Origin of the sequence: Pseudomonas sp. 2hn (assembly GCF_019646095.1) — a bacterium.
GTDB lineage: Bacteria > Pseudomonadota > Gammaproteobacteria > Pseudomonadales > Pseudomonadaceae > Aquipseudomonas > Aquipseudomonas peradeniyensis.
The window spans coordinates 5,818,330-5,874,585 of sequence record NZ_CP081016.1 but is presented as its reverse complement, the minus strand read 5'-3'; the positions used below and the strand labels follow the sequence as shown (position 1 = coordinate 5,874,585).

Below are 56,256 nucleotides of genomic sequence, written 5' to 3'. Positions count from 1 at the left end.
AGCTGCACCAGGAGCTGATCGAGCGCCACGGGATGGACTTCAAGTTCGAACGCACCGGGCTCAAGTACATCATCCAGGATGAAGAAGACCAGCTGTACGCCGAGCACATCGTCAAGCAGATCCCGCACCTGGCCGACCAGGTACGCTGGCTCGACCGCGACGCGCTGCGGGCCTCGGAGCCGGCGGTGACGCTCAAGGCCAATGGCGCGCTGGAGTTTCTCTGCGATCACCAGGTCAGCCCGTTCCGCCTGGGCGATGCCTACATGGAGGCGGCGCGGCAGAACGGCGTCGACCTGTACCCGAACGTGAACATCACCGGCGTGCTGCATGAAGGCTCGCGGATCAAGGGAGTGCGCACCGCCGAGGCCGGCGAGTTCCATTGCGGTACCTTGATCAATGCCGCTGGCGCCTGGGCCGCGGAGCTGAGCGAGTGGGCGACCGGGGAGAGCATTCCGGTCAAGCCGGTGAAGGGCCAGATCGTGCTGACCGAGCGCCTGCCCAAGCTGCTCGATGGCTGCATCACCACCAGCGATTGCTACATGGCGCAGAAGGACAATGGCGAAATCCTGATCGGCAGCACCACCGAAGAGAAGGGCTTCGATGTCAGCAACACTTTCCCGGAAATCAGCGGCCTGGTGCAGGGCGCGATCCGCTGCGTGCCGCAGCTGGCGCAGGTGAACCTCAAGCGCACCTGGGCCGGCCTGCGCCCGGGGTCACCGGACGAGCTGCCGATTCTCGGGCCTGTGGATAATGTTCAGGGCTATTTCAATGCCTGTGGACATTTCCGTACCGGGATCCTCACGTCGGCGATTACCGGTGTGTTGCTGGACAAGGTTGTCCACAATGAGGCGTTGCCGCTGGATATCACGCCATTCCTGGCCTCGCGCTTCCGTGAGGGTGTGGATAAAAAACTGGCCCACGGCTAGGCCCTAGCACTTGTAGGAGCGGGCTTGCCCCGCGATAGCGCCAGGTCGGCTGACGCTATCGCGGGGCAAGTCGGGTCGCCGCATCGCCGCTCCCACAACGCTGTACCACAAGGTGGTCACTCAGATCTGCATCGCTTTCCCATCCACATTCATCGCCGCCTGGCGCAGGGCCTCGGAGCGGGTCGGGTGCGGGTGGCAGGTGAGGGCGATGTCCTCGGCCGAGGCCGAGAATTCCATGGCCACGCAGAACTCGCCGATCATCTCGCTCACGCTCGGGCCAACCAGGTGCACACCCAGCACCTCGTCGGTGACGGCGTCGGCGATGACCTTGGCGAAGCCTTCGGTCTCGTGGTTGATCTTGGCCCGGCTGTTGGCGGTGAAGGGGAACTTGCCGACCTTGTAGGCACGGCCTTCGGCCTTGAGCTGCTCTTCGGTCTTGCCGACACTGGCCAGTTCCGGGCGGGTATAGATGACGCCCGGGATCAGGTTGTAGTTGACCTCGTGGGGCTTGCCGGCGATGCGCTCGATGCACGCCACCGCTTCGTCCTCGGCCTTGTGCGCCAGCATCGGGCCGGAGGTGACGTCGCCGATCACCCAGATACCTGGGACAGCGCTACGGTGATGGTCGTTGGCGAGCATGCCGCGCTTGTCGGTTTCCAGCCCCACGCTTTCCAGGTTCAGGCCGTTGGTATAGGGACGGCGACCGATGGCCACCAGCACGTAGTCGGCCTGCAGGGTTTCGGCGTTGCCACCGGCGGCGGGCTCCAGGGTCAGGCTGACGCCGTCGGCGCTGGATGTGGCCTGGGTCACCTTGCTGCCGAGCTTGAAGGTCATGCCTTGCTTGGCCAGGGCCTTCTGCAGGGTCTTGGCGGTTTCCTCGTCGGTGCCTGGGCAGATGCGGTCCAGATACTCGATCACCGTCACTTCGGCACCCAGGCGGCGCCACACCGAACCCAGCTCCAGGCCGATCACGCCGGCGCCGATCACGATCAGGTGCTTGGGCACCTGAGGCAGCGACAGGGCGCCGGTGGAATCTATGATGCGCTGGTTGTCGATGGTCACGCCGGGCAGCGGCGTGGGTTCGGAACCGGTGGCGATGACGATGTCCTTGGCCTGCAGGGTGGTTTCGCTGCCGTCCTCGGCTTTGACCAGCACCTTGCCGGCGCCGTCCAGGCGGCCCCAACCCTTGACCCAGTCGACCTTGTTCTTACGGAACAGGTACTCGATGCCCTTGGTCAGGCCGGTCACGCTTTCGTCTTTCTGCTTCATCATCTGGCCCAGGTTGAGGGTCGGCTTGACCTCGATCCCCAGGTGGGCGAACTCCTCGCCGCTGGCCGCCTCGTACAGCTCGGACGCATGCAGCAGCGCCTTGGAAGGCATGCAGCCGACGTTCAGGCAGGTGCCGCCCAGGGTCGGACGACCCTCGACACAGGCCACGCTCAGGCCCAGCTGGCCGGCACGGATCGCTGCGTTGTAGCCGCCGGGGCCGCCGCCGATGATCACCACGTCATAGGATTTCATGGGTTTCGTTACTCCGAGAGTGTGAGGAAGCGAAGAGGGGCACAAGGTTAGTCTGAGAGATGAAAATTGTATACAATCTGTTGTGCGGCCCGGACCAGATAGTTCTAGACTATGGTCGCGATTAACGGAAACTTCGCACGAATGAACTACCCTGATCCGGTGACGTCCGACACCTTGAGGCCTGGCGTCCCGTATCAATGAAAGGGAGGGTCATGAATGCTTGCGCAACTTCCACCCGCATTGCAGAGCCTGCACTTACCTTTGCGCGTCAAGCTGTGGGATGGCAACCAGTTCGATCTGGGGCCGAGCCCGCAGGTCACCATCCTGGTCAAGGAGCCCCAGCTGATCGCCCAGCTCACCCACCCGAACCTGGAAGAGCTTGGTTCCGCCTTCGTCGAGGGCAAGCTGGAGCTGGAAGGCGATATCGGCGAAGTGATTCGGGTCTGCGACGAGCTCAGCGAAGCCTTGCTCAAGGATGAAGACGAGTGCTTGCCGGAGCGCACTTCCCATGACAAGCGCACCGACGCCGAAGCCATTTCCTACCACTACGACCTGTCCAATGATTTCTACCAACTATGGCTCGACCCGGACATGGTCTATTCCTGCGCCTACTTCAAGGAGCCGGACAACACCCTGGCCCAGGCCCAGCAGGACAAGTTCGATCACCTGTGCCGCAAGCTGCGCCTGCAGGCCGGTGATTATCTGCTGGATGTCGGTTGCGGCTGGGGCGGGCTGGCGCGGTTCGCCGCCCGCGAGTATGGCGCCAAGGTGTTCGGCATCACGCTGAGCAAGGAGCAGTTGAAGCTCGGCCGCCAACGGGTCAAGGAGGAGGGCCTGGCCGACAAGGTCGACCTGCAGATCCTCGACTACCGCGACCTGCCCCAGGATGGCCGCTTCGACAAGGCGGTCAGCGTCGGCATGTTCGAACACGTCGGGCATGCCAACCTCGAGCTGTATTGCCAGCGGCTGTTCGGCGCGGTGCGGGAAGGTGGCCTGGTGATGAACCATGGCATCACCGCCAAGCACGTCGATGGTCGCCCGGTCGGTCGCGGCGCGGGGGACTTCATCGACCGTTACGTGTTCCCCCACGGCGAGTTGCCGCATATCTCGATGATCACGGCGCGGATCTGCGAGGCGGGCCTGGAGGTGGTCGATATCGAGAGCCTGCGCCTGCACTACGCCAAGACCCTCAATCACTGGAGCGAGAACCTGGAGAACCAGTTGCATCGCGCCGCCGCGCTGGTGCCGGAGAAGACCCTGCGCATCTGGCGCCTGTACCTGGCCGGCTGCGCCTACGCCTTCACCAAGGGCTGGATCAACCTGCACCAGATTCTCGCGGTGAAGCCCTACGCCGACGGCCACCACGACCTGCCGTGGACGCGTGAGGACCTCTATCGCTGACCGGGTAGCCCGGCGTGCCGACTAGGCTCGCCGGGCTACAGGATTGGTGAAATCAGCCGCGCGATACGCATCCCCAACTGTTGCAGGCGGTGGGTGTCGCGGCTGTCCTCCGCGGTGATCTCCCGAGCCTGCTCGAAGTCATTCTCCAGCATCTGTTCGACCTGGTCGGCGAAAGTGCGGTCCACGGTGAGCAGGGTGATCTCGAAGTTCAGCCGGAACGAGCGGTTGTCGAGGTTGGCACTGCCGATGGCGCTGACCTCATCGTCCACCAGCACCACCTTCTGGTGCAGGAAGCCCGGCAGGTACCGGAACATGCGCACTCCGGCGCGCACCGCCTCGAAGGCGAACAGGCTGGAGGCGGCGTAGACGATGCGGTGGTCGGGGCGCGAGGGAATCAGGATGCGCACGTCGACACCCCGCAGCACCGCCAGGCGCAGGGCGGCGAAGATGGCTTCGTCGGGGATGAAATAGGGGCTGGTGATCCACACCCGTCGGGTAGCCGAGTGAATCGCCTCGAGGAAGAACAGCGCACAGGTTTCCTGTGGATCGGCCGGGCCGCTGGCCAAGGCCTGGCACAGTACGCCGTTCTCCGGGTAGACGTCGGGCAGGATCAGCGGCGGCAGCTGGCGCGTGGCCCAGTACCAGTCCTCGGCGAAGGATTCTTGCAGGCAGGCCAGCACCGGGCCGCCGATCTGCACATGGGTGTCGCGCCACGGTGACAGCTTGGGGTGTGCCCCGAGGTACTCGTCTCCTACGTTATGGCCGCCGAGAAACCCGAGCAGGCCGTCGACCACGACGATCTTGCGATGGTTGCGGAAGTTGACCTGGAAACGATTGAACCAGCCACGCCGGGTGGCGAACGCCTCGATCTGCACACCGCCGTCGCGCAGCACCTGGCTGTAGCTGGCCGGCAGGGCATGGCTGCCGACGCGGTCGTACAGCACGAACACCTGCACGCCTTCGGCGGCCTTGCGCAGCAGCAGTTGCTGCAACTCCCGGCCGAGGGCGTCGTCATGGATGATGAAGAACTGCACCAGCACGGTGTCCCGCGCCATGCGGATGGCCGAGAAGATCGCCTCGAAGGTGGCGGCGCCATCGATCAGCAGCTTCACCTCGTTGTTGGCCAGACACGGCATGCGCCCCAGCTTGGGCATGGCGCGCAGGGCGGCGTAGCTGTCGGACTCGCGGGCGGTCAGCGCTTCCTCCACCCAGGGCCGCCAGTTCAGGTTGGCCATGGCCACGTGCATCTCCTGGTTGGCCTGGCGTCGGGCCTGGATGTAGGCGTAGAAGGAACGGGCGCCGAACACCAGGTAGGGGATGAGGGTGAGGTAGGGGATGAACAGCAGCGACATGGCCCAGGCGATCGCACCCTGGGCGGTGCGCACGGTGAACACCGCATGCAACGCGGCGATGAGACCGAGCAGATGAATCAGGCCGAGCAAGTAACCGAAGAAGTAGGGGCTGTGGAAATCCATACGCATCCTGCTTGCCGAGAGCACTGCTGCTAACAGACCACGTTCGAGGGTATGCCTGCAACCCAAAGGCGATTTTGACGTCTAACGGCTCAGTCCGGCCGGAGCCGGTATTTCGAGGAGCTTTCATCCATGAAGATTCGTCTGCCACTGCTCGCCCTGGTACTGGGGCTGGGCAGCCCGCTGGTTCATGCGCAGATGCTGCAACCCGGCCTGTGGGAACTGACCACCAGCAACATGCAGGTCGATGGCAAGCCGTTGCCGGACATGGAGTTCATGCTCGGTCAGTTGAAGAACCTGCCGCCCGAGCAACGGGCGATGATGGAGGGGGCCCTGGCCAAGCAGGGCATCACGGTGGGAGGCAAGGGGGTGCGTTCGTGCCTGACTGCGGAGCAGGTCAAGACCAATGACATTCCGCTGCAGGATCCGCAGTCGGGGTGCACGCAGAAAATCACCGAGCGCAATGGCAATGTCTGGAAGTTCCAGTTCAGTTGCCCCAAGGCCCAGGGTAACGGCCAGGCCACCTTCCTCAGCGACCGGGAGTTCCTGACCAAGGTCAACGGCACCTTCAATGCCTCCGGGGTCCAGCAGCAGGGCAGCATGGACACCCGGGCGGTCTGGCTTGGGAATGATTGTGGAACCGTCAAACCACGTACTTGATCTGTCACCAGCGATAACGACTGACCGCCACCGCGTCGTGGGCATGCAGGCTCTCTGCATGTTCCACGCGCACGCTGAAGCCGCTCACGCCCGCTAGCGTTCGCAAGGCCGCATGCAGGCGGCGGGCGGCATCCTCGCAGAACATCAGGTTCTGTCCGTTGGCCAGGGCAAAGGCCTGCTCGTCGGCGCGCTTCACTGCCGTCTGTACGGCCGTGCCCAAGGCTGCCTCCGCTGTCTCGATCAACTCAGTCAGTCTGAACGCGTCGCCGTCCAGGCGGACCTGCAGCTTGGCCAGGCTCCTCTGGCTGTGGGGTGTTGCAACGATGCCGTCGCTGCTGCCAAGCCATTGGCGAACACGTTCCCGCTCCAGCGACTGATCAGCGAAGTCCCGGTCGAACTGTGCCTGGATCAGTTGCCTGGCCAGCGCCGCCGAGCAGGGGCAGGTCGAGGAGTAGGGAATGTGCACCGATAGTTCCACGTGGAACATTTCATCTTTCAGCTGGGCTTCGATGCTCACCGGGTAGCGTTTCCAGCCTGCCAGCGGGCTGACCAGCGCCGGGCGCTTGAGCAGGTGATCGAACGCCAGACGTAGGTAGGCGGTGTTCGAAAGGCCCTCGTGGCTGGCGAGAAAGTGCTCGAGCGTCCGGCGAATCAGCCGTGGGCTCAAGGCTTGCTGTTCCAGCGCTTCCAGCGCCAGGTACAACCGTGACATGTGGATGCCCCGGGCTGCGCCGTCATCCAGGCTCACGCCGGCATCGGCGTGGGCGCCGAGGCTGCGTCCGTCGACCAGCAGCGGCAGGGCGATACCGCACATGCCGACCCAGTCCAGCGGCAGTGCCTGCTGGCTGCTCTGTGCGGCGATGTCGGGAAGGGCAAGGCTAGACATGGAAGAATCCTGAAGTGATGGCAGTCAGCGGCAACCGCCGACAAGGCTGCAGTGCAGGTTGAAGCGTTGACCGCTGGAGCTGGAGACACGGTTGAGGGTGGTCCAGCCGATGCGGCGGCTGTAGCCCACCCAGGCTTCACCGTCGCTGGCCAGCCCGGTGAAGAAGGTCAGCGTGCCGTAGCGGCTGTTGGTCTGAGCCCACAGGCGCTTGCCTGCCACTTCGTAGCCACGCAGGTAGAAGGTGCTGCCTTCGGTACGCACGCTGTAGTAGTTGCCCTGGCCATCCTGGCAGGCGAGCAGGGTCGCGCTGCGGGTGCACAGGGCGAGGTCGGTGTGGGGCATGGCGAGAAGCTGCGTGGGGACTGCGAGCAGCAGTAGGGCAGCGAGGCCGGATGATTTCATGACGCTCTCCAGACAACCGTTCGGTCGACACGGCTTGGCGAAATTGTATTGTTATAATATAACATTATGCAATGCATCGATTCGAATGCGCCTGCCCGATGAGGTTAGTCATGCCCAACCGTCTCCCTGTCACCGTGCTGTCCGGCTTCCTCGGCGCCGGCAAGAGCACGCTGCTCAATCATGTCCTGCGCAACCGCGACAACCTGCGCGTCGCCGTGATCGTCAACGACATGAGTGAAATCAACATTGATGCCAGCGAGGTCCAGCGCAACGTCAGCCTGAACCGGGCGGAAGAAAAACTGGTGGAGATGAGCAACGGCTGCATCTGCTGCACCTTGCGCGAGGACCTGCTGGAAGAGGTGGCGCGGTTGGCGAGTGAGGGCCGCTTCGATTACCTGCTGATCGAGTCGACCGGCATATCCGAGCCGCTGCCGGTCGCCGAGACCTTCACCTTTCGCGACGAGCAGGGGCGCAGCCTCTCCGACATGGCGCGGCTGGACACCATGGTCACCGTGGTCGACGGGCTGAACTTCCTGCGTGACTACCAGGCCGCCGAGAGTCTCGCCAGCCGTGGCGAGACCTTGGGTGAACAGGACGAGCGCTCGATCAGCGACCTGCTGATCGAGCAGGTCGAGTTCGCCGACGTGCTGTTGCTGAGCAAGATCGACCTGATCAGTCAGTCTGACCGCGAGGAGTTGGTTGCCATCCTGCGCAGCCTCAATGCCCGGGCGCAGATCGTGCCGATGGTGATGGGCCAGGTGGCGCTGTCGCGCATCCTCGATACCGGCCTGTTCGATTTCGACCAGGCGGCCCAGGCCCCGGGCTGGCTGCGCGAACTGCGGGGCGAGCATGTGCCCGAAACCGAGGAATACGGCATCGCCGCCAGCACCTGGCAGGCACGTAGGCCCTTCCACCCGCAACGCTTCTACGACTTTATCCACACGCCCTGGAGCAACGGACGGTTGCTGCGTTCCAAGGGCTTCTTCTGGCTGGCCAGCAAATACCAGGAGGCCGGGAGCTGGTCCCAGGCCGGTGGCATGATGCGTCACGGCCTGGCGGGGCGCTGGTGGCGCTTCGTGCCACGCGAGCAATGGCCGCAGGACGAAGAGAACACCGCGGCGATCCTCAAGCAGTGGTCGGTGGAAAGCGGCGACTGTCGCCAGGAACTGGTGTTCATCGGGCAGGACATCGAATTTGAGCGGTTATCCACAGAGCTGGAGGCCTGCCTGCTCACGGACGACGAAATGGAACTGGGGCCGATGGCCTGGCTGCGTCTGCCCGATCCTTTCGGGGCCTGGCATGAGGACGCGGTGGCATGACTGTGGATATCCGCCAGGTGTTCGGTGAATCGCCCCAGGTGATGACCGACATTCTTCAGGATGGTGTCAACCTGGCGGTCTGGCAGCGCCGCCTGCCGGCCCAGGTGGAGGACTTCGCCAACCTGGTGCTCAGCCTTGGCCAACCCCTGGCCGATGAGCGGGTGATCGAGGTGGATGAACGCCACCCACCAGCCTTGCCAGGTTTGCTCAGGGAGGCCGCCGACCTGCACGGCTATGACGGTTTCGTCGCGGATGTGGCTTGGCTGGTGGCCGCGTACACCTGCCTGCTGGGCGCCCGTCGTCTCGGTGTGCGCGTGCGGGTACTGGACGGGGCGATGTGCCCGCGCATGCATGTGGACCATGTGCCGGTGCGCCTGCTCAGCACCTATGCCGGCGCGGGCAGCGAATGGCTGGCGGAGGGTGCGATCGATCGCGCTCGCTTGCAGCAGTCGCCACCTGTGGATAAGGTTCGGCGCCTGGCGGCAGGAGAGGTGGCTTTGCTAAAGGGCGAGAAGTGGCTGGGCAACGAGGGCGCGGGATTGGTCCACCGGTCACCGCTGACGCCTGTCGGGGAGCGCCGATTGTTGTTGAGCCTGGATTGGTTGGCATGAATCGCGGGGCCTGGCGGTATAGACTGCCATCAATTCACCCCGATACCGAGCCATGCTGCAGAACATCCCCACCCATGTGATCGCCGGCCCCCTCGGCGCCGGCAAGACCAGCCTGATCCGCCACCTGCTGGACCAGCGTCCGGCAGGTGAGCGCTGGGCCGTGCTGGTCAACGAGTTCGGCCAGGTCGGCCTTGATGCCGCCTTGCTCAGCCGCGACGAGGCGGGCATCGCCATCGGAGAAGTGGCGGGCGGCTGCCTGTGCTGCGTCAATGGCGCGCCATTCCAGGTGGGGCTTGGCCGCTTGCTGCGCAAGGCTCGCCCGGACCGCCTGTTCATCGAACCGTCCGGCCTCGGTCACCCGGTCGAGTTGCTGGAGCAACTGGGGCGTGCGCCCTGGACTGGCGTGCTGTCGGTCCAGCCACTGCTGATGGTGCTGGATGCCGCAGCGCTGTCCCGGGGCGACGTCCTGCCCGAGGCTCAGCACCAGGCGCTGGCGAAGGCGGGGTTGCTGGTGTTCAACAAGGCGAGCGGTGTGGATGAAGCCGAACGCTTGTTGATAACTGCGTCACTACCCGCAATACCGGCGCGCTGGACGGACCACGGGATACTGCCGCTTGCTGCATTGCCTGGTTCAACCCCCGTGGCGGCAGGTACGGTCGACCATGACAGCCTGCCTGTGGATAACGGTGCGGTGCCGTTGCCCACCCTGTGGACCGATCCCCGGCAGCCAATCTGCCAGTATCAGCAGGGGGAGGGAGGTTGGAGCATCGGCTGGCGCTGGCATCCCGACCAATGCTTCGACGAGGCCGTGCTGCGCGGTGTGCTCGAGCAATGGCCGTGGCGCCGGGCGAAGGGTGTTATCCACAGCACCGAAGGCTGGCTGTCGTTCAACGGCCTTGAAGGCGGGACACTGGAGTGGCGGCTCAGCGAATGGCGCAAGGACTCGCGCATCGAGCTGATCTTCGATCAGCCGCAACCCTTGCAGGCCCTGCAAGCGGCCATCGGCGGCTGCCAGCTGATCCGTTGATCAATTGCGCCAGCGGTTGTGCTCCTGGCGCCACTGCTGCATCTCGATGACGTTGTCGGCACGTGGCGGGGTCTTGATCTCGAACGGATAGGGCGCGAGCTCGATCTGCATGGTGTGGGCGCCGAACTGAGTGACGGTGCCGGGGTGGCGCTGTTCACCGGTGACGGTGAATTCGAAGTTGTAGATGCGCGCCAGGCGCTTCCTGCCATTGGCGTCACGCACGAAGGCGATGCGCTTGAGCGCCACGGCGTCGTCGAGCAACTCCAGGTCGAGCTTGGCGCAATGCTGCTTGACCCGTGCCAGGGCCTTTTCGCGCAGCCCGTGGTTGTGCCACAGCCAGGCGCCTGCGGTCGCCACCAGCATCAGGACGAAGAGGTTTTCCAGGGTCAGCATTTGCGTAAGCTCCAGACAGGTCGATCCAGCTTAACTGCGTCTCTGGCCTGTCGTACAGATGGCAATCAGGTTCATACTGCGGGCCGCACACTTCTTCACACAGTTTCGGAATCGTCCCGCATGAAACGTACGCCGCACCTGCTCGCCATTCAGTCCCACGTGGTCTTTGGACACGCCGGCAACAGCGCCGCGGTGTTTCCCATGCAGCGGGTCGGGGTCAACGTCTGGCCGCTCAACACCGTACAGTTCTCCAACCATACTCAGTATGGACAGTGGGCCGGGGAAGTGCTTGCCCCAGCGCAAATTCCTGCGTTGGTGGAAGGCATTTCCAATATCGGCGAACTGGGCCACTGCGATGCGGTGTTGTCGGGCTACCTGGGCAGTGCCGAGCAAGGGCGGGCGATCCTGGCCGGCGTCGAGCGGATCAAGGCAGTCAATCCCAAGGCCCTGTATCTGTGCGACCCGGTCATGGGACATGCCGAGAAAGGCTGCATCGTACCGGCGGAGGTCAGCGAGTTCCTGCTCGAGGAGGCGGTCGCCAAGGCCGATATCCTGTGCCCGAACCAGCTCGAGCTGGACAGCTTCTGTGGCCGTCGCGCGCAGTCCCTGGAAGATTGCGTGGGCATGGCGCGCGGGTTGCTGGAGCGCGGGCCGCAGGTGGTGCTGGTCAAGCACCTGAATTATCCACAGCGGGCGGACGATGCCTTCGAGATGCTGCTGGTGACCCGGGATGCCAGTTGGCACCTGCGCCGGCCCTTGCTGGCCTTCCCACGCCAGCCGGTGGGCGTGGGCGACCTGACCTCCGGGCTGTTCCTCGCCCGCGTGCTGCTGGGCGACGACTGGTTGCAGGCTTTCGAGTTCACCGCCGCCGCCGTGCATGAAGTGCTGCTGGAAACCCAGGCCTGCACCAGCTATGAACTGCAGCTGGTGCGAGCCCAGGATCGCATCGCCCATCCGCGGGTGCGCTTCGAGGCGCAGCGCTTGCTCTACTAGATCGAATCAGCCTTGAGGTTCTGGTAGCGCTGTTCCAGCTCCTGGCGGATCTGGCGGCGTTGCTGGCCCTGCAGGAAGCGGCGCTTCTCCTCGCTGCTCTGCGGCTGGCGCGGCGGCACCTTCACCGGGCGTCGGTCGTCGTCCACCGCGACCATGGTGAAGAAGCAGCTGTTGGAGTGGCGCACCGAGCGCTCGCGGATATTCTCGGTGACCACCTTGATGCCCACCTCCATCGAGGTGTTGCCGGTGTAGTTGACCGAGGCCAGGAAGGTCACCAGCTCGCCGACATGCACCGGTTCGCGGAAGATCACCTGGTCCACCGACAGGGTCACCACATAGGTGCCGGCATAGCGGCTGGCGCAGGCATAGGCGACTTCGTCGAGGTACTTGAGCAGGGTGCCGCCGTGTACGTTGCCAGAGAAGTTGGCCATGTCCGGTGTCATCAGGACGGTCATGGTCAGCTGGGCGTTTCCAGGTTCCATAGAGAGCTCACGGTGAATTTGCACGGATTCGGGGCGGGTATCTGCAGACACTTCTGTTTCCCCTCGTTGAGGTTTCCCATCCCGGTACGGGACGTCGGCTGACGCTCCATCGTCACGCCAATCTTGCCATCGCCGGTGTCGAATCGGCCGATCTGTTTCTGCATATTGCATCGGCAATTTGTGGCAAGGCGCGATGTTAACCTGACGACGCCCATGCAACGTGGGCTTTTGCGTCTATCACAACAGTATGTGCCTGCTCCGCGCCGAAGGATCGTCCGGCAGAGGAGCGGTTCGCCCCGAGCACTGAAAACAAGGAGTATCACGCCATGCATGCCATCAGCTTCATCCAGGACCTGGCGGTGATCATGCTGGTTGCCGGGGTGGTCACCATCCTCTTTCATCGCCTCAAGCAGCCAGTGGTGCTGGGCTACATCGTCGCCGGCTTCATCATCGGCCCGCACACGCCGCCGTTCGGCTTGATCCACGACGAAGACACCATCAAGACCCTGGCCGAACTTGGGGTGATCTTCCTGATGTTCTGCCTGGGCCTGGAGTTCAGCCTGCGCAAGCTGTTCAAGGTCGGCGCCACGGCCTTCATCGCGGCGTTCCTGGAAATCGTCCTGATGATCTGGATCGGGTTCGAGATCGGTCGCTGGTTCGGCTGGAACACCATGGATTCGCTGTTCCTCGGAGCGATCCTGGCGATCTCCTCGACCACCATCATCGTCAAGGCGCTCAACGACCTGAAGATGAAGAACGAGCGTTTCGCCCAGCTGATCTTCGGCGTGCTGATCGTCGAGGACATCCTCGGCATCGGCATCATCGCGCTGCTGTCGGGCATTGCCGTCAGCGGCTCGGTGAGTTCCGGCGAGGTGTTCTCCACCGTGGGCAAGCTGTCGCTGTTCATGATCGTCGCGCTGGTCATCGGCATCCTGCTGGTGCCGCGGCTGCTGGCCTACGTGGCGAAATTCGAAAGCAACGAAATGCTGCTGATCACCGTGCTGGGCCTGTGTTTCGGCTTCTGCCTGCTGGTGGTCAAGCTCGAGTACAGCATGGTGCTCGGCGCCTTCCTGATCGGCGCGATCATGGCCGAGTCGCGCCAGCTGCTGAAGATCGAACGGCTGATCGAGCCGGTTCGCGACCTGTTCAGCGCCATCTTCTTCGTCGCCATCGGCTTGATGATCGACCCATCGATCCTGGTCGAGTACGCCTGGCCGATCGTGGTCATCACCCTGGCGGTGGTGCTGGGCAAGATGCTCTCCTGTGGCATGGGTGCGTTCATCGCCGGCAACGACGGGCGCACCTCGTTGCGCGTGGGGATGGGGCTTTCGCAGATCGGCGAGTTCTCCTTCATCATCGCCGCCCTGGGGGTGACCTTGCAGGTCACCAGTGACTTTCTCTATCCGGTCGCAGTAGCTGTGTCGGCCATTACAACCTTGCTGACACCGTACCTGATCCGGGCTGCTGACCCTCTGTCGATAAGGCTGGGCAAGGTGGTACCGAGCCGCGTGGCACGGGTGCTGTCGCTGTATGGCGAGTGGTTGCGCAGCATTCAGCCGCAGGGTGAGGGGGCCATGCTGGCGGCGATGATCCGACGCATTCTGCTGCAGGTCGGGGTCAACCTGGCGTTGGTGATCGCGATCTTCTTCAGTGGCGGTTATTTCGCCGGGCGCATCGGCAACTGGTTGAGCGAGTGGGTGGCGGATGCCGGCCAGCAGAAGGCGCTGATCTGGGGCGCGGCATTGCTGTTGTCGCTGCCATTCCTGATCGCGGCCTATCGCAAGCTCAAGGCGCTGTCGATGCTACTGGCTGAGATGGGCGTCAAGCCCGAGATGGCCGGGCGGCATACCCAGCGGGTACGGCGGGTGATCGCCGAGGTGATTCCGCTGCTGTCACTGTTGGTGATCTTCCTGCTGCTGTCGGCCTTGTCGGCAAGCATCCTGCCGACCAGCGAACTGCTGCTGGTCATCGTCGTGGTGGCGGCAGTGGTGGTGGCGCTGCTGTGGCGCTGGCTGATCCGGGTGCATACGCGGATGCAGGTGGCGTTGCTGGAGACGCTGGAGAACAGCCGCGATCATTCGCACTGAGCGCGCGGTTAACGCTTTCTGCGCAAGATTTCACCGTCGTCCGAGGGGATGGAGCGGTAGCAGTGTCGCCAGGCGCAGAGAGCCTGGCGATTCTACGAGTGATGGGTAGCGATAAGCCATCACTTTATGCGGGTATTTCTCATTCAGCTTTCCAGCCAGACATCCCGTGCCCAGTGCCAGACCGATTCCCAGCTTTCCTCGGTGACGATTTCTTCTTCGCCGGACCACAGCACCACGGTGCCGTCCTCTTCGACGCAGTAGTAGTCGTCACCGTCCTGGCAGATGGGAATGAGGTCGCGGGGCACGCCGGCGTCCCAGGCGTTGGCCGCCACTTCCGGCAGGTAGGTGTGGGATTGCGGATCGGTCACGGTCACCGGCTCGAGGCTGCCGTACACCACGTCACTGACGGTCAGCAGGTATTCCTTGAACACGAACGGGATGTTGATGAACAGTTCTTCCTCGATCTCGACCAGCTGATCCTCGTCCGGCAGTTCCAGCGGCACCGGTACCGGCTCGTTGGCTTCACGGAGTTGTTCGATCACTTCTTCCACGGTTCACATCCTCTGACCTTATGACAACGCTGCGCGTTATACCCTAGTAGGCCGCTCTGGCAAAAGCAAAAACCCCGGGACAGGCCCGGGGTTTTTTCTGCAACGTGCGACGGTTAACCGTTTTGGCGGATACCGGCCAGCAGCCAAGGCTGGTTCTCGCCATGGGCGCGAACCATGTGCCAGCTTTCGCTGAAGGCTTCGCCCTGGTCGAAGCGCGAGGTCTTCGACACGCCACGGAAGGTCAGGGTGGCGTCGGTCTGGTCGACACGCTCGTCGACGCCGTCCAGTTGCACATCGAGGTCGTCGATGTAGGTGGACTGGAAGCCTTCACCCTGCTCGGCGCGCTCGCGCTTGAGGAACTCGAGCATCTGCGGGGTGACGAACTCGGCGATCTTGTCCATCTCGTTGGCGTCCCAGTGCTGCTGCAGCGACTGGAAGTGCGAACGGGCGGCGGACAGGAAGCTGGCTTCGTTGAACCAGGCCGGGGCGTTGATCACAGGCGAGGCGACCGGTGCGGCGGAGCCGCCGAAGATCGACTGCGGGGCGGCCTGCGGCTGGGCTTCGCGCTGGTACGGGGCGTGGCCGGCGGCAGCGTGTTGCGGCTGCTGCTGGCGACGGCGCGCGGCGATGAAGCGGAAGACCAGGAAGGCGATCAGGCCCATGATCAGGAAATCGAGGATCTGCATGCCATCGAAGCCGTCGCCCATGAACATGGAGGCCAGCAGGCCACCGGCGGCGAGGCCGGCGAGTGGGCCCAGCCAGCGCGAGGCACCGCTGGCGGCGGCGGGTGCGCGACCAGGAGCGGTCGGGGCGGCGGCAGGCGTGGTCGGGGTGGCCTGGCGGGTCTGGTGGATAGGCGCGGAGCCCGAGCTCTTGCCACCACCGAAGCGCTTGGCGTTGGCGTCGAGGCTCAGCGTCAGGCCGACGCAGAGCGCCAGAGCGATGCTAAGAAAACGTTGCATAAGATGGGGATTCCCGTTTGTGTGGATTGCACGCGCGTCATGGTGCACATGAACTGGCAGACATAGCCAGCGACAAGATGTTTCGAGCTTTTGCCTGATTGTAAGGATGGTCAGGGTCGTGTGGGAGCGGGTTTACCCGCGAAGAAGGCGACGCGGTGCCTGGCACGGGCTTCGCCCGTGTTCGCGGGTAAACCCGCTCTCACAGGATCCGCGAAGCCAGTGGGAGTGGTAGTCAGATAGCTTCCAGCTTCGCGTAGCCCAGCATCAGCCACTTGCTGCCCTCGGAGAAGTTCACCTGCACCCGTGCCTGGGCGCCGGAGCCCTCGAAGTTGAGGATGACGCCTTCGCCGAACACCGCATGCTGCACCCGCTGGCCGAGGCTGAAGGCGGTCTGCGGGATGCTGGCGTTGGCGAACAGGCTGCTGGCCGGCGTCTTCGCGCCACCGAACGGACGACTGACGGTGTTCGACAGGCGCACTTCCTGCACCAGCCCGGCGGGGATCTCCCGGACGAAGCGCGATACCTTGTTATAGGTCTCGCTGCCATACAGGCGGCGGGTCTCGGCGTAGGTCATGACCAGCTGGCGCATGGCCCGGGTGATGCCCACGTAGGCCAGGCGGCGCTCCTCTTCGAGGCGGCCGGGCTCTTCCAGGCTCATCTTGTGCGGGAACAGGCCTTCCTCCATGCCCACCAGGAACACGTACGGGAACTCCAGGCCCTTGGCGCTGTGCAGGGTCATCAGCTGGATGCTGTCCTCGTGCTCGTCGGCCTGGGTGTCGCCGGCCTCCAGCGAGGCGTGACCGAGGAACGCCGACAGCGGCGAGAGGTCGGCGTCTTCGTCGCTGGTCTCGAAGTTGCGCGCCGCGCTGACCAGTTCCTCAAGGTTTTCCACCCGGGCCTGGCCTTTCTCGCCCTTTTCTTCCTGGTGATAGACGATCAGCCCGGACTGCTCGATGACGGTCTGGGTCATCAGGTGCAGCGGCATGTCCAGCACCTTGGCGGCGAGGTTCTCGAGCAGCTCGATGAACGCGCCCAGGGCGCTGGCGGCGCGGCCCTTGAGGGCCTTGGCGGCGAGTAGCTGGCACATGGCTTCCCACATCGACAGCTGGCTGTGGCGGGCGTGGTCGCGGATGGCCTCGACGGTCTTTTCGCCGATGCCCCGTGGCGGCACGTTGATCACCCGCTCCAGCGCCGCGTCGTTGCCGCGACCTTCGAGCAGGCGCAGGTAGGCCATGGCGTTCTTGATCTCGGCGCGCTCGAAGAAGCGCTGGCCGCCATAGATGCGGTAGGGGATGCGTTCGCGCAGCAGGGCCTCTTCCAGCACCCGCGACTGGGCGTTGGAGCGGTACAGGATGGCGATCTCGCTGCGCGCGTTACCCTGCTTGACCAGGCTTTCGATGGTCTCGACTACATAGCGCGCTTCGTCGTGCTCGTTGTACGCGGCATAGAGCGTGAGCGGTTCGCCTTCGCCCATGTCGGTCCACAGCTCCTTGCCCAGGCGCCCGCTGTTGTTGGCGATCAGGGCGTTGGCGGCCTTGAGGATGCCGCCGGTGGAGCGGTAGTTCTGCTCCAGGCGGATCAGCTCGGCGTCCGGGAAGTCGGCGGTGTACTGGTGGATGTTCTCGATCTTGGCGCCGCGCCAGCCGTAGATCGACTGGTCGTCGTCGCCCACCGCCATCAGGCTGTCGCCCCCGGAGGCCAGCAGGCGCAACCAGGCGTACTGCACGGCGTTGGTGTCCTGGAACTCGTCCACCAGCAGGTGGCGGAAGCGGCGCTGGTAGTGCCTGAGCAGGTCCGGGTGGTCGCGCCACAGGTCGAGGGCGCGCAGCAGCAGTTCGGAGAAGTCGATGACCCCGGCGCGGTCGCAGGCCTGCTCGTAGGCCACATAGATGTCGCGCATGGTGGCCAGGAACAGGTCGCCGCTGGCCTGGATATGCCGTGGGCGCAGGCCTTCGTCCTTCTGCCCGTTGATGAACCACTGGACCTGGCGCGCCGGCCACTTCTGCTCGTCCAGGCCCATCTCGCGGATCACCCGCTTGATCAGGCGCTGCTGGTCGTCGCTGTCGAGGATCTGGAAGTTCTGCGCCAGCCCCGCTTCCTGCCAGTGCGCCCGCAACAGGCGGTGGGCCAGGCCGTGGAAGGTGCCGACCCACATGCCGGCCGGGTTGATGCCCAGCAGTTGCTCGATCCGCTGGCGCATTTCCGCCGCGGCCTTGTTGGTGAAGGTCACCGACAGGATCGAGTGCGGCGAGGCCTGTTCGACCTGGATCAGCCAGGCGATGCGGTGCACCAGCACGCGGGTCTTGCCCGAGCCGGCGCCGGCCAGCACCAGTTGGCGCCCCACCGAGGCCGCCACGGCCTGGCGTTGAGCGTCGTTGAGGGAGTTCAGCAGGAGGGAGAGGTCGTCATTATGCATCCGGGCATTCTATGGCCGTGCGAAGGCAGGGGCAAACGCCCCGGACGCAAATCGCCGGACGGGCGCTCGACCGTTCATCGGTGGACTTGTCCGGTGCCCGTGGTTGAGCGGTCAGACCTGGACGCAGCAGACATTTTCGAAATCATGACGCAGAGCAGTTTGGTCCGACGCGGTGCTTGTGTATGCTCCCTGCACATTTGCGGTCAGCCATAACAAGAAGACAAAAGAAACCAGCCAATATGACCCAGGATTGCGCGGCGATCGGAGCATCGCCGGAGACGACAAGGAGCGTTCGCAGGCAATTCGCCACCCAGCTGTCGATCGAGCGTACTCGCCTGCTGTACCAGGGCTCGTTGCTGCCCACCTTGTTCATGTTGCTCAACGGCCTGCTCTGCGCCTGGCTGCTGTGGAGCCCTGCGCGCTATTTGCTGGTCGGGGTTTGGATGGCCTGGCTGGTGGCGCTGGTGGCGCTTCGGGTGATCCAGGTGGCGGCCTTCGACGCGGCGACGCCGGCGCGCCAGGCCAAGCCGACCTGGCGGCGCATGTTCCTGCTCGGTTCGGCGTTCAGTGGCCTGACCTTGGCCTGCGCGGTGATCGCCTTGGCGCCGGCGGACAACTTCGTGCAGCAGGCCTGGGTCTTCGGCCTGCTCGGCGCGGCGGCGTTGTCGGCCAGTGTCGCCTACGCGGTCAGCCTGCCGGCGTTTCTCAGCTTCGCCCTGCCGTGCCTGCTGCCGCCGATCGCGTTTCTATTCGTCTATGACGCCGGACACCAGCGCGGCTGGGGCTGGCTGGGGCTGATCCTGCTGGTGGCGCTGATGGTGGTGGCCTGGCAGGTCAATCGCCTGATCGAGCGCGGCCTGCTGCGCCGTTTCCAGAACCAGGCGCTGATCGAGCACCTGCAGAACGCCCAGCGTCATGGCGAGGGCCTCAACCGTCAGCTCAGCGCAGAGATCGCCCAACGACGCCGGGCTGAGGACGACCTGCGCAAAGCCCATGCCGGCCTCGAGCAGCGCGTGGCCCAACGCAGTCATGAGCTGGACCTGGCCAACCAGGCCCTGAGCAAGAGCGAGCAGCGCCTGGCCCTGGCCTTGCAGGCCAGCGAACTCGGGCTGTGGGATTGGAACCTGGAAACCGACGAGGTCCATCACACCCAGCTGCATACGTTGTTCGGCCTGGATCCGGAGCAGGTGCGCTCGGTGCGCGCCGACCTCAAGCCGCGGCTGCATCCCGATGACCTGCCCGTGCTGCGGCGCACGCTGGTCGAGCACCTCAAGGGGCGCACCGAGGACTACCGGGTAGAGTACCGGGTACGCCACGCCCAGGGGCACTGGTGCTGGATCGAGGACCGGGGGCGGGCGGTGGAGACCGATGGCCAGGGCAAGGTCCTGCGCATGCTCGGCACCCGCCGCGACATCACCGCGCAGAAGGAACAGGAAGAGCAGCAGCGCCTGGCCGCGACGGTGTTCGAGGCGGCCAGCGAAGGGATCGCCATTCTCGACGCGGACTTCCAGTTGCTGGCGGTGAACCAGGCCTTCTGCGATGTCACCGGCTACGGCCGGGCCGAGCTGATCGCCCGCAACGCCCTGGAGCTGCCTTGCAGCCGCGATGCCCGGCGCCACAGCCAGGCCATCGACCAGGCCCTGGAGCAGCAGGGCCGCTGGCAGGGCGAGCTGGTCGAGGCGCGCAAGAACGGCGAGCTCTACCCGCAGTGGCTGCAACTGAACAGCGTGAATGACCCACGGGGACGGATCGTCAATATCGTTGGCTTCTTCACCGACCTGTCCGCGCGCCGCGAATCCGAGGAGCGTCTGCGCTACCTGGCGCATTACGACGACCTCACCGGGCTGGCCAACCGCGCGCTGTTCCGCTTGCGCCTGCACGAGGCGGCGCAGCGCATGCGCCTGAACGGCCGCAGCCTGGCGCTGCTGCATGTGGACCTGGACCGCTTCAAGCTGCTCAACGAGAGCCTGGGCCATGAACTGGCGGACCAGCTGCTCAAGAAGATGGCCCAGCGCCTGGCCAACGCGGTGCCGGAGGCCGACACCGTGGCGCGCCTGTCTGGCGACGAGTTCGCCGTGCTGTTCGACGGCTACACCAACCTGTCGAGCCTGGTGCGCGTCACCACCCGGCTGCTCGACAAGCTGCGCGTGCCCCAGCGCGTGGGTGGGCACGAGGTGGTGATCAGCGCGTCGGTGGGCATCAGCCTGTTGTCCGACGCCACTCAGGACCTCAATAGCCTGGTCAGCCAGGCCGACATGGCCAAGCAGCACGCCAAGCACCTGGGCGGCGACAGTTTCCAGTTCTATACCGAGAGCCTGCGCGCCAGCACCCTGCAACGCCTGCAGCTGGAAAACCAGCTGCGCAAGGCCATCGATGAGCGCCAGTTGCTGGTCTACTACCAGCCCAAGCTGTGCCTGCGCACCGGGCAGCTGCATGCGGCCGAGGCGCTGGTGCGCTGGCAGCACCCCGAGTGGGGCATGGTGCCACCCAGCGAGTTCATCGGCCTGGCCGAAGAGACCGGGCTGATCGCGCCCATGGGGGAGTTCGTGCTGCGCCAGGCCTGCTGGCAGGCGTGCGAATGGTTGCGCCAGGGCCTGGAGGTACGCGTTTCGGTCAACCTGTCGGTGTACCAGCTGCGCCAGGGCAAGCTGGTCAGCCTGGTGCGCCAGGTCCTGCAGGAGTCCGGCCTGGCGCCGCACCTGCTGGAGTTGGAACTGACCGAAAGCCAGTTGCTGGACAGTGTCGAGCACATCATCACCACCTTCGAGCAGCTGCACGCGCTGGGGGTGAAGCTGGCCATCGATGACTTCGGTACCGGCTATTCGTCACTGAGCTACCTCAAGCGCTTCCCGGTGGACTACGTGAAGATCGACCAGGCGTTCATCCGCGGCCTGCTCGAAGGTTCACAGGACGCGGCCATTACCCGGGCGATCATCGCCATGGCCAAGAGCCTGCAACTGAAAGTGGTGGCCGAAGGGGTGGAAACCCGCGAGCAGCTGCAGTTCCTGCGCGAGCATGGTTGCGACGAGGTGCAGGGCTACCTGATCAGTCGTCCGGTGGACGCGACCTCGTTCCGCGCGCTGCTTGATCGCTCGACGGCCGACCTGTTGCGCTAAAGGTCGGCCTAGGCGCCCGGCATGAAATTGCCGGGGCTGCTTTGCAGCCCTTTCGCGGCACGAGGCCGCTCCTACAGGTGCCAGGCCTGGCCCTGGCGGGCCAGCAGGCTGTTGGCCTGTTCCGGGCCATTGCTGCCGGCGGGGTAGGGGCGTGGCGCCTGGAAGTGTTCCTCCCAGCCCTGCAGGATCGGGTCGATCCAGGCCCAGGCGGCCTCGACCTCGTCGCGGCGCATGAACAGCGTCGAGTCGCCTTCCAGCACATCCAGCAGCAGTCGCTCGTAGGCGTCCCAGCGGCGGGTCTGGGCGAAGGCCTGGGCGAGGTTCAGGTCCAGTTCGACCGGTGCCAGGCGCATGCCCTTGCCCGGGCTCTTGGTCATCATGCGCAGGCTGATGTGCTCGTCCGGCTGTAGCTGGATCAGCAATTGATTGACCTGGCCACCGCTGAACAGCTCGTGGGGCACCGGCTTGAACTGGATGACGATCTGCGACGAGCGCCGCGCCATGCGCTTGCCGGTGCGCAGGTAGAAGGGCACGCCGGCCCAGCGCCAGTTGTCGATGTGCGCCTGGACCGCAACGAAGGTCTCGGTGTCGCTGTCGTTGTCCACGTCTTTCTCGAAGTAATAGGCCGGCACTTCCTGGCCGCCGATCTTGCCGGCGCCGTACTGGCCGCGCACGGTCTTGTCCTGCACGTCCTGGCCGGTGATGGGCTTGAGCGCGCGAAGGATCTTCACCTTTTCGTCGCGCACCGCCTCGGCCTCGAACTGCGCCGGCGGTTCCATGGCCACCAGGCAGAGCAATTGCAGCAGGTGGTTCTGCAGCATGTCGCGGGTGGCGCCGGCACGGTCGTAGTAGGCGCCGCGGTTCTCCACGCCGAGGGTCTCGCAGACGCTGATCTGCACATGGTCGACCTGGCCGTTGCGCCACACCGGCTCCAGCAGGGCATTGGCGAAGCGCAGGGCCATGAGGTTCTGCACGGTTTCCTTGCCCAGGTAGTGGTCGATGCGAAATACCTGCGGTTCGCTGAACACCGCGCCGATGGCCTCGTTGATCGCGGTGGCCGACTCCAGCGAGTGACCGATGGGCTTCTCCAGGACGATGCGCGCCTCGCTGTCGGCAAGGCCGGCGACGCGCAGGTGGTTGGCGATGGGCACGAACAAATTGGGCGCGGTGGCCAGGTAGAAGATGCGCGTGAGCCCGCCGGGCTCGCCCAGGTAACGGGCCAGGCGACCGAAGTCGGCGCTCTGCGCGGCGTCCATGGGGAAGTAGTCCAGGCGGGCGCAGAAGCGCTGCCAGACGTCCTCGTCGAAGTCCTGGCGGGCGATCTGCGCCCGGCAATGGCGTTCGGCGAGCTTGAGGTAGTCGTTGCGCGAAAGGTGGCGTCGGGCCAGGGCGATGATCCGCACGGCATTGTGCAGGCGGGCCTCGCGATACAGGTGGTAGAGCGCCGGGAGCAGTTTGTGCAGGGCCAGGTCGCCCGTGCCGCCGAAGACCAGGATGTCGCAAGGAATCGTCAAACCACCACTCTCCACGTTCGTTTAGCTGGGCGGGTTGGCAAGCATGTAGTATAACTACAAGAAAGCTACATCCCGGCACGCCGATCATAACCGAGTCCAGCCCGTGAATCTGTTGCAACATATCGACCAATCGCGGCACCTGCTGCGCAAATCGGAACTCAAAGTGGCCGACCATGTGCTGCTCGATCCGGCTGCCGTCATGCACAGCTCGATGGCCGATCTGGCGCACAGCGTGGGGATCAGCGAGCCGACCATCGTGCGCTTCTGCCGGGCGATCGGCTGCTCGGGCTTCCAGGACCTCAAGCTCAAGCTGGCGCAGAGCCTGGCCGCCGGCGCCAGTTTCGGCCAGTTCGCCATCCATGAAGACGACTCGGTCGCCGACTACAGCCTGAAGATCTTCGACACCACCCTGCACACGCTGATGGAGGTGCGCGAGCACCTCGACCCGCAGGCGCTGCAGCAGGCGGTGACCGCCATGGCCCAGGCCCAGCGCGTGGAGTTCTACGGCTTTGGCGCTTCCGGCGCGGTCGCGGCCGATGCCCAGCACAAGTTCTTCCGCCTGCTGCTCAGCGCCGCGGCGTATTCCGACCCGCACATGCAGGCGATGTCGGCGGTCACCCTGAAGCCGGGCGACGTGGCGGTGTGCATTTCGCAGTCGGGGCGCTCCAAGGACCTGCTGATCACCGCCAACCTGGTGCGTGAAAGTGGCGCCAACCTGATCACCCTGTGCCCGAGCCAGACGCCACTGGCCGAATTGTCGACGGTCAACCTGGCCATCGACGTGCATGAGGACACCGAGATCTATACCCCGCTGACCTCGCGTATCGCTCACCTGGTGGTGATCGACGTGCTGGCCATGGGCGTGGCCATGGCCCGCGGGCCAAGCCTGGTCAATCACCTCAAGAGCGTAAAGCGCAGCTTGCGCAGCCTGCGTTTGTCGCCTAAGTCGATCAAGGCTACCGACGACTGAGCAATGCAGAGGTTCCGTGGGAGCGGGCTTGCCCCGCGATTGCAAACGCGGGGCAGGCCCGCTCCCACGCAGATTTCATCATTTCGTCACCATTCCACCGCCAAACCGTAAACCGCCAAGGCCAGTCTGAAACTCCCGCATCCTATCTGGGAGACAGGCAATGGCACATGATCACGCAGGTGTGTACCAACCCAACGCCAAGGCTCGCAAGCAGCAGGAAAAGGACCAGCGCCGCATGGAGTTTCGCCGCGCGATCGAAAGCTACTGCGACCAGCGCCAGCTGCTGCGCGAGCTGGCCGACTACCCCGAGCTGCAGGACATCACGGTGTGGCAGGTGTCGGCGGCAACTTCCCCGAGAAACGCTGCACAAGCCCGCTGATCTGTGCACGTTCGCCGCGGATGAACGCTTGGAACGCCAAGGCGACCGGCGACTGGCGCTTGTTTTTGGACTGCACCAGGCACCAGCTGCGGTATAGCGGCAGCTCTTCCACCGGCAGCTCCCTGAGCACGCCGGTGGCCAGCTCCAGGTTGACCGCGTGGCGGGTCAGCAGGGCGATGCCCAGGCCGGCCACCACGCATTCGCGCTGGGCATCCGTGGAGGCCACCTCGAGGGTCTGGGTGAAGTGCACGCGCTTGTCCTTGAAGAACTCCTCGCAGGCCTTGCGCGTGCCCGACCCTTGTTCGCGGACCAGCAGGGCATGAGGCTCGAGGTCCTGCAGGCGCAGCTGTTCGAGCTTGCACAGCGGGTGATCCGGTGGCGCCACGGCAATGATCGGGTTGTTGAGGAAGGGCAGGAACTCCAGGCCCATGTCCTGGGGCACCATGGACATGATGGTCAGGTCGTCGCGGTTGTCCGACAGGCGCCGGATCGCCTGGGCCCGGTTGACCACCGTGAGGGTGAGGTTGACCTCCGGGTGGCGCTGCTTGAAGGCGGCGAACAGGTGTGGCACGAAGTACTTGGCGCTGGATTCGATCGCCAGTTTCAGCTGCCCCTGCAATGAGCCCTGCAGGTCCGACAGCTGCATGTCGAGGTTCTCCAGGCGCCCGAAGATATCCCGGCTGGCGCGTTGCAGCGCCTCGGCTGCCTCGGTCAGGTAGAGCTTTTTGCCGACGTACTCGAACAGCGGCTGGCCGACCAGCTCCTCGAGCTGGCGGATCTGTAGACTAACGGCGGGTTGCGTCAGCGCCATCTCCTCGGCCGCCCGGCTGTAGGAGCGCAGATCACACACCTCGTTGAACACCTGAAGCTGACGCAAAGTCATACGCATCAAGGACTTACGCATTTTTTCCGGGGCTCCGGCAAAACCTTGTTACCTCACTATAAGCTTTTGCTAATACTGCCCCTAACAAATATTGATTTTTGTTTATCGACCTTCAGCGCTAGGGTGAATATGCGACTGGCCAGCGACGTCTGGTCACGCGCCGACCGGTAAAACCGGATCGTCTGTTCCTACGGCTTTGGGAAGACTCCAGTGATAACAAAAATCCTGATCGCCAACCGGGGTGAGATCGCAGTTCGGATCGTGCGTGCCTGCGCCGAGATGGGCATTCGCTCCGTCGCGATCTATGCCGACGCCGACCGTCACGCCCTGCACGTCAAGCGCGCCGACGAGGCCTACAGCATCGGTGCCGAGCCCCTGGCCGGCTACCTGAACCCGCGCAAGCTGGTGAACCTTGCTGTCGAGACCGGCTGCGATGCCCTGCATCCAGGCTACGGTTTCCTGTCGGAAAACGCCGAGCTTGCGGAGATCTGCGCCGAACGCGGGATCAAGTTCATCGGCCCGGCCGCCGATGTCATTCGCCGCATGGGCGACAAGACCGAAGCACGCCGCACCATGATCGCGGCCGGTGTGCCGGTCACGCCCGGCACCGAAGGCAACGTCGCCGATATCCATGAAGCCCTGCGCGAAGGTGACCGCATCGGTTACCCGGTGATGCTCAAGGCCACCTCCGGTGGCGGCGGGCGCGGCATCCGCCGCTGCAACAGCCGTGAAGAGCTGGAGCAGAACTTCCCCCGTGTCATTTCCGAGGCCACCAAGGCCTTCGGCTCGGCGGAAGTGTTCCTGGAGAAATGCATCGTCAACCCAAAGCACATCGAGGCGCAGATCCTCGGTGACAGCTTCGGCAACGTGGTGCACCTGTTCGAGCGTGACTGCTCGATCCAGCGCCGCAACCAGAAGCTGATCGAGATTGCCCCAAGCCCCCAGCTGACCCCCGAGCAGCGCGCCTACATCGGCGACCTGGCGGTGCGCGCGGCCAAGGCGGTGGATTACGAGAACGCCGGTACCGTGGAGTTCCTGCTTGCCGATGGCGAGGTGTACTTCATGGAAATGAACACCCGGGTGCAGGTGGAACACACCATCACCGAGGAAATCACCGGCATCGACATCGTCCGCGAGCAGATTCGCATCGCCTCCGGCCTGCCGCTGTCGATCAAGCAGGAAGACATCCAGCACCGTGGCTTCGCGTTGCAGTTCCGCATCAATGCCGAAGACCCGAAGAACAACTTCCTGCCCAGCTTCGGCAAGATCACCCGCTACTACGCCCCCGGCGGCCCCGGCGTGCGCACCGACACGGCGATCTATACCGGCTACACCATCCCGCCGTTCTACGACTCCATGTGCCTGAAACTGGTGGTCTGGGCGCTGACCTGGGAAGAAGCCATGGACCGCGGCCTGCGGGCCCTGGACGACATGCGCGTGCAGGGGGTGAAGACCACCGCCGCGTACTACCAGGAAATCCTGCGCAATCCGGAATTCCGCAGCGGCCAGTTCAACACCAGCTTCGTCGAAAGCCACCCTGAACTGACCAACTACTCGATCAAGCGCAAACCCGAAGAGCTGGCCCTGGCCATCGCCGCCGCCATCGCCGCGCACGCAGGCCTGTGAGGAACCGAACAATGTCCAAGAAAATCTTTGTCACCGACACGATCCTGCGCGACGCCCACCAGTCCCTGCTGGCCACCCGCATGCGCACCGAAGACATGCTGCCGATCTGCGACAAGCTCGACAAGGTCGGCTACTGGTCGCTGGAAGTCTGGGGCGGCGCCACCTTCGACGCCTGCGTGCGCTTCCTCAAGGAAGACCCGTGGGAGCGCCTGCGCAAGCTGCGCGCCGCATTGCCCAACACCCGCCTGCAGATGCTCCTGCGCGGCCAGAACCTGCTGGGCTACCGCCACTACAGCGACGACGTGGTCAAGGCCTTCGTCGCCAAGGCGGCGGTCAACGGCATCGATGTGTTCCGCATCTTCGACGCCATGAACGACGTGCGTAACCTGCGGGTGGCCATCGAGGCAGTGAAGGCCGCCGGCAAGCACGCCCAGGGCACCATCGCCTACACCACCAGCCCCGTGCACACCATCGACGCCTTCGTGCAGCAGGCCAAGCAGATGGAAGCCATGGGCTGCGACTCGGTGGCGATCAAGGACATGGCCGGCCTGCTGACCCCGTTCGCCACCGGCGAGCTGGTCAAGGCGCTGAAGGCCGAGCAGTCGCTGCCGGTGTTCATCCACTCCCACGATACCGCCGGCCTGGCTGCGATGTGCCAGCTCAAGGCGGTGGAAAACGGCGCCGACCATATCGACACCGCGATCTCCAGCTTCGCCTGGGGCACCAGCCACCCGGGTACCGAGTCGATGGTCGCCGCGCTCAAGGGCAGCGAGTTCGACACCGGCCTGGACCTGGAACTGCTGCAGGAGATCGGCCTGTACTTCTATGCCGTGCGCAAGAAGTACCACCAGTTCGAGAGCGAGTTCACCGCGGTGGATACTCGCGTGCAGGTCAACCAGGTACCGGGCGGGATGATTTCCAACCTGGCCAACCAGCTCAAGGAGCAGGGCGCGCTCAACCGCATGAACGAAGTGCTGGCGGAGATCCCGCGGGTGCGCGAAGACCTCGGCTTCCCGCCGCTGGTGACCCCGACCTCGCAGATCGTCGGTACCCAGGCGTTCTTCAACGTGCTGGCCGGCGAGCGCTACAAGACTATTACCAACGAGGTGAAGCTGTACCTGCAGGGCGGTTACGGCAAGGCCCCGGGCGTGGTCAACGAGCAGCTGCGCCGCCAGGCGATCGGTAGCGAGGAAGTGATCGACGTGCGCCCGGCCGACCTGCTCAAGCCGGAGATGGCCAAGCTGCGTGCCGATATCGGCAGCCTCGCGCACTCCGAGGAAGACGTACTGACCTTCGCCATGTTCCCCGACATCGGCCGCAAGTTCCTCGAGGAACGCGAAGCCGGCACCCTCAAGCCCGAAGCCCTGCTGCCGATTCCGGAAGCCGGTGCGGTGGGCTCGGTGGGCGGTGAGGGCGTGCCGACCGAGTTCGTCATCGACGTGCACGGCGAGACCTACCGCGTCGACATCACCGGCGTGGGCGTCAAGGCCGAAGGCAAGCGCCACTTCTACCTGTCCATCGACGGCATGCCGGAAGAAGTGGTGTTCGAGCCGCTCAACGAGTTCGTCGGCGGTGGCGGCAGCAAGCGCAAGCAGGCCAGCGAGCCGGGCCATGTCAGCACCAGCATGCCGGGCAACATCGTCGATGTGCTGGTCAAGGAAGGCGATGTGGTCAAGGCCGGCCAGGCGGTGCTGATCACCGAGGCGATGAAGATGGAGACCGAAGTCCAGGCGGCCATCGCCGGCAAGGTCGTGGCCATCCACGTGGCCAAGGGCGACCGGGTGACCCCGGGCGAGATCCTGATCGAGATCGAAGGCTGACAGAAGCCTTCATCTGCAAGCGGTTAACCTCTGGGGAGCGAATGCTCCCCTTTTTTTGTGCTGGGTTTCCCGGCCCCTTCGCGGGTAAACCCGCTCCCACAGAGTCGGCGCCCAACCTGTGGGAGCGGGTTTACCCGCGAAGAGGCCGGTGAGGTTTGAGCAAGACTCAGCCCTGACGGCATGTCTCCAAGGTTCGCACCTGGCCGTCAGGTTGCTGGTTATCCACACTCAACCAACGCTCGAACCCCGCCGCCACCGCCGGCCATTCGCCGTCGGTAATCGAATACCACGCCGTATCCCGGTTGCGGTCCTTGACCACCATGTGCTGACGGAACACCCCTTCGAAGACGAAGCCGAAGCGCTCCGCCGCGCGCTTGGAGCGGGCATTGGCGTCGTTGCACTTCCATTCCAGCCGGCGATTGCCCAGCTCGAAGCCCAGCTTGCCCAGCAGGTACACTGCCTCGGTGCCTTTCGGCGTGCGCTGCATCGCGGCGCCGAAGGCGATGTGGCCGATCTCGAAGCGACCCTGTTCCGGGACGATCGACATGTAGCTGAGGATGCCCTGGACCTGGCCGCTGGCGCGGTCGATCACGCTGTAGAACAGCGGGTCGCGGCTGGCGGCGTTGTCTTGCAGCCAGCAGTCGAAGCCGGCGCGCTCGGCAAACGGGCCATAGGGCAGGTAGTCCCACAGCACCGGGTCCGAGCCCGGGCCTTGCAGTACTTCCCAGAGGTCATCGCCATGGCGGGCCGGGTCGAGTTTTTCCAGGCGGATGAAACGGCCTTCGAGGGGCTCGGCCTTGGGGGTGCCGGCGGGCTTCCAGTTCAATGCGTCGTTCATGTTCGGCCTACAGTGCTTTGCGGAATTGGATGAAGCCCGGCCGATCGGCGATCTGTTCGTACAGGCTGATGGCGGTGGCATTGGTCTCGTGGGTCAGCCAGTGCACCCTCGTGCAGTCGGCGGCCTTGGCCGTCGCGTAGACATGCTCGATCAACTGACGGCCGATACCCAGGCCGCGTTGCTCGCTGTCCACGTAGAGGTCCTGCAGGTAGCAGGAATTCTGGATGCTCCAGTTGGTGCGATGGTAGATGAAATTGACCAGGCCCACTGCCTTGCCGTCTACCCAGGCCAGGGTCGAATGGGTGGGCTCGCTGGGGTCGAGCAGGCGCTGCCAGGTGCTGAGGTAGATCTCGTCGGCCAGTTCGGTCTGGTAGAAGCGCAGGTAGGCCTGCCACAGGGAGCGCCAGGCAGCGTGATCGTGAGCGCCGACCGGGCACAGGGTAACGGGGGTCATGGGCTTTTCCTTCAGAGATCGCGCATGTGCGCGGCGAGTTGGTTGTCCAGGTGGTCATTGCTGGCGCCAAGGCCTTCGCGCACGCCGGCAATGTCCTGCGCCGAACGGTTCTGGCTCAGCTTGCGCGCACCTTGCAGGCGGCTGATGGGCAGGCGGATGCCGACGATGGCGCGGAGCATGCCGTCGAGGTAGTCGCCTGGGGCGTCGGACACTGTCCAGGGCTCGCTGCGGCCCTGTTCATGGCGGTCGGTGAGGCGGGTGACGATGTCCAGCAACGACTGGGCGTTGTGGATAACTTCAACCGGGCCGTAGGCGTGTACTGCCAGGTAGTTCCAGGTCGGCACGACCTTGGGGTTGTCCGCCTTGCTCGGGTAGTAGCTCGGGCTGACGTAGGCATCGGCACCGGGAAACACCAGCAGCGCCTCGCCCCCTTGCTCCAGGTCCTGCCACTGGCGGTTGGCCCGGGCGAGGTGGGCGTAGACCGTGCCGAACTCGCCTTCGCCGGTCTCGACCAGTACCGGCAGGTGGGTGGCCAGCAAGCCCTGTTCACCCTGGCTGACCAGCAGCGCCAGGCGGGTTTGCAGCATGTGCCGGTGCAGGCGCTCGAGGTCGTGTTCCTGGTGGGGCTTGTTGTTGTACATGCTGGATGTCCTTGTTGAATGGCTCCATGCTAGGCAGGCTATTGGCTCTGGGTAAGAGCCATTAACGGCTGTTTTCATAGGTCCAATGCCATGATCGAACGTTGCCATCCTCTGCCTTTCGACCCTACGGGTATCGTCCTGGACCGCCGTCGCGGGCTGAGCCAGCAGCTCTACCATGCCTTGCGCGCCAGGGTGCTGGATGGGCGCCTGGGCAGCGGTACGCGGTTGCCGGCCACCCGCGACCTGGCGGCGATGCTGACGCTGTCGCGCAACAGCGTGGTGAGGGCCTACGACCAGCTGTATGCCGAAGGCTTCATCGAGAGCCGGGTTGGCGATGGCACCTATGTGAGCCAGCTACCGAAACTATCCACACAATTATCAACAGGGTTATCCCTGGGTTTATCAACAGACTTATCCACATTTCGTGCTGCGGATACTGAGGATTTATCCAGCCAGGCGGTCACCAGCGAGCCCCTGCAACGTCTGAAAAATCATCATCTGCCGCTCCCCAGGGGCGGAGCGCCCAAGGCTTTTCGCGTGGGCGTGCCGGCATTCGATCTATTCCCATTCGAGGTGTGGGCCAAGCTGCAAGCGGGTTTCTGGCGAAATCCCGACCCGGCGATGCTGGGTTATGGTGACCCGGCGGGTGAGTGGCAACTGCGCGAACTGATTGCCACCTACCTGCGACGCTCGCGTGGGCTTTCCTGCACGGCTGAACAAATTGTGATCACCAGTGGCGCGCAGGAGGCCATCAGCCTTTGTGCACAGCTGCTGTTGCAGCCCGGCGATGGCGTGGCTGTGGAAAACCCAGGGTACCGGGCTGCCGGGCATGCCTTCGCGATGGCCGGGGCGACGCTCAGGGGCGTGCCGGTGGATGCCGAGGGCATGGACTGCGCGAGGCTGGCCGAGATGCCCGAGTGCCGGCTGGCCTATGTGACGCCTGCCCACCAGTACCCCACGGGCGTCACCATGAGCCTGGCCCGTCGCCTGTCGCTGCTGGCCTGGGCCGAACGCCAGGATGGCTGGATCCTCGAGGACGACTACGACGGCGAGTACCGTTACAGCGGTGCGCCGCTGGCGCCACTGGCCGCGCTGGACCGCCAAGGGCGCGTGCTGTACGTGGGGACCTTCGGCAAGATCGCCGTGCCGGCCCTGCGCCTGGGATACCTGGTGCTTCCCGGGCGCCTGGTGCAGGCGTTCAGTCAATGTCGGGCGCTGGCGGTGCGCCATTCGGAGGTCGGCACCCAGTGCGTGATGGCGCAGTTCATGGCCCAGGGGCATTTCCAGCGGCATATCCGCCGCATGCGCCGGGCTGCGCTGGCGCGGCGCAATGTGCTCAAGGCCGGCTGGCCCCAGGATGTGTCGGGGCTGGGGGCCATGCCGGCGGTGGCGGCGGGGCTGCATGTGAAGGTGGATGTGGATAACTTCGCGCGGGAACAGGAACTGGTGGCTCTGGCGGAAGCGGTAGGGGTGGAGGTCAATCCGCTGAGCAGCTACTGGCTGGAGGACAGCGAAGAGCCTGTGGATAAAAGGGCAGGGCTGGTGCTGGGGTTTGCGGCGGTGCCGGAGGCGCAGATAGCGGATGCGCTGATGCGCCTGCGCAAGGCCTGGCGGCCTATTCGCGGGTGAACCCGCTCCCACAGGGTTTACGCCGTACCTGGGCATGGTGCGACACCTGTGGGAGCGGGTTTACCCGCGAAGCAGACGACTCAAGTTCCCGACTTGATCTTGGTCCAGGCCCGGGTTCGCGCCCGCTCGGCATCCCGTGGCAACGGCTTCAAGGTATACAGCTTGGCCATCGCCTCCGGCGTCGGGTACAGGTTCGGGTTGTTGCGGATCGCCGGGCTGACCTTGTCGGTCGCATCCTTGTTCGGGTTCGGGTAGCCGACGAAATCGCTGATCGGCGCGATCACCTCAGGCCGCAGCAGGTAGTTGATGAAGGCATGGGCATCCTCCGGGTTGGCCGCGTTCTTCGGGATCGCCAGCATGTCGAACCAGATCGGTGCGCCTTCCTTGGGCAGGCGCATGTCCACCGTCACACCATTCTTCGCCTCGCGGGCGCGGTTGGCGGCTTGGGAGAAGCTGCCCGAGTAACCCACCGCCACGCAGATGTCGCCGTTGGCGATGTCGGCCATGTACTTGGAGGAGTGGAAGTAGGTGACGTGCGGGCGGATCTTCAGCAGCAAGTCCTGGGCCTTCTGGTAGTCTGCCGGCTTGCCGCTGTTGGGGTCCAGGCCCAGGTACGACAGGGCCAGCGGCAGGATCTCCGATGGCGAATCGAGCAGCGCCACGCCGCATTGCTTGAGCTTGGCGATGTTCTCCGGTTTGAAGATCAGGTCCCAGCTGTCCACCGGGGCGTTGTCGCCGAGCACGGCCTTGACCTTGTCCGGGTTGAAGCCGATCAGCACGGTGCCGTACATGTAGGGCACGGCGAACTTGTTGCCGGGATCGTTGGCCTCGATCAGCTTCATCAGCGCCGGATCCAGGTGTTGCCAGTTGGGCAGCTTGGCGCGATCGAGCGGCTGGAACACGCCCGCTTCGATCTGCTTGGCGAGGAACACGTTGGACGGCACCACCACGTCGTAGCCGGAGTTGCCGGTCAGCAGCTTGGCCTCCAGCGCCTCGTTGGTGTCGAAGATGTCGTAGACCAGCTTCACCCCGGTGTCCTTCTGGAAGTCCGTGAGGGTCTGCGGGGTGATGTAGTCGAACCAGTTGTAGACCCGCAGGGTGCGCTGGTCGGCGTGGGCCTGGAGCGCGCCGGCGAGCAGGCCGGCGGTGATGAGCGGGGCGAGCAGACGCTTGAGTCGGACCATGTTCAGGCTCCTGGCTGGGCGCGCTGGAAGCCTTCCAGCACATTGACCGCGTTGATGCCGATTTCCTCCACGGCGTAGCCGCCCTCCATCACGAACAAGGTCGGCTTGCCCAGCTGGGCGATGCGCTTGCCCATCTCCAGGTAGTCCGGGCTGTCGAGCTTGAACTGGGAGATCGGGTCGTCCTTGAAGGTGTCCACGCCGAGGGAGATCACCAGCACCTCGGCGTCGTAGGCGGCGATGCGCTGGCAGGCGTCTTCCAGGGCCGCGCTCCAGGCCGCCCAGTCACTGCCGGCGGGCAGTGGGTAGTTGATGTTGCAGCCTTCGCCCGCGCCTTCACCGACCTCGTCGGCATAGCCCAGGAAGAACGGGAACTCGTCCTGCGGGTCGCCGTGGATCGAGGCGAAGAACACATCGTTGCGGGTGTAGAAGATGTCCTGGGTGCCGTTGCCGTGGTGGTAGTCGACATCGAGGATGGCCACCTTGCGCCGGCCCTGGTCAAGGAAGGCCTGGGCGGCGATGGCGGCGTTGTTCAGGTAGCAGTAGCCACCCATCACCTCGGCGGCGGCGTGGTGTCCCGGCGGGCGGCACAGGGCGAAGGCCGCGTGGGCGCCTTGCTGGATCGCGGCCTGGGCGGTCAGGGCCACTTGCGCTGCGCTGTAGGCGGCCTGCCAGGTACCGGCGGTGATCGGCGCGCCGGCATCGAAGCTGTAGTAGCCGAGTTCGCCGTGCAGGCCGGTGGGCTTGACCTGGCGAAGGGTGCGCGCCGGCCAGGTGAAGGGCAGCAGGTCGCCGTCGTGGCCCAGTGCGGCCCAGCGGGCCCAGGCGCCTTCGAAGAAGTTCAGATAGTCGGTGCTGTGGATGCGCTGCAGCGGGGCGCGACCGAAATCGGTGGGGCCTTGCACAGGGCCGAGGTTGCGCTGCTTCACCTGATCGAGGACGTGATCGGCGCGGGAGGGCATTTCGAAGCAGGGCATTAGCTGGCCGTCGATCAGCTCGCAGCGGCCATGGTGCAGGCGGTGGTCATCGGAATAGATCGTCAGCACTTATTGTTCTCCGGTTATGACTGGCGTGGGACCATTCTGGTGGGCGGCCGAGAGCGGGAGAACGATGCAAACGGCCAAAAGGGGATCGATGTGGCCAAGTACATCCTGTACCGGCCCTATCGCGGGGCAAGCCCGCTCCCACGATCGCTGAGGCCATTCGTGGGAGCGGGCTTGCCCCGCGATAGGGCCGGTACAGGTCAACCTCTGAAATGGCTCGGTGCAACACCACTCCAGCGCTGGAAGGCATGGCGAAAGCTGGCGGTCTCGCTGAACCCCAGCGATTCGGCAATGCGATAGATCGGCATCTGGTCTTCGGCCAGCAGTTGCTTGGCCCGCTCGAAGCGCAACTCGTCGAGCAGCTGTTGATAACTGCTGCCCAGCGCTTGCAGGTGCCGGCGCAAGGTGCGCGACGAGCAGTTCATCTGCCGTGCCAGGCCCTCCAGCCCGGGGGCGGCATCCAGCTGTTGGACCAGCAACTGGCGAATGCGCCCGAGCCAGGCTTGGCGTCCGGTGAACTCCAGGTTCAGCCGTCGGCAGCGTTCGCCCATGGCCTTGTGGGTGATCGGGTCGGCCAGCGGTAGCGGCATGTCCAGCCAGCGGCGCTCGAAGGCGAAGGCGTTGTCGCCGGCCTCGAAGCCGAGCGGGCACTGGAACGCACCGTCGTAGAGCGCGTGGTAACCGGGACGCGAGTGTTCGAAGCGCGCCGCCAGCAGTGGCAGCGGGCGGCCGAGCAGGTCATCGCAGATCACTTTAAGCGACACCAGGCAGAACTCGGCGTTGAAGGCCGCAAGGCCTGGGGCGTCGTAATGATCGCTGGCACAGAGCCAGACCCGCTGGCCGTCGTCCACCAGGCGCAGTTGGAAGACTGTTCCCAGCAGTGCCGGATAACGCAGCGCCAGGCGCAGGGCGTCACCCAAAGTGGCACTGGAGAGCAGGGCGTAACCCAGCATCCCGTAGCACGACACATGCATCCGCCGGCCCAGTTCCAGGCCGATGTCCTCGCGCCGGGCCACGGCGTTGGCGCACACCTGCAGCTCCTGCTGGGTGGTGATACGCGCATCAGCGTGGCCCAGGTCCGCCGGGCCTATGCCGCTGCCGGCGAGCAGCTGCCGCGGGTCGACGCCGGCCTCCTGGAACACCTGGAGGATCAGCGAAACCGCGTTGAGGGTGGTGAGGTGGCTGTGCAGCATGCTCGGCGTCCCATTGGGCTGAGAAGCTTTAGCGAGCAAGTTATATGCCGCTCCTACAGGGGCCGCGCAGGGTTTGAAGCGCAGGCATAAAAAAAGGGCCCGGAGCGTGCGCTCGGGCCCTTGAAAGGTTGAGAGGTGTCTAGTCCCTCGACCTGGTGAGACTGTTTGCAGCGGCCTGGGTTACGCCTTCAGCGGAACCAGACGGGGAGCGATCATGTTTTCCGGACGCAGGATGTCGTTGAGCATCTCTTCGTCCAGCAGCTTCTCCTCGCGCACCAGTTCCAGCACGCCGCGGCCGGTTTCCAGGGCGACGCGGGCGATACGGGTGGCGTTTTCGTAGCCGATGTACGGGTTCAGGGCGGTGACCAGGCCGATCGAGTGCTCGACCAGTTCGCGGCAGCGCTGTTCGTTGGCGGTGATGCCGACGATGCAGTGCTCGCGCAGCATGTCCATGGCGCGTTGCAGCAGGCGGATCGAGTCGAAGATCTTGTAGGCGATCAGCGGCTCCATCACGTTCAGCTGCAGCTGGCCACCTTCGGCGGCGACGGTCAGGGCCAGGTCGTTGCCCATGATGGCGAAGGCGACTTGGTTGACGGCTTCCGGGATCACCGGGTTGACCTTGCCTGGCATGATCGAGCTGCCTGGCTGACGCGCTGGCAGGTTGATTTCGTTGATGCCGGTGCGCGGGCCGCTGGACAGCAGACGCAGGTCGTTGCAGATCTTCGACAGCTTGACCGCGGTACGCTTGAGCATGCCGGAGAACAGCACGAAGGCGCCCATGTCGGAGGTGGCTTCGATCAGGTCGGCGGCCGGGACCAGCGGCTGGCCGCTGATGGTCGCCAGGCGCTGCACGGCCAGGGCCTGGTAGCCCGGGTCGGCGTTGATGCCGGTACCGATGGCGGTACCGCCCAGGTTGATTTCGGTCAGCAGTTCCGGGGCCAGCGAGCGCAGGCGCTGCAGGTCTTCGGTCATGGTGGTGGCGAAGGCGCGGAATTCCTGGCCCAAGGTCATCGGCACGGCGTCCTGCAGCTGGGTACGGCCCATCTTCAGTACGTGATCGAACTCTTTACCCTTGGCGGCGAAGGCCTGGATCAGGCTGTCGAGGCTGGCCAGCAGAGCGTCGTGACCCAGCAGCAGACCCAGACGGATCGCGGTCGGGTAGGCGTCGTTGGTCGACTGCGCCATGTTCACGTCGTTGTTCGGGTGCAGGTACTGGTACTCACCTTTCTGGTGGCCCATGTGCTCCAGCGCGACGTTGGCGATGACTTCGTTGGCGTTCATGTTGGTGGAGGTGCCGGCACCGCCCTGGATCATGTCCACGACGAACTGATCGTGGAAGTCACCCTTGATCAGTCGGGCGCAGGCTGCAGTGATGGCAGCGTGCTTGGCATCGCTCAGGTGCCCCAGCTCACGGTTGGCGTCAGCAGCGGCCTGCTTGACCATTGCCAGGCCGACTACCAGTTTCGGGTAGTGCGACAGCGGAACGCCGGAGAGGTGGAAGTTGTTGGCAGCGCGCAGAGTCTGGATGCCGTAGTAGGCATCGGCAGGGACTTCAAGGGTACCAAGCAGATCTTTTTCGACGCGGAACGATGCAGCGGAGGACATGATGGATATCATCTCGATTTTGACCCGGCACCTGCCGGAATGGCGCCAATGCTAGGGCTGCCCGGATTTTGCGGCCAATGCTGTTGCACGCTAACCTATGCACAAACGGCATACGGTTTGATGTGACGCCGATTGACAATCGAGCGTGTTCCATTTTGGTGCACGCGTTGCGGAGTAGTCGATGAACCTCGAAAGCAAATGGCTGGAGGACTTCAGTGCCCTGGCCTCCACCCGCAGTTTTTCCCAGGCGGCCGAGCGCCGTTTCGTCACCCAGCCGGCCTTCAGCCGACGCATACGCAGCCTGGAGGCGGCGCTCGGGCTGACCTTGGTGAATCGTTCCCGCACGCCCATCGAACTGACCGAGGCCGGGCAGCTGTTTCTCGTCACGGCACGTACCGTTGTCGACCAGTTGAGCGAAGTTCTCCGCCATTTGCATCATCTCGAAGGCGGGCAGGGCGAGGTGATCCAGGTGTCGGCCGCACACTCCCTGGCATCGGGCTTTTTCCCGCGCTGGGTGGCGCAGCTGCGCAACGATGGCTTGAACATCGCCACGCGCCTGGTGGCCACCAACGTTGGCGATGCCGTTCATGCATTGCGCGAGGGCGGCTGCGACCTGATGCTGGCCTTCTATGACCCGGACGCCGCCCTGCAGATGGACGCCGAGATCTTCCCCTCGCTGCACATGGGTACCACCGAAATGCTTCCGGTGTGCGCCGTGGGCCCGGACGGCAAGCCGCTGTTCGACCTGGAGGGTGAGGGCAGCGTACCGCTGCTGGCCTACAGTGCCGGCGCCTTCCTCGGCCGTTCGGTCAACTTGCTGCTGCGCCAGCGCAACCTGCGCTATACCACTGTCTATGAAACCGCGATGGCCGACAGTCTCAAGAGCATGGCGCTCGAAGGCATGGGTATCGCCTGGGTGCCGAGGCTGTCGATGCGTGGCGAGCTGGAACGTGGCGAACTGGTGATCTGTGGCGGCAGCCAGTGGCATGTGCCGCTGGAAATCCGCCTGTATCGCTGCGCGCTGGTGCGCAAGGCCAACGTGCGGTTGCTGTGGCGCAAGCTGGAGGGCGGCTCAGTTGACCCGAAAGTCAGCCAAACCCCCGAAAAATAAGGGCGACAGTTGGTCGCCGGGGGTGCCGTGATCGCCTCGCGTTACGCTATACTGCGCGGCCCCTCGACCGGATAGATCCGGTCATGATCAGCAAACAAGCCACGCCGGTCGTCCCGCGTGGCTTGTTGTTTTTTGACGCGCCTGCGGGCGCACAAGCGAAGAGGCTCGACGATGAGTGCACTGGTTGGCGTGATCATGGGCTCCAAGTCCGATTGGTCCACCCTTAGCCACACCGCCGATATGCTGGAAAAACTCGGCATTCCCTACGAGGTGAAGGTGGTTTCCGCCCACCGTACCCCGGACCTGCTGTTCCAGTACGCCGAGGAGGCCGAAGGCCGCGGCATCGAGGTGATCATCGCCGGTGCCGGTGGCGCCGCCCACCTGCCGGGCATGTGCGCCGCCAAGACCCACCTGCCGGTGCTGGGCGTGCCGGTCCAGTCGTCGATGCTGTCGGGTGTCGATTCGCTGCTGTCGATCGTGCAGATGCCGGCCGGCGTGCCGGTAGCCACCCTGGCCATCGGCAAGGCTGGCGCGATCAACGCCGCGCTGCTGTCGGCAAGCATCCTGGGCGCCAAGTACCCGCAGTTCCACGCGGCGCTCAAGCAGTTCCGCACCGAGCAGACCGACACCGTTCTGGACAATCCAGATCCGCGCCAGGCTTGAGGTTGACGCTATGAAGATCGGTGTAATCGGTGGCGGCCAGCTGGGCCGCATGCTGGCCCTGGCGGGCACCCCGCTGGGCATGAACTTCGCCTTCCTCGACCCGGCCCCGGACGCCTGCGCCGCCCCGCTGGGCGAGCACCTGCGCGCCGACTATGGCGACCAGGACCACCTGCGCCAGCTGGCCGACGAAGTCGACCTGGTGACCTTCGAGTTCGAGAGCGTGCCGGCGGAAACCGTCGCCTTCCTTTCGCAGTTCGTGCCGGTCTACCCGAGCGCCGAAGCTCTGCGCATCGCCCGCGACCGTCTGTTCGAGAAGAGCATGTTCCGCGACCTGGGGATTCCGACCCCGGCTTTCGCCGACATCCTCTCGCAAGCGGACCTGGATGCCGCCGTCGCCAGCATCGGCCTGCCGGCCGTGCTCAAGACCCGCACCCTGGGGTATGACGGCAAGGGCCAGAAGGTCCTGCGCAAGCCTGAGGACGTGGTCGATACCTTCGCCGAGCTGGGTAGCGTGCCGTGCCTGCTGGAAGGTTTCGTACCGTTCACCGGCGAAGTGTCGCTGGTGGCCGTGCGTGCCCGCGATGGCGAAACCCGCTTCTACCCGCTGGTGCACAACACCCACGACAGCGGCATCCTGAAGCTGTCGGTGGCCAGCGACGCGCACCCGCTGCAGGCCCTGGCCGAAGACTACGTCGGTCGCGTGCTGCAGAAGCTGGACTATGTCGGCGTCATGGCCTTCGAGTTCTTCGAAGTCGACGGCGGCCTGAAGGCCAACGAGATCGCGCCGCGCGTGCACAACTCCGGGCACTGGACCATCGAAGGCAGCGAGTGCAGCCAGTTCGAGAACCACCTGCGTGCCGTCGCCGGCCTGCCGTTGGGTTCGACCGCCAAGGTGGGTGAGAGCGCCATGCTCAACTTCATCGGCGAAGTACCGCCAGTGGACAAGGTCTTGGCCATCGACGATTGCCACCTGCACCACTACGGCAAGGCGTTCAAGGTTGGACGCAAAGTCGGCCATGCCACCCTGCGCTGCGCCGACATGGCCACCCTCAAGGCCAAGATTGCCGAAGTAGAGGCCTTGATCGCCGGCTGATCGAACTTCTGGCCGGCAATGCCGCTCTGAGATGGCAACATGCCAAAGCGCTGACTAGGCTTTGGCATGTTTCATGTTCATCACAGAGGGATTGCCATGGGCATCATTGGAACCATCTTCATTGGCCTGATCGTCGGCCTGCTGGCGCGTTTCCTGAAACCGGGTGACGACAGCATGGGCTGGATCATGACTATCCTCCTCGGCATCGCCGGCTCCCTGGCTGCCACCTATGGCGGGCAAGCCCTTGGCATCTACCAGGCCGGGCAGGCCGCGGGCTTCTTCGGGGCCCTGGTCGGCGCGATCATCCTTCTGGTGATCTACGGCTTCATCAAGAAGAACTGAACACAGGCTAGAATGCCCGGCAATTCAATTCCGAGTTGCCGAGCATTCCCATGCGTGCGTTATTCCTCGTCCCCCTGCTGCTGGCCAGCACCCTGGCCCATGCCGAACTGCCCGAGACCGACTGGCTGGAGCTGATGCCCAAGTCGGACCAGAAAGCCCTCGAGCAGATGCCCGAGATCGACCACAACTCCCCGGAAGCCCAGGGGACCTTCACTGCCAAGGGTGGCCTGAAGCAGAGCAAGGGCTTGCCTGCGGTGATGTACTCGACCAAGACCGTGGCAGCGATGAACGGCAAGCAGATCCGCCTGGGCGGGTATCCGGTGCCGTTGGAGAGCGATGCGAAAGGCAACAGCACGTTGTTCTTCCTGGTGCCGTACCCGGGCGCCTGCATCCATGTTCCGCCGCCGCCGCCGAACCAGCTGGTGCTGGTGCGTTATCCGAAAGGGTTGAAGATCGACGACATCTACACGCCGTTGTGGGTGACCGGCACGCTGAAGGTGGAGACGGTCAGCAATGACCTGGCGGATGCGGCGTATGCGCTGGAGGCCGCGACGGTGAGGGTGGTGGAAGACGCCGACCTTTGATTTACCTGTGCCGGCCTCTTCGCGGGTAAGCCCGCTCCCACAGGCACTTCACTGACCTTGAGAACAGTGGAGTGCCTGTGGGAGCGGGTTTACCCGCGAAAGGGCCGGCACTGACTCTGAAAATTATGAATCAGAGCGCTTCGCTACCGATCCCCACGCTCATCGCATGACTCGCCCCCGGCTTGAGCACCACCACGTCATCCATCACATTCGCCGTCTCGATGCACAGCATGCGCTGCCAGCCATCGTCGGCCATGTCCGGCAGGTCGCGAGCGCGGTCGGTCCAGGGGTTCCAGATCACCGCGGTGCGTGAGCCGCCGGCCTGCAAGGTGATGCGTCGGTTCCAGTGCGGGTCGACGATGGCCAGGCGTTCGGGGGCGTTCAGGTAGATGCGGTCGGTCTCGCCCGTAAAGCCCAGGTTGCCCTGCTGCTGGCGCTGCTCCCAGTTGGCCAGGGTTTCGATATAGGCCAACCCGTCCACGCCTTCCACCTGGACCTGGCGCACGTCGCTTACCGCGAAGTAGCTGTGCAGGGCCTGGCTCAGGGTGACGTCGGTATTACCGAGGTTGTAGCTGGTGAGGGTCAGCTTCAGCTGGTCGCCCAGTTCCACCAGCAGCTTGAGCTGGACTTCGTGGGCCCAGCCCGGCAGGTCGCCCTGGGCTTCGGGCAGCTGGAATTCGATATGCAGGCTTTCGCCGTGCTCCTCGGCCCCCAGCAACTGCCAGTCGCGCCCGCGCACCAGGCCGTGGGCCGGTGGCTGCTCGCCCTTGAACATGGCTTTGACCGAATCCGGGTTGCGTTCGAAGATGCCGAACCATGGCCAGCACACCGGCGCGCCGGCGCGCACCGACTTGCCCTGGCGGAAGATGGCCTGGTCGCTCAGCCACAGCAGCGGCGGTTCGCCGATCCGCTGGTAGCTGAGGACCTGCGCGCCCTGCTGGGCGATCAATAGTTCGGCATGCTCGCTGGTGATGCGCCAGCAATTGAGTTCGCCGTGAAGCTCGGTCTCGACCGTGAAGTTAGCCATTGCGCTCGTCTCATTGATTGTCTGTCAGGCCGTTGGACCCAGTGACGTGCAATGAGTTTACCGCTCGCTCGGCTCAGCGACGAGGCACCGAGCGGGTGCGACCGCTGCCGTCGATGGCGACGAACACGAACACGGCTTCGGTGACCTTGCGCCATTCGCTGGACAGCGGGTCGTCGCTCCACACCTCGACCATCATCTGGATCGAGCTGCGGCCGATCTCCAGGGTCTGGGTATAGAAGGACAGCTGAGCGCCCACCGCCACCGGCACCAGGAAGGCCATGCGGTCGATGGCCACCGTGGCCACCCGGCCACCGGCGACGCGGCTGGCCATGGCGGTGCCGGCCAGGTCCATCTGGGCGACCAGCCAGCCGCCGAAGATATCGCCGAAACCATTGGTCTCGCGTGGCAGCGCGGTGATCTGCAGGGCCAGGTCGCCCTGCGGGATAGGATCTTCTTGTTCGAGCTCAATCATGCCGTGGGGCCTCTGACCCGTGAAGCTTCGTTGGTGGCGCAATGAAGGACGCCGTAAAAACGATTCAGCAGCACGCATACTACGCTGATTTCGCTTCGCGAGGCGGCCAAAGGGAAACTCTGCGAAACAGTCTGACAACAATGACCGACGTTTTCGCACAACTTCCCACAATGGAAGCAACCTTTTCCTACGAGCGGGCAGTATATATACCTGCACAGCCAGCGACGACCGCACATTCATGAATATCTGTATGGATTTTGTACCGCTATGAGCGCGGCTCGGCAATTTGCTATCTTCGCTGCCTAGCCAATCCAGAAGCCGCATGCCAAGCGGTCCGCAGACCTACAAGAGAAAGAACAGCGATGACCTCCGTGCAGAGCAGTATCGAGCAGCCGTCCCGGCCGTTGTCCCGCAGTGACTACAAGACCCTCTCGCTGTCCGCCCTGGGTGGAGCCCTGGAATTCTACGACTTCATCATCTTCGTCTTCTTCGCCACGGTGGTCGGCAAACTGTTCTTCCCCGCCGACATGCCCGAGTGGCTGCGCCTGATGCAGACCTTCGGCATCTTCGCCGCCGGCTACCTGGCGCGCCCCCTGGGCGGCATCGTCATGGCCCACTTCGGCGACCTGCTCGGGCGCAAGAAGATGTTCACCCTGAGCATCTTCCTGATGGCGGTGCCGACTTTGGTGATGGGCCTGCTGCCCACCTATGCGCAGATCGGCCTGTGGGCGCCGATCCTGCTGCTGTTGATGCGGGTGATCCAGGGCGCGGCCATTGGCGGCGAGGTGCCGGGCGCCTGGGTGTTCGTCTCCGAGCACGTGCCGGCGCGCAATACCGGTTATGCCTGCGGCACCCTGACCGCGGGCTTGACCTCGGGCATCCTGCTTGGCTCGCTGGTGGCGACCCTGATCAACACGCTCTACACCCCCGAGGAAGTGGCGGATTACGCCTGGCGTATCCCGTTCCTGCTCGGTGGGGTGTTCGGCTTCTTTGCGGTCTACCTGCGCCGCTGGCTGCATGAGACCCCGGTGTTCGCCGAGATGCAGGCGCGCAAGGCCCTGGCCGAAGAACTGCCGCTGCGCGCGGTGCTGCGCGACCATCGCGGTGCGATCATCCTGTCGATGCTGCTCACCTGGCTGCTGTCGGCCGGCATCGTGGTGATCATCCTGATGACCCCGGCCTTGCTGCAGAGCCTCTATCACGTCAGCCCCACCGACTCGCTCAAGGCCAACAGCCTGGCCATCGTGCTGCTCAGTCTGGGCTGCATCGGGGCTGGCAGCCTGGCTGACCGCTTCGGCGCCGGGCGCGTGTTCATCGTCGGCAGCCTGGCGCTGCTGGCGTCGTCCTGGGCCTTCTACCACAGCCTGCCGACCCGCCCGGACCTGCTGTTCCCGCTGTACGCCCTGACCGGCCTGTGCGTGGGCATCGTCGGTGCCGTGCCGTACGTGATGGTCAAGGCGTTCCCACCGGTGGTGCGTTTCAGCGGCTTGTCGTTCTCCTACAACCTGGCCTACGCGATCTTTGGCGGGCTGACGCCTATGGTGGTAACCGCGCTGCTCAAGTTCAGCCCGATGGCACCAGCCTATTACGTGGCGTGCCTGTGTGCCGTTGGTCTGCTGGTTGGTACCTATCTGCTCGCCAACAAGCGCTGAGCCGAGCGAATCACACGGACCTGTAGGAGCGGCCTTGTGCCGCGAAAGGGACGCGCAGCGGCCCCAGGATCTCAGCCTCCTGAAAGACCTCCGGGGCTGCTTTGCAGCCCGTTCGCGGCGCAAGGCCGCTCCTACAGAGACATGCTGTACACCTCTCCTGAAACATCTTGAAAGGCCATCCCGGATACCCGGTGATGGCCTTTCATCCAATTGTCATATTCGAGTCATAGAGTGTTCATGCGGCCTGCAGATACTTGGGCCCGTTCCATCTCACAACCCACGATATTCCTGCTAGGAGCAAGGCATGAAACTGAAGCGTTTGATGGCGGCCCTGACCTTTGCCGCCGCTGGCGTCGCTGCCGCCAATGCGGTCGCCGCTGTCGATCCTGCAATCCCGACCTACACCAAGACCACCGGTGTATCGGGCAACCTCTCCAGCGTCGGTTCCGACACCCTCGCGAACCTGATGACCCTGTGGGCCGAGGCCTACAAGAAGGAATATCCCAACGTAAACATCCAGATCCAGGCCGCCGGCTCCTCCACCGCGCCACCCGCGCTGACCGAAGGCACCGCCAACCTGGGCCCGATGAGCCGCAAGATGAAGGACGTCGAGCTGCAGGCCTTCGAGCAGAAGTACGGCTACAAGCCGACCGCCATCCCGGTCGCCGTCGACGCCCTGGCCGTGTTCGTGCACAAGGACAACCCGATCAAGGGCCTGACCATGGCTCAGGTCGACGCCATCTTCTCCTCCACCCGCCTGTGCGGTGGCAAGAGCGAGATCAAGACCTGGGGCGACGTCGGCGTGACCGGCGACCTGGCCAACAAGCCGATCCAGCTGTTCGGCCGCAACTCGGTATCGGGCACCTACGGCTACTTCAAGGAAGAAGCCCTGTGCAAAGGCGACTTCAAGCCTAACGTCAACGAACAGCCTGGCTCGGCCTCGGTCGTGCAGTCGATCAGCTCCTCGCTGAACGGCATCGGCTACTCGGGCATTGGCTACAAGACCGCCAGCGTCAAGACCGTGCCTCTGGCCAAGAAAGACGGCGGCACCTTCGTCGAGGACAACGAAGCCAACGCCCTGAACGGCACCTACCCGCTGTCGCGCTTCCTCTACGTCTACGTCAACAAGGCGCCGAACAAGCCTCTGGCCCCGCTGGAAGCCGAGTTCGTCAAGCTGGTGCTGTCGCAAGCCGGCCAGCAGGTTGTCGTGAAGGACGGCTACATCCCGCTGCCAGCCAAGGTGGTCGACAAGACCCTGGCCGAACTGGGCCTGTCCCACGCGGGTAACGTTGCAAAGAAGTAAGTAACTGAGGACGAGGCCGGTGACCACAATGCCGGCCTCCTCCACGAATTCCTTAGTCCGAAGCCAGGGCTCCTGAGCGGCGGGCTTTTTTGCGTCACTGCACTGTCATGTTTTTGTCATACGGGACCGCTAGGGTGTGCGCATGAATGATCTGGCCAACTCCACAATGACCCAAAATTCTCCTCCCGTGCGCATTGATTTCAATACGCCCGAGTTGCAACGCAAGCGCCGCATGCGCGCCCTCAAGGACCGTCTGACCCGCTGGTACGTCCTGGTGGGCGGGCTCGCCGTGCTGGCAGCGATCACGCTGATCTTCTTCTACCTGGCCTATGTGGTGCTGCCGCTGTTCCAGGGCGCCGAACTGACCAGCAAGAAGGCCCTGGAGCCGACCTGGCTGCAACAGGACGCCGGCAAACCCCTGATGATCGCCCTCGAGGAGCAGAACCTCGTGGGCATGCGTGTGTCCGACAAGGGCCAGGCGCTGTTCTTCGACACCAAGACCGGCAACGAACTGAAGCGCGTCGACCTGCCGCTGCCCGCCGGCGCCCAGGTCAGCTCGATCAGCACCGACCAGCCTGGCAGCCCGCTGGTGGTGCTGGGCCTGTCCAATGGCCAGGCGCTGGTGTTCCACCACACCTACAAGATCACCTATCCGGACAACAAGAAGACCATCGAGCCGGGTATCGACTACCCCTATGGTCAGGACCTGTTCACCCTGGATGACCAGGGCCGCGCGCTGGAACACGTGAGCGTCAACGTCAATGGCGACACCCTGTTGCTGGCCGGCTCCACCGGCGCGCACCTGCAGGTGATCGAGCTGTCGCGCACCGAGAACATGATGACCGACGAGGTCACCATCGAGCAGAGCCGCATCGAGTTGCCGCAGATGACCGAGGCGGTGAAGAACATCTTCATCGACCCGCGCCAGCAGTGGTTGTACGTGGTCAACGGTCGCGCCACCGCCGACGTGTTCAGCCTGCGCGACAAGAGCCTCAATGGTCGCTACAAGCTGCTGGAAGACGGCAACGCCGAAATCACCGCGACCGCCCAGCTGGTCGGTGGCATCTCGCTGATCTTCGGTGACTCCAAGGGCGGCCTGAGCCAGTGGTTCATGGCCCGGGATCCGGACGGCGAGTCGCGCTTCAAGCTGATCCGAAGCTTCCAGCTGGGCAAGGCCCCGGTGGTGCAGATCGACGCCGAAGAGCGCCGCAAGGGCTTCATCGCCCTGGACAGCGAAGGCAAGCTCGGTGTGTTCCACAGCACCGCGCACCGCACCCTGCTGGTCGAGCCGGTCGCCGAAGGCGCGGGCGTGCTGGCCCTGTCGCCGCGCGCCAACCGCATCATCATCGAGGAAGGCGGCAAGCTGCTGCCCCTGAGCCTGCGCAACCCGCACCCGGAGATCTCCTTCAGCGCGCTGTGGGGCAAGGTCTGGTACGAGAACTACGACGAGCCTAAATACGTCTGGCAGTCGACCGCCTCGAACACCGACTTCGAGCCCAAGCTGAGCCTGTCGCCGCTGACCTTCGGTACGCTCAAGGCCGCGTTCTACGCGATGATCCTGGCCGCCCCGCTGGCCATCGCCGCCGCCATCTACACCGCCTACTTCATGGCCCCGGGCATGCGCCGCAAGGTCAAGCCGGTGATCGAGCTGATGGAAGCGATGCCGACGGTGATCCTCGGCTTCTTCGCCGGCCTGTTCCTCGCGCCGTACCTCGAAGGCCACCTGCCGGGCGTGTTCAGCCTGTTCGTGATCATGCCGATCGGTATCCTGCTCGCCGGCTTCAGCTGGAGCCGCCTGCCGGAGTCGATCCGCCTGCGCATCCCGGATGGCTGGGAAGCGGCGATCCTGATCCCGGTGATCCTGGTGATCGGTTGGTTTGCCCTGTACATGAGTCCGTTACTCGAGAGCTGGTTCTTCAAGGGCGACATGCGCCTGTGGATCAGCAACGACCTCGGCATCACCTACGACCAGCGCAACGCCCTGGTGGTCGGTATCGCCATGGGCTTCGCGGTCATCCCGAACATCTACTCCATCGCCGAAGACGCCGTGTTCAGCGTGCCGCGCAGCCTGACCCTGGGTTCGCTGGCCTTGGGCGCCACGCCGTGGCAGACCCTGACCCGCGTGGTCATCCTCACCGCCAGCCCGGGCATCTTCTCGGCGCTGATGATCGGCATGGGCCGTGCGGTGGGCGAGACCATGATCGTGCTGATGGCCACCGGCAACACCCCGGTGATGGAGATGAACCTGTTCGAGGGCATGCGCACCCTGGCCGCCAACGTGGCCGTGGAAATGCCCGAATCGGAAGTCGGCGGCAGCCACTATCGTGTGCTGTTCCTCGCCGCCCTCGTGCTGCTGCTGTTCACCTTCGTGATGAACACCCTGGCCGAGCTGATTCGCCAGCGCCTGCGCAAGAAATACTCGTCGCTTTGATAGAAAGGTAGAGATCCGTGAAAAAGGATTCCCTCAAAGGCTGGTTCAAGAGCGGCGCCCCCGGCGTCTGGATCAGTGGTGGCGCGGTCGCCATGGCGGTCATCATGACCGTCGGCCTGCTGGCCGTGATCGCCGTGCGCGGCCTGGGCCACTTCTGGCCGGCCGACCTGGTCCAGGCCACCTACAAGGTGCCGGGCCAGGCCGACCACGTGGTCATCGGTGAAGTGGTGCAGAAGGAAGAAGTACCCCGCGAACGCCTCAAGGGTGCCGGCCTGCCGGTGCCCGAGCAGGGCCCGGAGTTCATGACCCGCGAGCTGATCAAGGTCGGTAACCGTGACCTCAACGGTACTGACTTCACCTGGGTCGTGGGCGAGTGGCTGGTCGACCAGCAAAAGCCTGTCGATCTGATCGCCCTGGAGCGCCGCGAGTGGGGCAACTTCTATGGCTACCTGGTCAGCGTCAAGGAAGAAGGCCGCGTGGTCGCCCAGGGCCCCGAGGCCTGGACTGAGCTGCAGACGCGCCTCAAGCGCGCCAGCGAACTCAACGACCAGCTGGTGAAGCTGGAGAAGAAGGACATCGGCGCCATCAACCATGGCCTCGAGCGCCTGCGCCTGCACGGCCGCAAGCTGGAACTGGATGGCAAGCTGGATGCCGCCGCCCAGGCCGACATGGACGCCGAGCGCGCCGAGCTGAACAATCGCTACAAGGCCATCGAGGAGCGCCTGACCGGCCTGCACCAGGCCTTCGCCCGCGACAGCCTGGTAGCCCGCGACGGCAACGGCCGCGAGGTGGAGATCAACCTGAGCAAGGTGGTCCACGCCATCCAGCCGAACGCCATGTCCGGCCTGACCAAGATGGGCGCCTACTTTGCCAAGGTCTGGGAGTTCCTCAGCGACGACCCGCGTGAGGCCAACACCGAAGGCGGTATTTTCCCGGCCATTTTCGGCACCGTGATGATGACCCTGATCATGGCCGTGATCGTCACCCCGTTCGGCGTGCTGGCCGCGGTCTACCTGCGCGAATACGCCAAGCAGGGTCCGGTGACCCGCTTGATCCGCATCGCGGTGAACAACCTGGCCGGTGTTCCGGCGATCGTCTACGGCGTGTTCGGCCTGGGCTTCTTCGTCTATGTGCTGGGTGGCTCGATCGACAGGCTGTTCTTCCCCGAGTCGCTGCCGGCGCCGACCCTCGGCACCCCCGGCCTGCTGTGGGCCTCGCTGACCCTGGCGCTGCTGGCGGTGCCAGTGGTGATCGTGGCCACCGAGGAAGGCCTGGCGCGGATTCCGCGCACGGTGCGCGAGGGCTCGCTGGCCTTGGGCGCGACCAAGGCCGAGACCCTGTGGAAGATCGTCCTGCCGATGGCCAGCCCGGCCATGATGACCGGCATGATCCTCGCCGTGGCCCGCGCCGCCGGCGAAGTGGCCCCGCTGATGCTGGTGGGTGTGGTGAAGCTGGCGCCGTCGCTGCCGGTGGACGGCAACTACCCGTACCTGCACCTGGACCAGAAGATCATGCACCTGGGCTTCCACATCTACGACGTCGGCTTCCAGAGCCCCAACGTCGAGGCCGCGCGGCCGCTGGTGTACGCCACCGCGCTGTTGCTGGTGCTGGTGATCGCCACCCTCAACCTCTCGGCGGTGTGGATCCGTAACCACCTGCGCGAGAAGTACAAGGCCCTCGACCACTGATCCTGATTGCAAGCGTGCCGCCCGAACACCGGGCGGCCCTTTGAAACGAATTGATAGCGTATGGAGTTGACCATGCAGCATGAATCCCACGCCCACGGCATCGACATGTCGGCCCTGGGCCGCGACAAGCAGAGCCTGCGCCTGGCCGAAGAGACCGTGGCCATCGAAGTACCCGGGCTGTCCCTGTTCTACGGCGACAAGCAAGCGCTGTTCGACGTCAGCATGAACATTCCCAAGCAGCGCGTGACTGCCTTCATCGGCCCGTCCGGCTGCGGCAAGTCCACGCTGCTGCGGACCTTCAACCGCATGAACGACCTGGTCGATGGCTGCCGCGTGGAAGGCGCCATCAACCTGTACGGTAGCAACATCTACCGCAAGGGCGAGGACGTGGCCGAGCTGCGCCGCCGCGTGGGCATGGTGTTCCAGAAACCCAACCCGTTCCCCAAGACCATCTACGAGAACGTGGTCTACGGCCTGCGTATCCAGGGCATCAACAAGAAGCGTGTGCTCGACGAGGCCGTCGAGTGGGCGCTGAAGGGCGCGGCGCTGTGGGATGAGGTCAAGGACCGCCTGCACGACTCGGCCCTGGGCCTGTCCGGTGGCCAGCAGCAGCGTCTGGTGATCGCCCGCACCATCGCCGTGGAGCCGGAAGTGCTGCTGCTCGACGAACCGTGCTCGGCGCTGGACCCGATCTCGACCCTGAAGGTCGAAGAGCTGATCTACGAACTGAAATCCAAGTACACCATCGTCATCGTCACCCACAACATGCAGCAGGCGGCCCGCGTATCGGACTACACCGCGTTCATGTACATGGGCAAACTGGTCGAATTCGGTGACACCGACACCCTGTTCACCAACCCGGCGAAGAAGCAGACCGAAGACTACATCACCGGTCGCTACGGCTAACTATTGGCCACAGGGTGCTTGTGTAGGAGCGGCCTTGTGCCGCGAAAGGGCTGCAAAGCAGCCCCGGCGATTTTTGCATCACGGCTGAAATCCTGGGGCCGCTTCGCGGCCCTTTCGCGGCACAAGGCCGCTCCTACAGGCCAGGGAACGACACGAATCACTTGAAGCTTGCAGCTGCTTCGCGGAGCGAAACGATGATCAACAAAGAAAGCCTTACCCACCACATCTCCCAGCAGTTCAATGCCGAGCTCGAGGAGGTGCGCAGCCACCTGCTGGCCATGGGCGGCCTGGTCGAGAAGCAGGTGAACGACGCCGTCACCGCGCTGATCGAGGCCGATTCGGGCCTGGCCCAGCAGGTGCGCGAGGTCGATGAACAGATCAACCAGATGGAACGCAACATCGACGAGGAGTGCGTGCGCATCCTCGCCCGTCGCCAGCCGGCGGCCTCCGACCTGCGCCTGATCATCAGCATCTCCAAGTCGGTGATCGACCTGGAGCGCATCGGTGACGAATCCACCAAGATCGCCCGTCGCGCCATCCAGCTGTGCGAGGAAGGCGAGTCGCCGCGCGGCTACGTCGAGGTGCGCCACATCGGCGACCAGGTGCGCAACATGGTCCGCGACGCGCTGGACGCCTTCGCCCGCTTCGACGCCGACCTGGCGCTGTCGGTGGCCCAGTACGACAAGACCATCGACCGCGAATACAAGACCGCGCTGCGCGAGCTGGTCACCTACATGATGGAAGACCCACGCTCGATCTCCCGCGTGCTCAGCGTGATCTGGGCCCTGCGTTCACTGGAGCGCATCGGCGACCACGCGCGCAACATTTCGGAGCTGGTGATCTACCTGGTGCGTGGCACCGACGTGCGCCACATGGGCCTCAAGCGCATGAAAGCCGAGGTGCAGGGCGAAGCGTTCGATGAGGGCGAAATCGCTAATGTTCCGGCTGAACCGGACGATAAATAGGATTGCTCCCGAGCATGAACGCCCGGCAACCGCCGGGCGTTTTCGTTTGCGGTCGAGCACCAGCAGGCACCCGCGAACCGTGTGAGAAGTCCCGGCGTGACCAGTGGTTTGGCAAATGGCCATCAGTCGGCGGTATGCTAGCCGGGATTCAAGAGGAGTATCGATGAGTAAAGTGAATGTGCTGGTCGTGGACGATGCCCCGTTCATCCGCGACCTGGTAAAAAAGTGCCTGCGCAACGCCTTTCCCGGCGTGGTGATCGAGGACGCGGTCAACGGTCGCAAGGCCATGGCCATGCTGAGCAAGGAACGTTTCGACCTGGTCCTGTGCGACTGGGAGATGCCCGAGATGTCCGGCCTCGAGCTGCTGACCTGGTGCCGCCAGCAGGAAGAGATGAAGACCATGCAGTTCATCATGGTGACCAGCCGTGGTGACAAGGAAAACGTGATCCAGGCCATCCAGGCCGGTGTTTCCGATTTCGTCGGCAAGCCGTTCACCAACGAGCAGCTGCTGACCAAGGTGAAGAAGTCGCTGACCAAGATCGGCAAGCTCGATGCCCTGATGTCCAGCGCGCCGGCGCGGGTCAACTCGGCCTTCGCCAACGACTCGCTCAGCGCCCTGACCGGCGGTCGCCCGGAAGCGGCCAAGGTCGCGGCTCCGGCGCCTGTTGCCGCTGCTGCCAAGCCACTGATCAACGCACCGACGCCGAAGACTGCCGCCGCCGCGGCCCAGACTGGCCGTGGCCAAGGCCAACTGCGCCTGTCCAGTGGCACCCAGCCGTGCATGATCAAGGCCCTGAGCCTCAAGGAAGCCCTGCTGGTGGTGCGCCGCGGCACCAACCTGCCGCAGGTGCTCGAAGGCGCGGTGCTGGACCTGGAGCAAGGCGAGAATGCCGAAACGGCGCGGCTGAACGGCTACCTGCACGCCATTGCGGCGCTGGAACCCAAGCCTGAGAGCGACTGGCTGCAACTGACCTTCAAGTTCGTCGACCAGGATGCGCAGAAGCTCGACTACCTGTCGCGGCTGATCGCTCGCGGCACGGCGCAGAAGCACTTCACGCCCGGCGCCTGACGCCACCCTGGGCCCTGTAGGAGCGGGCTTGTCCCGCGATCACCCGCGAAGCGGGTGCCATACGCCGCGCAAGCCGCTCCTGCAGTCACCATCCGACCAACTGTCATATCCCTCTCAAATCCGGCTGCTAGGCTTCGACAGAACACAACTGTCAAAAAGCCACCATCATGCCGCCCGCCCGCCTGCTGCTGTTCTGTGCCTTGCTCACGGCCTCGGCGTCGTGCCTGGGCATGACCGTCTACAAGACCACCGACACCTTCGGCGTGGTTTCCTACTCCGACCGCCCGAGCCCGGGGGCCAAGGTCTTCGTGTTCCGTGAGCCCATGGTCGAGCGCCTGGATGGCCAGGTTCGCCTGAAGACCGAGCCCTTTGCCGGTGGCGTGCGCTTTGTCGCCCGCAACGAACTGTTCGTGCCCATGGAGGTGGAGCTGCGCGTGGAGCGCCTGGCCAATGCCCAGGGCGGCAACGCTCCGCGTATCGTCCGACGGCTGGTGCCGCCGCGCTCGACCCAGGTGCTCAGCGTGGTCCAGGCCCGCCAGGGGAGCAGCCTCAGGTACGACACCAAGTTTCGCTATGCCATGGGCGACCCAGGCCAGCGCCCGCAGGGCTATCGCTATCCCTTCCCCTGGAAGGGCGGGCCGTTTCGTCTGAGCCAGGGTCCCAATGGCCGCTTCAGCCACTTCGGGCCCAAGGGGCGCTATGCCATGGACATCGCCATGCCCGAGGGCACGCCGATCATCGCGGCGCGGGGTGGGGTGGTGGTGAAGATCGAGAACAACCAGAGCGGGCGGGGCAACAACCCGGCGGGCAACTTCGTCAGGATCCTGCACCCGGACGGCACCATGGGCGTGTACCTGCACCTGATGCGCGGCTCGGTGGTGGTGGGCGAGGGGCAGCGGGTGGTCCAGGGGCAGGCGCTGGCCAAGTCGGGCAATACCGGCAACAGCAGCGGGCCGCACCTGCATTTCGTGGTGCAGCGCAATGTGGGGTTGGCGCTGGAGTCGATACCGTATCAGTTCGACCGGCCGATTGGCGGGTTGCCGGATTTCACGGCGGGCAATCCCTGAAAAGCATCGCGGGGCAAGCCCGCTCCCACGCCATGAGAGAAAAGCGTGGGAGCGGGCTTGCCCCGCGATAATTGCAGATGCTGATCAATCCAGCTTGAGCACCTTGGCCAGCACGATCTTCGGCCCTTTCATCTTCTTGATGATGATGCGCAGGCCTTCCACCTCCAGCACTTCCTCTTCCTCGGGCACGCGCTTGAGGGTCTCGTAGACCAGGCCGGCCAGGGTTTCCGCCTCGATATGGTCAAGGTCGACGCCCAGCAGGCGCTCAACCTTGAACAGCGGCGTATCACCGCGTACCAGCAGCTTGCCTGGCTGATAGGCTAGGATGCCGCGCTCGGTCTTGCGGTGTTCGTCCTGGATATCGCCGACCAGCACTTCCAGCACGTCTTCCATGGTCAGGTAGCCGATCACCTTGCCATCGGCTTCCTCCACCAACACGAAGTGTGCGCCGCCCTTGCGGAACTGCTCCAGCAGCTGGGCCAACGGCATGTGCCGCGACACGCGCTCCAGCGGGCGGGCGAGGTCTTCGAGGTCGATGGTCTCGGGCAGGTGATCCAGCTCGGCCAGTTCCAGCAGCAGGTCCTTGATGTGCAGCAGGCCGGTGAATTCCTCGCGCTCGGCGTCATACAGCGGGTAGCGGCTGAACTTGTGGCGGCGCAGCAGGGCGAGGATCTCCTTCAGTGGCGCATGGGCGTCGATGCTGACCATGTCCTCGCGGGAGTTGGCCCAGTCGACCACCTCCAGCTCGCCCATCTCCACGGCCGAGGCCAGCACGCGCATGCCCTGGTCGCTCGGGTCCTGGCCGCGGCTGGAGTGCAGGATCAGCTTGAGCTCCTCGCGGCTGTAGTGGTGCTCGTGGTGCGGCCCGGGCTCGCCTTGGCCGGCGATGCGCAGGATGGTATTGGCGCTGGCGTTGAGCAGGTAAATCGCCGGGTACATCGCCCAGTAGAACAGGTACAGCGGCACGGCGGTCCACAGCGACAGCAACTCCGGCTTGCGGATTGCCCAGGACTTCGGTGCCAGCTCGCCGACCACGATGTGCAGGTAGGAGATCACGAAGAAGGCGACGAAGAACGAGATCGCCTTGATCAGCTCGGGGCTGTCCACGCCCACGGCGGCCAGCAGCGGCTCGAGCAGATGGGCGAACGCCGGCTCGCCTACCCAGCCCAGGCCCAGGGAGGCGAGGGTGATGCCCAGCTGGCAGGCCGACAGGTAGGCGTCGAGCTGGTTGTGCACCTTGCGCAGGATGCTGCCACGCCAGCCATGCAGCTCGGCGATGGATTCGACCCGGGTGGAACGCAGCTTGACCATGGCGAACTCGGCGGCAACGAAGAAGCCGTTGAGCAGCACCAGGAACAAGGCGAAGAGAATCATGCCGAAATCGGCGAACAACGAGGTGAGGCTGATACCAGGGGAAGGGTCCATGATGGAGTTTTTACGGGGTCCGTCTTTGAATTGAAGAGAAAAAAAGTGCCAGCGATGGCTGGCACGGGGGATCCAATGTAGCGGCTGGAGCCGCAAAAGCAAAGGGGATGCGTCCCATCGCGGGGCAAGCCCGCTCCCACGATCGCTCAGGCAATGCGTGGGAGCGGGCTTGCCCCGCGATGATTCAGGCTTTGCTTGACACCAATTGCGCCGGCGTAAAATGGCAGGTAAAGGTGCTGCCATGCCCCGGCACGCTGCTGATTTCCAGTCGCCCGCGATGGCGCATCAGCACATGCTTGACGATCGCCAGCCCCAGCCCGGTGCCGCCGGTATTCGACGCGCGGCTGGAGTCGACCCGGTAGAAGCGCTCGGTCAGGCGCGGCAGGTGCTTGGCCTCGATCCCCACCCCCGAGTCCTGCACGCTCAGGTGCGCGCCCTGTTCGTCGGCCCACCAGCGGATGCGGATATTGCCTTCGTCCTGGGTGTACTTGACCGCGTTGAACACCAGGTTGGAGAACGCGCTGCGCAGTTCCGACTCACTGCCCTTGAGACGAATGCCAGGCGCCGCCTCCAGGCTGATGCGCTGGTTGCGCGGGCCGGACAGGGCCTGGGCGTCGTTCTTGATGGCACTGAGCAGGGTGTCGACCAGCACCGGCTGGTTGTCGGAGGGGTAGTCGGTGGCCTCGAGCTTGGCCAGCAGCAGCAGGTCGTTGAGCAGGGTCTGCATGCGCGAGCCTTGCGCGCTCATCTGCTGCAGGGCGCGGCTCCAGCGTGGATTCACGTCCTCGACGTTGTCCAGCAGCGTCTCCAGGTAACCGGTGATCACCGTCAGCGGCGTGCGCAGCTCGTGGGAGACGTTGGCGACGAAGTCCTTGCGCATCTGCTCGAGCTGGTGGATGCGGGTCACGTCGCGCACCAGCATCAGGTGTTCGTTGTTGCCGTAGCGGGTCAGGTGCAGCTGTACGCGCAGGCGGTCGTTGATCGGCGACGGGATCTCCAGCGGCTCGGCGTAGTTGTCCGACTCGAAGTACTCCTTGAAGCGCGGGTGGCGCACCAGGTTGGTCACCGGCTGGCCGCCGTCCTGCGGCGTCTTGAAGCCCAGCAGGGTCTCGGCGGCGCGGTTCCACCATTCCAGGTTGCCTTCGCTGTCGAGCATGATCACCGCGTCGCGCAGGGCCGCGGTGGACTCCTGGACCCGGTCGATCACTGCCTGCAGGCGACCTCGCACGCGCTGGTCGCGACGCTGCAGGTGGTAGATGCTGTCGAACACCTCGCCCCACAGGCCGTAGCCGTCGGGTGGCGCCTCGTCGGGCTGGTGGTTGCGCAGCCAGTCGTGCAGGCGCAGCAGTTGCTTCAGCGTCCAGCCCAAATACAGGGCCAGGCCGATGGCCAGGCTCCAGCCGTAGTAGCCGCTGACCAGCCCGCCGATCAGGCAGGCGGTGATCAGCAGGAGCATG

49 protein-coding genes (1 of these 49 only partly in view) are annotated in these 56,256 nt (G+C 64.5%); 27 read left to right on the top strand and 22 right to left on the bottom strand.

The window, feature by feature from the left end:
- Nucleotides 1–926 carry the 3' portion of a cyanide-forming glycine dehydrogenase subunit HcnC gene (hcnC, locus tag K2O50_RS26420; RefSeq protein WP_050707589.1) on the top strand. The gene continues 325 nt to the left of window position 1, outside the view, so 926 of the gene's 1,251 nt are visible here — the last part of the coding sequence; its start codon lies off the left edge, out of view; it ends in the stop codon at nucleotides 924–926.
- Between the two features lie 120 nt (nucleotides 927–1,046).
- Here the strand turns inward: hcnC and lpdA are convergent, their stop codons facing one another.
- Nucleotides 1,047–2,447, bottom strand: coding sequence for a dihydrolipoyl dehydrogenase (gene lpdA / locus K2O50_RS26415; RefSeq protein ID WP_050707588.1), 1,401 nt, complete (start codon nucleotides 2,445–2,447; stop codon nucleotides 1,047–1,049).
- Nucleotides 2,448–2,663: 216 nt separating this feature from the next.
- Here lpdA and cfaB point away from each other — a divergent pair, with 216 nt between their 5' ends.
- Nucleotides 2,664–3,848 carry a C17 cyclopropane fatty acid synthase CfaB gene (cfaB, locus tag K2O50_RS26410; protein ID WP_050707587.1) on the top strand — a complete coding sequence of 395 codons (1,185 nt, stop codon included), beginning with the start codon at nucleotides 2,664–2,666 and terminating at the stop codon, nucleotides 3,846–3,848.
- A gap of 35 nt (nucleotides 3,849–3,883) precedes the next feature.
- Here cfaB and cls read toward each other — a convergent pair whose 3' ends face one another.
- Nucleotides 3,884–5,323, bottom strand: a complete 1,440-nt coding sequence (cls, locus tag K2O50_RS26405) for a cardiolipin synthase (protein WP_050707586.1) — start codon at nucleotides 5,321–5,323, stop codon at nucleotides 3,884–3,886.
- Nucleotides 5,324–5,452: 129 nt separating this feature from the next.
- On the opposite strand from cls, the gene K2O50_RS26400 reads away from it, so the two are divergent.
- Nucleotides 5,453–5,980, top strand: coding sequence for a DUF3617 domain-containing protein (locus tag K2O50_RS26400; protein ID WP_050707585.1), 528 nt, complete (start codon nucleotides 5,453–5,455; stop codon nucleotides 5,978–5,980).
- A gap of 4 nt (nucleotides 5,981–5,984) precedes the next feature.
- Here the strand turns inward: K2O50_RS26400 and folE2 are convergent, their stop codons facing one another.
- Both folE2 and K2O50_RS26390 read right to left on the bottom strand, forming a co-directional pair.
- Nucleotides 5,985–6,866 carry a GTP cyclohydrolase FolE2 gene (gene folE2 / locus K2O50_RS26395; protein WP_050707584.1) on the bottom strand — a complete coding sequence of 294 codons (882 nt, stop codon included), beginning with the start codon at nucleotides 6,864–6,866 and terminating at the stop codon, nucleotides 5,985–5,987.
- A gap of 24 nt (nucleotides 6,867–6,890) precedes the next feature.
- Nucleotides 6,891–7,268, bottom strand: coding sequence for a hypothetical protein (locus tag K2O50_RS26390; protein WP_050707583.1), 378 nt, complete (start codon nucleotides 7,266–7,268; stop codon nucleotides 6,891–6,893).
- Between the two features lie 110 nt (nucleotides 7,269–7,378).
- On the opposite strand from K2O50_RS26390, the gene zigA reads away from it, so the two are divergent.
- The 3 genes from zigA to K2O50_RS26375 are packed head-to-tail and all read left to right on the top strand — an operon-like array spanning nucleotide 7,379 to nucleotide 10,225.
- Nucleotides 7,379–8,587, top strand: a complete 1,209-nt coding sequence (gene zigA, locus K2O50_RS26385) for a zinc metallochaperone GTPase ZigA (RefSeq protein WP_050707582.1) — start codon at nucleotides 7,379–7,381, stop codon at nucleotides 8,585–8,587.
- A complete protein-coding gene (locus K2O50_RS26380; RefSeq protein WP_050707581.1) occupies nucleotides 8,584–9,198 on the top strand; it encodes a DUF1826 domain-containing protein in 615 nt (204 codons plus the stop codon). Before zigA ends, K2O50_RS26380 begins: the two co-directional genes overlap by 4 nt.
- A 52-nt stretch (nucleotides 9,199–9,250) precedes the next feature.
- Nucleotides 9,251–10,225 carry a GTP-binding protein gene (locus tag K2O50_RS26375; RefSeq protein WP_050707580.1) on the top strand — a complete coding sequence of 325 codons (975 nt, stop codon included), beginning with the start codon at nucleotides 9,251–9,253 and terminating at the stop codon, nucleotides 10,223–10,225.
- Here the strand turns inward: K2O50_RS26375 and K2O50_RS26370 are convergent, their stop codons facing one another.
- A complete protein-coding gene (locus tag K2O50_RS26370; RefSeq protein ID WP_050707579.1) occupies nucleotides 10,226–10,618 on the bottom strand; it encodes a DUF3301 domain-containing protein in 393 nt (130 codons plus the stop codon).
- A gap of 120 nt (nucleotides 10,619–10,738) precedes the next feature.
- Between K2O50_RS26370 and pdxY the strand changes: the two genes are divergently transcribed.
- The gene (pdxY, locus tag K2O50_RS26365) at nucleotides 10,739–11,611 is read left to right on the top strand and encodes a pyridoxal kinase PdxY (protein ID WP_050707578.1); all 873 of its coding nucleotides are present in this window, start codon (nucleotides 10,739–10,741) and stop codon (nucleotides 11,609–11,611) included.
- On the opposite strand, the gene K2O50_RS26360 is transcribed toward pdxY, so the two are convergent.
- On the bottom strand, nucleotides 11,608–12,093 hold the full coding sequence (locus K2O50_RS26360; RefSeq protein WP_050707577.1) for an acyl-CoA thioesterase: 486 nt from the start codon (nucleotides 12,091–12,093) through the stop codon (nucleotides 11,608–11,610). The genes pdxY and K2O50_RS26360 overlap by 4 nt on opposite strands.
- A gap of 326 nt (nucleotides 12,094–12,419) precedes the next feature.
- On the opposite strand from K2O50_RS26360, the gene K2O50_RS26355 reads away from it, so the two are divergent.
- The gene (locus K2O50_RS26355) at nucleotides 12,420–14,180 is read left to right on the top strand and encodes a cation:proton antiporter (RefSeq protein ID WP_028690000.1); all 1,761 of its coding nucleotides are present in this window, start codon (nucleotides 12,420–12,422) and stop codon (nucleotides 14,178–14,180) included.
- Between the two features lie 143 nt (nucleotides 14,181–14,323).
- Here the strand turns inward: K2O50_RS26355 and K2O50_RS26350 are convergent, their stop codons facing one another.
- The 3 genes from K2O50_RS26350 to uvrD form a co-directional block, all read right to left on the bottom strand.
- Nucleotides 14,324–14,731 (bottom strand): SMI1/KNR4 family protein, encoded by a 408-nt coding sequence (locus K2O50_RS26350; protein ID WP_028689999.1) that lies wholly within the window; start codon nucleotides 14,729–14,731, stop codon nucleotides 14,324–14,326.
- A 113-nt stretch (nucleotides 14,732–14,844) separates the two neighbouring features.
- Nucleotides 14,845–15,693, bottom strand: coding sequence for a Tim44 domain-containing protein (locus K2O50_RS26345; protein WP_050707576.1), 849 nt, complete (start codon nucleotides 15,691–15,693; stop codon nucleotides 14,845–14,847).
- A 232-nt stretch (nucleotides 15,694–15,925) separates the two neighbouring features.
- A complete protein-coding gene (gene uvrD / locus K2O50_RS26340) occupies nucleotides 15,926–18,109 on the bottom strand; it encodes a DNA helicase II (RefSeq protein ID WP_050707575.1) in 2,184 nt (727 codons plus the stop codon).
- A gap of 239 nt (nucleotides 18,110–18,348) precedes the next feature.
- Here uvrD and K2O50_RS26335 point away from each other — a divergent pair, with 239 nt between their 5' ends.
- A complete protein-coding gene (locus tag K2O50_RS26335) occupies nucleotides 18,349–21,225 on the top strand; it encodes a bifunctional diguanylate cyclase/phosphodiesterase (RefSeq protein WP_050707574.1) in 2,877 nt (958 codons plus the stop codon).
- Nucleotides 21,226–21,296: 71 nt separating this feature from the next.
- Here K2O50_RS26335 and zwf read toward each other — a convergent pair whose 3' ends face one another.
- On the bottom strand, nucleotides 21,297–22,739 hold the full coding sequence (zwf, locus tag K2O50_RS26330; RefSeq protein ID WP_050707573.1) for a glucose-6-phosphate dehydrogenase: 1,443 nt from the start codon (nucleotides 22,737–22,739) through the stop codon (nucleotides 21,297–21,299).
- Nucleotides 22,740–22,842: 103 nt separating this feature from the next.
- Between zwf and hexR the strand changes: the two genes are divergently transcribed.
- Both hexR and K2O50_RS26320 read left to right on the top strand, forming a co-directional pair.
- Nucleotides 22,843–23,709: a transcriptional regulator HexR gene (hexR, locus tag K2O50_RS26325; RefSeq protein WP_023630201.1), complete on the top strand. Its 867-nt coding sequence runs from the start codon at nucleotides 22,843–22,845 to the stop codon at nucleotides 23,707–23,709.
- A 160-nt stretch (nucleotides 23,710–23,869) separates the two neighbouring features.
- Nucleotides 23,870–24,088 carry a PA3496 family putative envelope integrity protein gene (locus K2O50_RS26320; protein ID WP_050707572.1) on the top strand — a complete coding sequence of 73 codons (219 nt, stop codon included), beginning with the start codon at nucleotides 23,870–23,872 and terminating at the stop codon, nucleotides 24,086–24,088.
- Here the strand turns inward: K2O50_RS26320 and K2O50_RS26315 are convergent.
- A complete protein-coding gene (locus K2O50_RS26315) occupies nucleotides 24,030–24,977 on the bottom strand; it encodes a LysR family transcriptional regulator (protein WP_162232991.1) in 948 nt (315 codons plus the stop codon). The genes K2O50_RS26320 and K2O50_RS26315 overlap by 59 nt on opposite strands.
- 204 nt (nucleotides 24,978–25,181) lie before the next feature.
- Between K2O50_RS26315 and K2O50_RS26310 the strand changes: the two genes are divergently transcribed.
- Both K2O50_RS26310 and oadA read left to right on the top strand, forming a co-directional pair.
- Complete coding sequence (locus K2O50_RS26310; protein ID WP_050707570.1) at nucleotides 25,182–26,597, top strand: acetyl-CoA carboxylase biotin carboxylase subunit; 1,416 nt, start codon at nucleotides 25,182–25,184, stop codon at nucleotides 26,595–26,597.
- A gap of 11 nt (nucleotides 26,598–26,608) precedes the next feature.
- Nucleotides 26,609–28,417: a sodium-extruding oxaloacetate decarboxylase subunit alpha gene (gene oadA, locus K2O50_RS26305; protein ID WP_050707569.1), complete on the top strand. Its 1,809-nt coding sequence runs from the start codon at nucleotides 26,609–26,611 to the stop codon at nucleotides 28,415–28,417.
- Between the two features lie 166 nt (nucleotides 28,418–28,583).
- Here oadA and K2O50_RS26300 read toward each other — a convergent pair whose 3' ends face one another.
- The 3 genes from K2O50_RS26300 to K2O50_RS26290 are packed head-to-tail and all read right to left on the bottom strand — an operon-like array spanning nucleotide 28,584 to nucleotide 30,350.
- Nucleotides 28,584–29,255, bottom strand: coding sequence for a GNAT family N-acetyltransferase (locus K2O50_RS26300; RefSeq protein WP_050707568.1), 672 nt, complete (start codon nucleotides 29,253–29,255; stop codon nucleotides 28,584–28,586).
- Nucleotides 29,256–29,262: 7 nt separating this feature from the next.
- Nucleotides 29,263–29,709: a GNAT family N-acetyltransferase gene (locus K2O50_RS26295; protein ID WP_050707567.1), complete on the bottom strand. Its 447-nt coding sequence runs from the start codon at nucleotides 29,707–29,709 to the stop codon at nucleotides 29,263–29,265.
- Nucleotides 29,710–29,720: 11 nt separating this feature from the next.
- A complete protein-coding gene (locus K2O50_RS26290) occupies nucleotides 29,721–30,350 on the bottom strand; it encodes an FMN-binding negative transcriptional regulator (protein WP_050707566.1) in 630 nt (209 codons plus the stop codon).
- 90 nt (nucleotides 30,351–30,440) lie between these two features.
- Here K2O50_RS26290 and K2O50_RS26285 point away from each other — a divergent pair, with 90 nt between their 5' ends.
- Complete coding sequence (locus tag K2O50_RS26285; RefSeq protein WP_050707565.1) at nucleotides 30,441–31,979, top strand: PLP-dependent aminotransferase family protein; 1,539 nt, start codon at nucleotides 30,441–30,443, stop codon at nucleotides 31,977–31,979.
- A gap of 80 nt (nucleotides 31,980–32,059) precedes the next feature.
- Here the strand turns inward: K2O50_RS26285 and K2O50_RS26280 are convergent, their stop codons facing one another.
- The 4 genes from K2O50_RS26280 to aspA form a co-directional block, all read right to left on the bottom strand.
- Nucleotides 32,060–33,163, bottom strand: coding sequence for an extracellular solute-binding protein (locus K2O50_RS26280; protein WP_050707564.1), 1,104 nt, complete (start codon nucleotides 33,161–33,163; stop codon nucleotides 32,060–32,062).
- A 2-nt stretch (nucleotides 33,164–33,165) separates the two neighbouring features.
- Complete coding sequence (locus K2O50_RS26275; RefSeq protein ID WP_050707563.1) at nucleotides 33,166–34,206, bottom strand: histone deacetylase family protein; 1,041 nt, start codon at nucleotides 34,204–34,206, stop codon at nucleotides 33,166–33,168.
- 197 nt (nucleotides 34,207–34,403) lie between these two features.
- The gene (locus K2O50_RS26270; protein ID WP_050707562.1) at nucleotides 34,404–35,396 is read right to left on the bottom strand and encodes an AraC family transcriptional regulator; all 993 of its coding nucleotides are present in this window, start codon (nucleotides 35,394–35,396) and stop codon (nucleotides 34,404–34,406) included.
- A 180-nt stretch (nucleotides 35,397–35,576) separates the two neighbouring features.
- Complete coding sequence (aspA, locus tag K2O50_RS26265; RefSeq protein WP_050707561.1) at nucleotides 35,577–37,001, bottom strand: aspartate ammonia-lyase; 1,425 nt, start codon at nucleotides 36,999–37,001, stop codon at nucleotides 35,577–35,579.
- Between the two features lie 181 nt (nucleotides 37,002–37,182).
- Here aspA and K2O50_RS26260 point away from each other — a divergent pair, with 181 nt between their 5' ends.
- The 5 genes from K2O50_RS26260 (at nucleotide 37,183) to K2O50_RS26240 (ending at nucleotide 40,794) form a co-directional block, all read left to right on the top strand.
- Nucleotides 37,183–38,112, top strand: coding sequence for a LysR substrate-binding domain-containing protein (locus tag K2O50_RS26260; RefSeq protein WP_050707560.1), 930 nt, complete (start codon nucleotides 37,183–37,185; stop codon nucleotides 38,110–38,112).
- Between the two features lie 171 nt (nucleotides 38,113–38,283).
- A complete protein-coding gene (gene purE / locus K2O50_RS26255) occupies nucleotides 38,284–38,775 on the top strand; it encodes a 5-(carboxyamino)imidazole ribonucleotide mutase (RefSeq protein ID WP_050707559.1) in 492 nt (163 codons plus the stop codon).
- Nucleotides 38,776–38,785: 10 nt separating this feature from the next.
- Nucleotides 38,786–39,868 carry a 5-(carboxyamino)imidazole ribonucleotide synthase gene (locus K2O50_RS26250; RefSeq protein ID WP_050707558.1) on the top strand — a complete coding sequence of 361 codons (1,083 nt, stop codon included), beginning with the start codon at nucleotides 38,786–38,788 and terminating at the stop codon, nucleotides 39,866–39,868.
- 96 nt (nucleotides 39,869–39,964) lie between these two features.
- The gene (locus K2O50_RS26245) at nucleotides 39,965–40,210 is read left to right on the top strand and encodes a GlsB/YeaQ/YmgE family stress response membrane protein (RefSeq protein ID WP_050707557.1); all 246 of its coding nucleotides are present in this window, start codon (nucleotides 39,965–39,967) and stop codon (nucleotides 40,208–40,210) included.
- 50 nt (nucleotides 40,211–40,260) lie between these two features.
- Nucleotides 40,261–40,794, top strand: coding sequence for a DUF3299 domain-containing protein (locus K2O50_RS26240; RefSeq protein ID WP_050707556.1), 534 nt, complete (start codon nucleotides 40,261–40,263; stop codon nucleotides 40,792–40,794).
- A 130-nt stretch (nucleotides 40,795–40,924) separates the two neighbouring features.
- On the opposite strand, the gene K2O50_RS26235 is transcribed toward K2O50_RS26240, so the two are convergent.
- A complete protein-coding gene (locus tag K2O50_RS26235) occupies nucleotides 40,925–41,821 on the bottom strand; it encodes a D-hexose-6-phosphate mutarotase (RefSeq protein WP_050707555.1) in 897 nt (298 codons plus the stop codon).
- Between the two features lie 73 nt (nucleotides 41,822–41,894).
- Entirely contained in the window at nucleotides 41,895–42,293 is a 399-nt protein-coding gene (locus K2O50_RS26230) for an acyl-CoA thioesterase (RefSeq protein ID WP_003253317.1), read from the bottom strand.
- 362 nt (nucleotides 42,294–42,655) lie between these two features.
- Between K2O50_RS26230 and K2O50_RS26225 the strand changes: the two genes are divergently transcribed.
- From K2O50_RS26225 to K2O50_RS26190, 8 genes are all read left to right on the top strand, one after another.
- Nucleotides 42,656–43,945 (top strand): MFS transporter, encoded by a 1,290-nt coding sequence (locus K2O50_RS26225; protein ID WP_050707554.1) that lies wholly within the window; start codon nucleotides 42,656–42,658, stop codon nucleotides 43,943–43,945.
- Nucleotides 43,946–44,249: 304 nt separating this feature from the next.
- Nucleotides 44,250–45,248 carry a phosphate ABC transporter substrate-binding protein PstS gene (locus tag K2O50_RS26220; protein WP_050707553.1) on the top strand — a complete coding sequence of 333 codons (999 nt, stop codon included), beginning with the start codon at nucleotides 44,250–44,252 and terminating at the stop codon, nucleotides 45,246–45,248.
- Between the two features lie 142 nt (nucleotides 45,249–45,390).
- On the top strand, nucleotides 45,391–47,679 hold the full coding sequence (locus K2O50_RS26215) for an ABC transporter permease subunit (protein ID WP_050707552.1): 2,289 nt from the start codon (nucleotides 45,391–45,393) through the stop codon (nucleotides 47,677–47,679).
- 17 nt (nucleotides 47,680–47,696) lie between these two features.
- Nucleotides 47,697–49,367, top strand: coding sequence for a phosphate ABC transporter permease PstA (gene pstA / locus K2O50_RS26210; protein WP_050707551.1), 1,671 nt, complete (start codon nucleotides 47,697–47,699; stop codon nucleotides 49,365–49,367).
- A 72-nt stretch (nucleotides 49,368–49,439) separates the two neighbouring features.
- Nucleotides 49,440–50,273, top strand: a complete 834-nt coding sequence (pstB, locus tag K2O50_RS26205; RefSeq protein WP_028689970.1) for a phosphate ABC transporter ATP-binding protein PstB — start codon at nucleotides 49,440–49,442, stop codon at nucleotides 50,271–50,273.
- Between the two features lie 194 nt (nucleotides 50,274–50,467).
- Nucleotides 50,468–51,238 carry a phosphate signaling complex protein PhoU gene (gene phoU, locus K2O50_RS26200; protein ID WP_023630537.1) on the top strand — a complete coding sequence of 257 codons (771 nt, stop codon included), beginning with the start codon at nucleotides 50,468–50,470 and terminating at the stop codon, nucleotides 51,236–51,238.
- 163 nt (nucleotides 51,239–51,401) lie between these two features.
- Nucleotides 51,402–52,307 (top strand): response regulator, encoded by a 906-nt coding sequence (locus K2O50_RS26195; RefSeq protein ID WP_050707550.1) that lies wholly within the window; start codon nucleotides 51,402–51,404, stop codon nucleotides 52,305–52,307.
- A 167-nt stretch (nucleotides 52,308–52,474) separates the two neighbouring features.
- The gene (locus tag K2O50_RS26190) at nucleotides 52,475–53,374 is read left to right on the top strand and encodes a peptidoglycan DD-metalloendopeptidase family protein (RefSeq protein WP_050707549.1); all 900 of its coding nucleotides are present in this window, start codon (nucleotides 52,475–52,477) and stop codon (nucleotides 53,372–53,374) included.
- Nucleotides 53,375–53,458: 84 nt separating this feature from the next.
- Here K2O50_RS26190 and K2O50_RS26185 read toward each other — a convergent pair whose 3' ends face one another.
- A complete protein-coding gene (locus tag K2O50_RS26185) occupies nucleotides 53,459–54,799 on the bottom strand; it encodes a hemolysin family protein (RefSeq protein WP_050707548.1) in 1,341 nt (446 codons plus the stop codon).
- A gap of 184 nt (nucleotides 54,800–54,983) precedes the next feature.
- Nucleotides 54,984–56,255 carry a phosphate regulon sensor histidine kinase PhoR gene (gene phoR, locus K2O50_RS26180; protein ID WP_256206058.1) on the bottom strand — a complete coding sequence of 424 codons (1,272 nt, stop codon included), beginning with the start codon at nucleotides 56,253–56,255 and terminating at the stop codon, nucleotides 54,984–54,986.
- Nucleotide 56,256: the final 1 nt, after the last annotated feature.

Excerpts from the sequence above, each read along its gene's own strand:
- K2O50_RS26250 (WP_050707558.1), top strand. The coding sequence starts at position 38,786 with ATGAAGATCGGTGTAATCGGTGGCGGCCAGCTGGGCCGCATGCTGGCC.
- K2O50_RS26290 (WP_050707566.1), bottom strand. The coding sequence starts at position 30,350 with ATGTACAACAACAAGCCCCACCAGGAACACGACCTCGAGCGCCTGCAC.
- K2O50_RS26390 (WP_050707583.1), bottom strand. The coding sequence starts at position 7,268 with ATGAAATCATCCGGCCTCGCTGCCCTACTGCTGCTCGCAGTCCCCACG.
- K2O50_RS26375 (WP_050707580.1), top strand. The coding sequence starts at position 9,251 with ATGCTGCAGAACATCCCCACCCATGTGATCGCCGGCCCCCTCGGCGCC.
- K2O50_RS26220 (WP_050707553.1), top strand. The coding sequence starts at position 44,250 with ATGAAACTGAAGCGTTTGATGGCGGCCCTGACCTTTGCCGCCGCTGGC.
- K2O50_RS26285 (WP_050707565.1), top strand. The coding sequence starts at position 30,441 with ATGATCGAACGTTGCCATCCTCTGCCTTTCGACCCTACGGGTATCGTC.
- uvrD (WP_050707575.1), bottom strand. The coding sequence starts at position 18,109 with ATGCATAATGACGACCTCTCCCTCCTGCTGAACTCCCTCAACGACGCT.
- K2O50_RS26335 (WP_050707574.1), top strand. The coding sequence starts at position 18,349 with ATGACCCAGGATTGCGCGGCGATCGGAGCATCGCCGGAGACGACAAGG.
- phoU (WP_023630537.1), top strand. The coding sequence starts at position 50,468 with ATGATCAACAAAGAAAGCCTTACCCACCACATCTCCCAGCAGTTCAAT.
- K2O50_RS26270 (WP_050707562.1), bottom strand. The coding sequence starts at position 35,396 with ATGCTGCACAGCCACCTCACCACCCTCAACGCGGTTTCGCTGATCCTC.
- K2O50_RS26235 (WP_050707555.1), bottom strand. The coding sequence starts at position 41,821 with ATGGCTAACTTCACGGTCGAGACCGAGCTTCACGGCGAACTCAATTGC.
- K2O50_RS26315 (WP_162232991.1), bottom strand. The coding sequence starts at position 24,977 with ATGCGTATGACTTTGCGTCAGCTTCAGGTGTTCAACGAGGTGTGTGAT.
- K2O50_RS26260 (WP_050707560.1), top strand. The coding sequence starts at position 37,183 with ATGAACCTCGAAAGCAAATGGCTGGAGGACTTCAGTGCCCTGGCCTCC.
- cls (WP_050707586.1), bottom strand. The coding sequence starts at position 5,323 with ATGGATTTCCACAGCCCCTACTTCTTCGGTTACTTGCTCGGCCTGATT.
- K2O50_RS26195 (WP_050707550.1), top strand. The coding sequence starts at position 51,402 with ATGAGTAAAGTGAATGTGCTGGTCGTGGACGATGCCCCGTTCATCCGC.
- folE2 (WP_050707584.1), bottom strand. The coding sequence starts at position 6,866 with ATGTCTAGCCTTGCCCTTCCCGACATCGCCGCACAGAGCAGCCAGCAG.
- K2O50_RS26380 (WP_050707581.1), top strand. The coding sequence starts at position 8,584 with ATGACTGTGGATATCCGCCAGGTGTTCGGTGAATCGCCCCAGGTGATG.
- K2O50_RS26230 (WP_003253317.1), bottom strand. The coding sequence starts at position 42,293 with ATGATTGAGCTCGAACAAGAAGATCCTATCCCGCAGGGCGACCTGGCC.
- K2O50_RS26240 (WP_050707556.1), top strand. The coding sequence starts at position 40,261 with ATGCGTGCGTTATTCCTCGTCCCCCTGCTGCTGGCCAGCACCCTGGCC.
- phoR (WP_256206058.1), bottom strand. The coding sequence starts at position 56,255 with ATGCTCCTGCTGATCACCGCCTGCCTGATCGGCGGGCTGGTCAGCGGC.
- purE (WP_050707559.1), top strand. The coding sequence starts at position 38,284 with ATGAGTGCACTGGTTGGCGTGATCATGGGCTCCAAGTCCGATTGGTCC.
- zigA (WP_050707582.1), top strand. The coding sequence starts at position 7,379 with ATGCCCAACCGTCTCCCTGTCACCGTGCTGTCCGGCTTCCTCGGCGCC.
- K2O50_RS26225 (WP_050707554.1), top strand. The coding sequence starts at position 42,656 with ATGACCTCCGTGCAGAGCAGTATCGAGCAGCCGTCCCGGCCGTTGTCC.
- K2O50_RS26300 (WP_050707568.1), bottom strand. The coding sequence starts at position 29,255 with ATGAACGACGCATTGAACTGGAAGCCCGCCGGCACCCCCAAGGCCGAG.
- lpdA (WP_050707588.1), bottom strand. The coding sequence starts at position 2,447 with ATGAAATCCTATGACGTGGTGATCATCGGCGGCGGCCCCGGCGGCTAC.
- cfaB (WP_050707587.1), top strand. The coding sequence starts at position 2,664 with ATGCTTGCGCAACTTCCACCCGCATTGCAGAGCCTGCACTTACCTTTG.
- K2O50_RS26280 (WP_050707564.1), bottom strand. The coding sequence starts at position 33,163 with ATGGTCCGACTCAAGCGTCTGCTCGCCCCGCTCATCACCGCCGGCCTG.
- K2O50_RS26185 (WP_050707548.1), bottom strand. The coding sequence starts at position 54,799 with ATGGACCCTTCCCCTGGTATCAGCCTCACCTCGTTGTTCGCCGATTTC.
- K2O50_RS26320 (WP_050707572.1), top strand. The coding sequence starts at position 23,870 with ATGGCACATGATCACGCAGGTGTGTACCAACCCAACGCCAAGGCTCGC.
- pdxY (WP_050707578.1), top strand. The coding sequence starts at position 10,739 with ATGAAACGTACGCCGCACCTGCTCGCCATTCAGTCCCACGTGGTCTTT.
- K2O50_RS26400 (WP_050707585.1), top strand. The coding sequence starts at position 5,453 with ATGAAGATTCGTCTGCCACTGCTCGCCCTGGTACTGGGGCTGGGCAGC.
- K2O50_RS26345 (WP_050707576.1), bottom strand. The coding sequence starts at position 15,693 with ATGCAACGTTTTCTTAGCATCGCTCTGGCGCTCTGCGTCGGCCTGACG.
- K2O50_RS26355 (WP_028690000.1), top strand. The coding sequence starts at position 12,420 with ATGCATGCCATCAGCTTCATCCAGGACCTGGCGGTGATCATGCTGGTT.
- K2O50_RS26190 (WP_050707549.1), top strand. The coding sequence starts at position 52,475 with ATGCCGCCCGCCCGCCTGCTGCTGTTCTGTGCCTTGCTCACGGCCTCG.
- aspA (WP_050707561.1), bottom strand. The coding sequence starts at position 37,001 with ATGTCCTCCGCTGCATCGTTCCGCGTCGAAAAAGATCTGCTTGGTACC.
- K2O50_RS26295 (WP_050707567.1), bottom strand. The coding sequence starts at position 29,709 with ATGACCCCCGTTACCCTGTGCCCGGTCGGCGCTCACGATCACGCTGCC.
- oadA (WP_050707569.1), top strand. The coding sequence starts at position 26,609 with ATGTCCAAGAAAATCTTTGTCACCGACACGATCCTGCGCGACGCCCAC.
- pstB (WP_028689970.1), top strand. The coding sequence starts at position 49,440 with ATGCAGCATGAATCCCACGCCCACGGCATCGACATGTCGGCCCTGGGC.
- K2O50_RS26215 (WP_050707552.1), top strand. The coding sequence starts at position 45,391 with ATGAATGATCTGGCCAACTCCACAATGACCCAAAATTCTCCTCCCGTG.
- K2O50_RS26360 (WP_050707577.1), bottom strand. The coding sequence starts at position 12,093 with ATGGAACCTGGAAACGCCCAGCTGACCATGACCGTCCTGATGACACCG.
- K2O50_RS26245 (WP_050707557.1), top strand. The coding sequence starts at position 39,965 with ATGGGCATCATTGGAACCATCTTCATTGGCCTGATCGTCGGCCTGCTG.
- K2O50_RS26370 (WP_050707579.1), bottom strand. The coding sequence starts at position 10,618 with ATGCTGACCCTGGAAAACCTCTTCGTCCTGATGCTGGTGGCGACCGCA.